Source organism: Phosphitispora fastidiosa, assembly GCF_019008365.1.
GTDB lineage: Bacteria > Bacillota > Thermincolia > Thermincolales > UBA2595 > Phosphitispora > Phosphitispora fastidiosa.
Map to the genome: position 1 here is coordinate 1 of NZ_JAHHUL010000012.1, position 57,671 is coordinate 57,671.

At 47.5% G+C, this 57,671-nt stretch carries 49 protein-coding genes (1 of these 49 running past the window's edge); 8 read left to right on the forward strand and 41 right to left on the reverse strand.

Features of this window, described 5'->3' with window-relative positions; all coding sequences use genetic code 11:
- Nucleotides 1-124: 124 nt before the first annotated feature.
- From acsA to Ga0451573_RS11425, 3 genes are all read right to left on the reverse strand, one after another.
- Nucleotides 125-1,843 carry an acetate--CoA ligase gene (gene acsA, locus Ga0451573_RS11415; RefSeq protein WP_231684263.1) on the reverse strand — a complete coding sequence of 573 codons (1,719 nt, stop codon included), beginning with the start codon at nucleotides 1,841-1,843 and terminating at the stop codon, nucleotides 125-127.
- 680 nt (nucleotides 1,844-2,523) lie between these two features.
- Nucleotides 2,524-4,449, reverse strand: coding sequence for an acetate--CoA ligase (acs, locus tag Ga0451573_RS11420; protein ID WP_231684264.1), 1,926 nt, complete (start codon nucleotides 4,447-4,449; stop codon nucleotides 2,524-2,526).
- A 321-nt stretch (nucleotides 4,450-4,770) separates the two neighbouring features.
- Nucleotides 4,771-5,106 (reverse strand): hypothetical protein, encoded by a 336-nt coding sequence (locus tag Ga0451573_RS11425; protein WP_231684265.1) that lies wholly within the window; start codon nucleotides 5,104-5,106, stop codon nucleotides 4,771-4,773.
- Between the two features lie 173 nt (nucleotides 5,107-5,279).
- Here Ga0451573_RS11425 and Ga0451573_RS11430 point away from each other — a divergent pair, with 173 nt between their 5' ends.
- Nucleotides 5,280-5,642, forward strand: a complete 363-nt coding sequence (locus Ga0451573_RS11430) for a hypothetical protein (protein WP_231684266.1) — start codon at nucleotides 5,280-5,282, stop codon at nucleotides 5,640-5,642.
- A gap of 104 nt (nucleotides 5,643-5,746) precedes the next feature.
- On the opposite strand, the gene acs (Ga0451573_RS11435) is transcribed toward Ga0451573_RS11430, so the two are convergent.
- The 13 genes from acs (Ga0451573_RS11435) to dapG all read right to left on the reverse strand — a co-directional run bounded on the left by acs (Ga0451573_RS11435) (nucleotide 5,747) and on the right by dapG (nucleotide 25,080).
- Nucleotides 5,747-7,669: an acetate--CoA ligase gene (gene acs, locus Ga0451573_RS11435; RefSeq protein ID WP_231684267.1), complete on the reverse strand. Its 1,923-nt coding sequence runs from the start codon at nucleotides 7,667-7,669 to the stop codon at nucleotides 5,747-5,749.
- Between the two features lie 651 nt (nucleotides 7,670-8,320).
- Nucleotides 8,321-9,916, reverse strand: a complete 1,596-nt coding sequence (locus Ga0451573_RS11440; RefSeq protein WP_231684268.1) for a methyl-accepting chemotaxis protein — start codon at nucleotides 9,914-9,916, stop codon at nucleotides 8,321-8,323.
- 614 nt (nucleotides 9,917-10,530) lie between these two features.
- Complete coding sequence (gene cimA, locus Ga0451573_RS11445) at nucleotides 10,531-12,123, reverse strand: citramalate synthase (protein WP_231684269.1); 1,593 nt, start codon at nucleotides 12,121-12,123, stop codon at nucleotides 10,531-10,533.
- Nucleotides 12,124-12,143: 20 nt separating this feature from the next.
- Complete coding sequence (gene leuB / locus Ga0451573_RS11450) at nucleotides 12,144-13,217, reverse strand: 3-isopropylmalate dehydrogenase (protein ID WP_231684270.1); 1,074 nt, start codon at nucleotides 13,215-13,217, stop codon at nucleotides 12,144-12,146.
- A complete protein-coding gene (leuD, locus tag Ga0451573_RS11455) occupies nucleotides 13,217-13,711 on the reverse strand; it encodes a 3-isopropylmalate dehydratase small subunit (RefSeq protein WP_231684271.1) in 495 nt (164 codons plus the stop codon). The genes leuB and leuD overlap by 1 nt, the downstream gene beginning before the upstream one ends.
- Nucleotides 13,712-14,977: a 3-isopropylmalate dehydratase large subunit gene (gene leuC, locus Ga0451573_RS11460; RefSeq protein ID WP_231684272.1), complete on the reverse strand. Its 1,266-nt coding sequence runs from the start codon at nucleotides 14,975-14,977 to the stop codon at nucleotides 13,712-13,714. It abuts the gene before it with no gap.
- 43 nt (nucleotides 14,978-15,020) lie between these two features.
- A complete protein-coding gene (locus tag Ga0451573_RS11465) occupies nucleotides 15,021-16,580 on the reverse strand; it encodes a 2-isopropylmalate synthase (RefSeq protein WP_231684273.1) in 1,560 nt (519 codons plus the stop codon).
- A 14-nt stretch (nucleotides 16,581-16,594) separates the two neighbouring features.
- Entirely contained in the window at nucleotides 16,595-18,262 is a 1,668-nt protein-coding gene (gene ilvB / locus Ga0451573_RS11470; protein ID WP_231684274.1) for a biosynthetic-type acetolactate synthase large subunit, read from the reverse strand.
- Between the two features lie 256 nt (nucleotides 18,263-18,518).
- Nucleotides 18,519-19,514, reverse strand: coding sequence for a ketol-acid reductoisomerase (ilvC, locus tag Ga0451573_RS11475; RefSeq protein WP_231684275.1), 996 nt, complete (start codon nucleotides 19,512-19,514; stop codon nucleotides 18,519-18,521).
- A 1-nt stretch (nucleotide 19,515) separates the two neighbouring features.
- A complete protein-coding gene (gene ilvN / locus Ga0451573_RS11480) occupies nucleotides 19,516-20,028 on the reverse strand; it encodes an acetolactate synthase small subunit (RefSeq protein WP_231684277.1) in 513 nt (170 codons plus the stop codon).
- Between the two features lie 4 nt (nucleotides 20,029-20,032).
- Nucleotides 20,033-21,694 carry a biosynthetic-type acetolactate synthase large subunit gene (gene ilvB, locus Ga0451573_RS11485; protein WP_231684279.1) on the reverse strand — a complete coding sequence of 554 codons (1,662 nt, stop codon included), beginning with the start codon at nucleotides 21,692-21,694 and terminating at the stop codon, nucleotides 20,033-20,035.
- A gap of 117 nt (nucleotides 21,695-21,811) precedes the next feature.
- The gene (gene ilvD, locus Ga0451573_RS11490) at nucleotides 21,812-23,476 is read right to left on the reverse strand and encodes a dihydroxy-acid dehydratase (protein WP_231684381.1); all 1,665 of its coding nucleotides are present in this window, start codon (nucleotides 23,474-23,476) and stop codon (nucleotides 21,812-21,814) included.
- Between the two features lie 404 nt (nucleotides 23,477-23,880).
- Nucleotides 23,881-25,080: an aspartate kinase gene (gene dapG, locus Ga0451573_RS11495; protein WP_231684280.1), complete on the reverse strand. Its 1,200-nt coding sequence runs from the start codon at nucleotides 25,078-25,080 to the stop codon at nucleotides 23,881-23,883.
- A gap of 124 nt (nucleotides 25,081-25,204) precedes the next feature.
- Between dapG and Ga0451573_RS11500 the strand changes: the two genes are divergently transcribed.
- Nucleotides 25,205-25,978 (forward strand): hypothetical protein, encoded by a 774-nt coding sequence (locus Ga0451573_RS11500; RefSeq protein WP_231684281.1) that lies wholly within the window; start codon nucleotides 25,205-25,207, stop codon nucleotides 25,976-25,978.
- Between the two features lie 68 nt (nucleotides 25,979-26,046).
- Here Ga0451573_RS11500 and argH read toward each other — a convergent pair whose 3' ends face one another.
- The 10 genes from argH to argC form a co-directional block, all read right to left on the reverse strand.
- Nucleotides 26,047-27,441, reverse strand: coding sequence for an argininosuccinate lyase (gene argH, locus Ga0451573_RS11505; protein ID WP_231684282.1), 1,395 nt, complete (start codon nucleotides 27,439-27,441; stop codon nucleotides 26,047-26,049).
- Nucleotides 27,442-27,469: 28 nt separating this feature from the next.
- On the reverse strand, nucleotides 27,470-27,745 hold the full coding sequence (locus Ga0451573_RS11510) for a hypothetical protein (protein ID WP_231684283.1): 276 nt from the start codon (nucleotides 27,743-27,745) through the stop codon (nucleotides 27,470-27,472).
- 43 nt (nucleotides 27,746-27,788) lie between these two features.
- Nucleotides 27,789-29,000, reverse strand: coding sequence for an argininosuccinate synthase (locus Ga0451573_RS11515; protein ID WP_231684284.1), 1,212 nt, complete (start codon nucleotides 28,998-29,000; stop codon nucleotides 27,789-27,791).
- 17 nt (nucleotides 29,001-29,017) lie between these two features.
- Nucleotides 29,018-29,962, reverse strand: a complete 945-nt coding sequence (gene argF, locus Ga0451573_RS11520; protein WP_231684285.1) for an ornithine carbamoyltransferase — start codon at nucleotides 29,960-29,962, stop codon at nucleotides 29,018-29,020.
- A gap of 43 nt (nucleotides 29,963-30,005) precedes the next feature.
- The gene (locus Ga0451573_RS11525) at nucleotides 30,006-31,211 is read right to left on the reverse strand and encodes an aspartate aminotransferase family protein (RefSeq protein WP_231684286.1); all 1,206 of its coding nucleotides are present in this window, start codon (nucleotides 31,209-31,211) and stop codon (nucleotides 30,006-30,008) included.
- 34 nt (nucleotides 31,212-31,245) lie between these two features.
- On the reverse strand, nucleotides 31,246-32,133 hold the full coding sequence (gene argB, locus Ga0451573_RS11530; protein ID WP_231684382.1) for an acetylglutamate kinase: 888 nt from the start codon (nucleotides 32,131-32,133) through the stop codon (nucleotides 31,246-31,248).
- Between the two features lie 42 nt (nucleotides 32,134-32,175).
- Nucleotides 32,176-32,640, reverse strand: a complete 465-nt coding sequence (locus Ga0451573_RS11535; protein ID WP_231684287.1) for a pyridoxamine 5'-phosphate oxidase family protein — start codon at nucleotides 32,638-32,640, stop codon at nucleotides 32,176-32,178.
- A 38-nt stretch (nucleotides 32,641-32,678) separates the two neighbouring features.
- Complete coding sequence (locus Ga0451573_RS11540; RefSeq protein ID WP_231684288.1) at nucleotides 32,679-33,578, reverse strand: radical SAM protein; 900 nt, start codon at nucleotides 33,576-33,578, stop codon at nucleotides 32,679-32,681.
- 64 nt (nucleotides 33,579-33,642) lie between these two features.
- Nucleotides 33,643-34,854 (reverse strand): bifunctional glutamate N-acetyltransferase/amino-acid acetyltransferase ArgJ, encoded by a 1,212-nt coding sequence (gene argJ / locus Ga0451573_RS11545; protein ID WP_231684289.1) that lies wholly within the window; start codon nucleotides 34,852-34,854, stop codon nucleotides 33,643-33,645.
- 409 nt (nucleotides 34,855-35,263) lie between these two features.
- Complete coding sequence (argC, locus tag Ga0451573_RS11550) at nucleotides 35,264-36,304, reverse strand: N-acetyl-gamma-glutamyl-phosphate reductase (protein WP_231684290.1); 1,041 nt, start codon at nucleotides 36,302-36,304, stop codon at nucleotides 35,264-35,266.
- A gap of 269 nt (nucleotides 36,305-36,573) precedes the next feature.
- On the opposite strand from argC, the gene Ga0451573_RS11555 reads away from it, so the two are divergent.
- Nucleotides 36,574-38,844, forward strand: coding sequence for an MASE3 domain-containing protein (locus Ga0451573_RS11555; protein ID WP_231684291.1), 2,271 nt, complete (start codon nucleotides 36,574-36,576; stop codon nucleotides 38,842-38,844).
- Nucleotides 38,841-40,280 carry a PAS domain S-box protein gene (locus Ga0451573_RS11560; RefSeq protein ID WP_231684292.1) on the forward strand — a complete coding sequence of 480 codons (1,440 nt, stop codon included), beginning with the start codon at nucleotides 38,841-38,843 and terminating at the stop codon, nucleotides 40,278-40,280. Before Ga0451573_RS11555 ends, Ga0451573_RS11560 begins: the two co-directional genes overlap by 4 nt.
- Before the next feature lie 21 nt (nucleotides 40,281-40,301).
- Here the strand turns inward: Ga0451573_RS11560 and Ga0451573_RS11565 are convergent, their stop codons facing one another.
- Genes Ga0451573_RS11565 through Ga0451573_RS11575 form a run of 3 tightly spaced genes read right to left on the reverse strand, consistent with a single transcriptional unit; the run spans nucleotide 40,302 to nucleotide 43,500 of the window.
- On the reverse strand, nucleotides 40,302-40,880 hold the full coding sequence (locus Ga0451573_RS11565) for a cytochrome b/b6 domain-containing protein (protein ID WP_231684293.1): 579 nt from the start codon (nucleotides 40,878-40,880) through the stop codon (nucleotides 40,302-40,304).
- Between the two features lie 18 nt (nucleotides 40,881-40,898).
- On the reverse strand, nucleotides 40,899-42,308 hold the full coding sequence (locus Ga0451573_RS11570) for a nickel-dependent hydrogenase large subunit (RefSeq protein WP_231684294.1): 1,410 nt from the start codon (nucleotides 42,306-42,308) through the stop codon (nucleotides 40,899-40,901).
- 4 nt (nucleotides 42,309-42,312) lie between these two features.
- The gene (locus tag Ga0451573_RS11575; RefSeq protein WP_231684295.1) at nucleotides 42,313-43,500 is read right to left on the reverse strand and encodes a hydrogenase small subunit; all 1,188 of its coding nucleotides are present in this window, start codon (nucleotides 43,498-43,500) and stop codon (nucleotides 42,313-42,315) included.
- 327 nt (nucleotides 43,501-43,827) lie between these two features.
- On the opposite strand from Ga0451573_RS11575, the gene Ga0451573_RS11580 reads away from it, so the two are divergent.
- Nucleotides 43,828-44,112 carry a hypothetical protein gene (locus tag Ga0451573_RS11580; RefSeq protein WP_231684296.1) on the forward strand — a complete coding sequence of 95 codons (285 nt, stop codon included), beginning with the start codon at nucleotides 43,828-43,830 and terminating at the stop codon, nucleotides 44,110-44,112.
- A 178-nt stretch (nucleotides 44,113-44,290) separates the two neighbouring features.
- On the opposite strand, the gene amrS is transcribed toward Ga0451573_RS11580, so the two are convergent.
- Both amrS and amrA read right to left on the reverse strand, forming a co-directional pair.
- Nucleotides 44,291-45,286 (reverse strand): AmmeMemoRadiSam system radical SAM enzyme, encoded by a 996-nt coding sequence (gene amrS, locus Ga0451573_RS11585; protein ID WP_231684297.1) that lies wholly within the window; start codon nucleotides 45,284-45,286, stop codon nucleotides 44,291-44,293.
- Nucleotides 45,287-45,296: 10 nt separating this feature from the next.
- On the reverse strand, nucleotides 45,297-46,697 hold the full coding sequence (gene amrA, locus Ga0451573_RS11590) for an AmmeMemoRadiSam system protein A (RefSeq protein WP_231684298.1): 1,401 nt from the start codon (nucleotides 46,695-46,697) through the stop codon (nucleotides 45,297-45,299).
- Between the two features lie 157 nt (nucleotides 46,698-46,854).
- Between amrA and cwlD the strand changes: the two genes are divergently transcribed.
- Nucleotides 46,855-47,580, forward strand: coding sequence for an N-acetylmuramoyl-L-alanine amidase CwlD (gene cwlD, locus Ga0451573_RS11595; protein WP_231684299.1), 726 nt, complete (start codon nucleotides 46,855-46,857; stop codon nucleotides 47,578-47,580).
- A gap of 53 nt (nucleotides 47,581-47,633) precedes the next feature.
- Here cwlD and Ga0451573_RS11600 read toward each other — a convergent pair whose 3' ends face one another.
- The 4 genes from Ga0451573_RS11600 to Ga0451573_RS11615 all read right to left on the reverse strand — a co-directional run bounded on the left by Ga0451573_RS11600 (nucleotide 47,634) and on the right by Ga0451573_RS11615 (nucleotide 50,747).
- The gene (locus Ga0451573_RS11600) at nucleotides 47,634-48,728 is read right to left on the reverse strand and encodes a hypothetical protein (RefSeq protein WP_231684300.1); all 1,095 of its coding nucleotides are present in this window, start codon (nucleotides 48,726-48,728) and stop codon (nucleotides 47,634-47,636) included.
- Between the two features lie 266 nt (nucleotides 48,729-48,994).
- A complete protein-coding gene (gene rpsI, locus Ga0451573_RS11605) occupies nucleotides 48,995-49,387 on the reverse strand; it encodes a 30S ribosomal protein S9 (RefSeq protein WP_231684301.1) in 393 nt (130 codons plus the stop codon).
- A gap of 65 nt (nucleotides 49,388-49,452) precedes the next feature.
- Nucleotides 49,453-49,875, reverse strand: coding sequence for a 50S ribosomal protein L13 (rplM, locus tag Ga0451573_RS11610; protein WP_231684383.1), 423 nt, complete (start codon nucleotides 49,873-49,875; stop codon nucleotides 49,453-49,455).
- A 194-nt stretch (nucleotides 49,876-50,069) separates the two neighbouring features.
- A complete protein-coding gene (locus Ga0451573_RS11615) occupies nucleotides 50,070-50,747 on the reverse strand; it encodes a tetratricopeptide repeat protein (protein WP_231684302.1) in 678 nt (225 codons plus the stop codon).
- 197 nt (nucleotides 50,748-50,944) lie between these two features.
- Between Ga0451573_RS11615 and Ga0451573_RS11620 the strand changes: the two genes are divergently transcribed.
- Nucleotides 50,945-51,352 carry a bacteriohemerythrin gene (locus Ga0451573_RS11620; RefSeq protein WP_231684303.1) on the forward strand — a complete coding sequence of 136 codons (408 nt, stop codon included), beginning with the start codon at nucleotides 50,945-50,947 and terminating at the stop codon, nucleotides 51,350-51,352.
- Between the two features lie 23 nt (nucleotides 51,353-51,375).
- Nucleotides 51,376-52,437: an HD-GYP domain-containing protein gene (locus Ga0451573_RS11625; protein ID WP_231684304.1), complete on the forward strand. Its 1,062-nt coding sequence runs from the start codon at nucleotides 51,376-51,378 to the stop codon at nucleotides 52,435-52,437.
- A gap of 12 nt (nucleotides 52,438-52,449) precedes the next feature.
- Here the strand turns inward: Ga0451573_RS11625 and Ga0451573_RS11630 are convergent, their stop codons facing one another.
- The 6 genes from Ga0451573_RS11630 to Ga0451573_RS11655 all read right to left on the reverse strand — a co-directional run.
- Nucleotides 52,450-53,019 (reverse strand): flavin reductase family protein, encoded by a 570-nt coding sequence (locus Ga0451573_RS11630; RefSeq protein WP_231684305.1) that lies wholly within the window; start codon nucleotides 53,017-53,019, stop codon nucleotides 52,450-52,452.
- An 85-nt stretch (nucleotides 53,020-53,104) separates the two neighbouring features.
- Nucleotides 53,105-54,499, reverse strand: a complete 1,395-nt coding sequence (asnS, locus tag Ga0451573_RS11635; protein ID WP_231684306.1) for an asparagine--tRNA ligase — start codon at nucleotides 54,497-54,499, stop codon at nucleotides 53,105-53,107.
- A 417-nt stretch (nucleotides 54,500-54,916) separates the two neighbouring features.
- On the reverse strand, nucleotides 54,917-55,258 hold the full coding sequence (locus tag Ga0451573_RS11640) for an arsenate reductase family protein (protein WP_231684307.1): 342 nt from the start codon (nucleotides 55,256-55,258) through the stop codon (nucleotides 54,917-54,919).
- A 22-nt stretch (nucleotides 55,259-55,280) separates the two neighbouring features.
- Nucleotides 55,281-56,018, reverse strand: a complete 738-nt coding sequence (truA, locus tag Ga0451573_RS11645; protein WP_231684308.1) for a tRNA pseudouridine(38-40) synthase TruA — start codon at nucleotides 56,016-56,018, stop codon at nucleotides 55,281-55,283.
- 16 nt (nucleotides 56,019-56,034) lie between these two features.
- Nucleotides 56,035-56,826, reverse strand: coding sequence for an energy-coupling factor transporter transmembrane component T family protein (locus tag Ga0451573_RS11650; RefSeq protein ID WP_231684309.1), 792 nt, complete (start codon nucleotides 56,824-56,826; stop codon nucleotides 56,035-56,037).
- 69 nt (nucleotides 56,827-56,895) lie between these two features.
- Nucleotides 56,896-57,671, reverse strand: partial view of an energy-coupling factor transporter ATPase gene (locus tag Ga0451573_RS11655; protein ID WP_231684310.1) — the 3' portion only. It continues 79 nt past the right edge of the window; 776 of the gene's 855 nt are visible here — the last part of the coding sequence; its start codon lies off the right edge, out of view; its stop codon occupies nucleotides 56,896-56,898.

The following is a 57,671-nucleotide window of genomic DNA, read 5'->3' on the forward strand; positions in this document are numbered from 1 at the left end:
GGGTTATCTTCCCGCTGGTTAGGTGATAGGGTTTCTCTCAACCCATCGGCTTGATGTGCATGCCGGACGAACAAAAGAGGCCCCCTTAGCGGGGCCCCGAGATATCGATACTTTTTCTTTATTTCTAGTCTTCCATTGTGGACAGGTCACCAACAGGCAGCCCCAGTTCCCATGCCTTCAGGACACGGCGCATGATCTTACCGGAACGTGTCTTGGGCAGCTTATCCTTAACCTCAAATTCCCTCGGAGCAGCATGAGCTGCAAGACCGAGCTTTACAAAGTCGCGCACCTCTTTGGCCAACTCATCAGTCCACTCATAGCCCTCACGAAGTGCAACAAATGCCTTGATGATTTCACCCCGAACAGAATCCGGCTTGCCAATTACACCGGCTTCAGCAATTGCCGGGTGCTCAATAAGCTTGGACTCTACCTCAAAGGGACCGACACGCTCACCGGCTGTATTGATAACATCATCAACACGACCTTGGAAGAAGAAATAGCCCTCTTCATCTATGTAAGCAGAGTCGCCTGATACATACCAGGGATCATTCTTAAAATACTCATTGAATTTATCAGGGTTCTTCCAGACAGCACGCATCTGGGCAGGCCAGCCTTTTTTGATTGCCAGGTTACCCATCTGCAGCGGCGGGAGGACATTGCCTTCGTCATCAACAATAGCCGCTTCTACACCCGGAACTGGCTTACCCATTGAACCCAGTTTAATCGGCATTGCCGGGTAATTACAAATCATTTGCATACCTGTTTCAGTCATAAACCAAGTATCATGAACCCGGATATTCAGGTTGGCCATAAACCAACGGATTACCTCAGGGTTCAGGGGTTCACCGACAGACATAATATGGCGCAGGTTGGAAAAATCATAGTTTTTCAGCTTTTCTTCTCCATCAGCCATCAGGAGTCGGAATGCAGTGGGGGCGCTGTACCATACAGTTACCTTGTACTTAGCCAAAGTGCTGTACCAGTCATCAGCGCTGAAGCGGCCGCCTCTGAGAATTGTGCTTACACCGTTTAACCAGGGGGCCAGCATGCCGTAAACCACACCGGTAACCCAGCCTGGGTCAGCGGTGCACCAGTACATGTCACCTTCCTGGAGGTCACCCACATACTTCCCTGTTGCGTAGTAACCCAGCATGTCATTATGCACGTGGATAATACCCTTAGGCTTCCCGGTTGAGCCAGAGGTATAAAGGAGGAATAAAGGAGTTTCCCGGTCAACCCACTCTATTTGGGCATCCTCAGATGCTGCAGCCATTTCGGCATTCCAGTCAATTTCACGCTCTCCCAGGTCGCCATCGGCGCCAACCACGAAAATATGCTTGAGGTTGGGCAGCTCCTCCTTGAGAATGCGGCCTTTTAACGCCGGTGTGGTGATAATGGCAGTAGCTTCGCTGTCAGCCAGGCGGTCCCTTAAAGCAGCTTCCATAAATGCTTCAAACAGCGGACCTGCAGTAGCGCCTACTTTAACAATACCAAGAAAACTGAAAAACAGTTCAGGACTTCTGGGCATAAAAATAAATACCCTGTCACCCTTCGCAACACCGTATTTCCTTAAGACATTGGCAAACTTATTGGAATTAGCCTTCATATTCGCAAATGTATAGGTTTCTTCCCGTTTGGCATCAAGATAATATAATGCAGGCATATCTGCCTTGCCTTTTTCGTCAACCATCCTGTCAACAGCCTCATAGGCAAGGTTTACTTTTCCAGTGGTATACCAGCTAAACTCCTTCTCCACATCTTCCCATTTAAAATCAGCTGCCATATTATAATCTTCCATATTATGTTTGCCGGGAGAAGGGGGTAACAAATTCATTTCAGACATTGCTCAGCCTCCTCATATCAAGTTCGATTACACGAGTTCGATTACACAATTTTGACTTTTCTGAATTTTTCTAATGCAACATTAGATAAGTACGTGATTCTTTTCGTGACCCAATAGGATTAGCCACCGGGTCTAAGCAGGTTGTTAATAAGAAAAAATCTCTTGGCGTTTTTTTCGCAGGTTAGTTTGTTACAAGTAAAAAGGGAATAAACTTAATGGAAAACACTGCATTAAAAGCTTGGGGGACCTTTTATAAGTGCATTCCGTTACGGTATTCTATTTTCTACTCACCACCTTTTTGTCTATATTTGTGTACATTCCCGACATAGGGCCTTGTATATATTTTAGTACACCTAAGTATATAAGTCATTGCATTTTCGGCGAACGGTCGTTATGGGCGGCGAATGGTATTATTTTAATCTTTAACGGTCGTTTATGGGAGTTTAGCGGTATTGCTATTCACATCCAGGCTTTTTTGTTCGGTTGTTAAACTGACATATTCGGATAGTGAATGGTGGTTAATCTCCTTAAGCGGGCGGGCCAACGTTTGTTTACATAACATTTCCATTCGTTTCGAATGCCACATAACTAGAAGTGCGCCTATTTCAGTTCCCCCATAAACAAAAATGCAGGGACAATTGTCCCTGCAAAAACACAACATATATGAGATACTTTGAGGGTTAATCTTCTTTTCCGGAGTATTGAGAGGCAATTTCCTGCATTGCACCCGGGTCGGCCAGGGTAGTCACGTCACCAATAGCACGACCTTCGGCAATATCTCTTAAAAGACGACGCATGATCTTACCTGAACGGGTCTTGGGCAGTCCACCTGTGAAAATGATATCATCAGGACGGGCAATCGGACCTATCTTCACACCAACATGCTTCCTCAATTTGTCGATAAGCTCGGAATTTGCTTCGAAACCGTCCTTGAGGATTACAAAAGCGCAAACAGCTTCACCTTTAACATCATGCTTCTTGCCAACAACAGCGGCTTCAGCAACCTCTTCACATTCAACCAGGGCGCTTTCAACTTCAGCAGTCCCCAACCTGTGTCCTGATACATTAAGCACGTCATCAACGCGACCGGTTACCCATATGTAACCCAGTTCATCTCTCTTGGCACCGTCACCGGCGAAATAGAAATCTCCGAAGCGCTTCCAGTAAGTTTCTACGTAACGGTCATCATCTCCGTATATTGTCCGCAGCATAGAGGGCCAAGGTGATTTCACGACAAGATAGCCTACATCTGCAGAGTTTTTGTTCTCGTCTACGATGTCAAGTTCAATTCCAGGGAAGGGAACTGTCGCCGTACCGGGTTTCAGCGCAGTGATGCCGGGCAGGGGAGTGCACATGAAAGCTCCGGTCTCAGTCTGCCACCAAGTATCCATGATAGGAGCCTGCCCGCCGCCGATATGTTCGCGATACCACATCCAGGCTTCCGGGTTAATTGGCTCCCCGACGGAACCCAGTATTTTAATTGCCGACAGGTCATGGCTCTTGGGAAATTCGGTACCCCACTTCATGAATGTCCGAATGGCTGTAGGAGCAGTATAAAACTTGGTTACCCCGTACCTTTCAGCCATATCCCACAGCCTATCCTTGGCAGGATAATCTATCGTACCGTCATACATAAAGGTTGTAGCTCCAAGTGCCAGGGGAGCATAGACAACATAACTGTGTCCGGTTATCCAGCCAATATCTGCAGTACACCAGTAAACATCATCTTCTTTGATATCAAAAACATATTTCAGGGTGGCTTGTGTCTGCACCAGATATCCACCGGTTGTATGTACAACACCCTTTGGCTTGCCGGTTGTACCTGAGGTATACAGGATAAAGAGCATGTCTTCGGCGTCCATCACTTCAGGCTCATAATAGCTGCCTGCTTTGGCCATCAGTTCGTGATACCAAACATCGCGTCCCTCTACAAAGTCGACATCATTTCCGGCATTCTTGACAACAACACATTTTTCAATGGAAGGCGCATCTTCCAAAGCTTTATCGGCATTATTCTTTAATGCGAATGGTTTACCACGGCGGAAGTTACCATCTGAGGTAATCAGGACTTTAGCCTGGCAGTCATTAATCCGGTCCCTGAGAGACTCTGGGCTGAAGCCTCCAAATACCAGAGAGTGGGGCGCCCCAATTCTGGTACAGGCCAGCATGGCAATTGCAGCTTCAGGGATCATTGGCATGTACAGCGCTACCCGGTCACCCTTCTTAACACCCAGGCTTGCCAGAGCATTGGCAAACTTGTTAACTTCACGGTAAAGCATTCCATAAGTAAGACAGACCTGCCTGCCGATTTCACTTTCATAGAGAATAGCTGCCTTATTGCGGCGGTCTGACTTGGCATGACGGTCTATACAGTTGTAAGACAGGTTCAGTTTTCCGTTCACAAACCACTTATAAAATGGCGCTTTACTATCATCAAGAACCTTATCATATGGTTCAACCCAGGTTACCAGTTCCTTGGCCTGGGTATCCCAGAAACCAATACGGTCCTTTTGGGCAAGTTCATAAATATCCGCTTTGGCATTTGCGTTTTCCGTAATTTCAGCCGGCGGATTAAACACACGGTTTTCCAATGCAACGTTTTCCATAAAATTTTTCTCCCCCCAAGACTAATTTTACTTTACAGTTCATTATCAAAACATACTCCGTCTACCCAAATGCTCCCCATAGACCACCTCTCTGATTAAATTTTCAAATATTCTGACTGCTCAGTTACGTGTCTATATTGTAAAACATATCGTAAGCCAAAGTCATCATTAAAGCGGCTAACGGTCGTTTTTCGATGCCGAACGGTTGTTTTTGCCATCCATAATAATGTCTATGTTTATGTCATAGCACATTTTTTTAGGCAACGAAAAAAGGCCTGACATTTTCAAGCCCTCCGTGTTATGTAAACTAGATAAATTTTCTTAGCGGTCACTGAAACTACCATTCAAAATAAAGTTTACCCATTCTTTAAATTTAATTCCGGAATTCCCCATCATCTGGTTGATCTCAGACTTTCTGCTGTCTTTTTTTCTTAAGTATTCCCCGGCATTCTTTATCGTTTGCTGCAGAATCTCCTCATCAAATAACCCCTCCTGCACCAGCAGCGCCTGAAAGGCAAAATTAATTTCTTCCAGCCTTTTAACTCTGCCAAGCAGCTCGACCAGCAAAAGCCTGAGAAATTCGTTGTCCATGGTCTCAGAGTCCTCTATGGCCTTATAGATATCCTTGTCTGCCAGCATGCTCCATACAGTTTGCATATCAGCGGGCCTCTCGAACAGGCCCTTCACCTTCCCTTCCCCACTTTTCACACCCGCTGTGCAAAAAGACTGATATTTTGCCCAAAAAACGGAATATTTCCGTATAAAAGCCATTTTTTAAGGTTACCATTAAAATGTGCATCTAAATTAACCGAGTGAAAGGCGGAGTAATAATGCAGAAATCCAATGAGCCCTGGGAAATGTTGGCTGATAAAAAAATCTGGGCTTTCCTGGGCGATTCTGACCGGGAACTGACCCAGGACTATGTACGCCTTATGTTCATTGAACTATTTAACAGAGTCAAAAACCTTGAAATGGAGAACAACACCTTAAAGGTGCTACTGTTTCAATACGAACTGGTTGAAGAAAAGGTCTTTTTTGACGCCCTTTCCGCGGTCAGGGAATTCTTCAGGGAATGGGATGAAGAACGCGCCAAGGAAGTGGATTTTTACTCTAAGTCAGGCATATCCTTCGTTGACTGGGCTGCTTTTGTAAAAGAAGGCAAATTCGACAAAAGCTATTTGAAGAATAATTAGGCTGTTTTAGCAATAAAGGGGAAACGGCATCCGTTTCCCCTTTATCCTTTTGTATATAAGTCTTGGCGTTAACTTATATCCAGTAATATATTGTTATTCCAAAATTACTCTTCCTTGCCGGAATACTTAGTGGCAATTTCTGCCATAGCGCCCGGGTCTGCAAGGGTAGTCACGTCACCGATAGCACGCCCTTCAGCAATATCCCTCAGAAGACGGCGCATAATCTTACCGGAACGGGTCTTGGGCAGACCGCCTGTGAAGATGATATCATCAGGACGGGCAATGGGGCCAATTTTGACACCGACATGCTTCTTCAGCTTGTCGATCAGTTCGGGACTGGCTTCAAAACCATCCTTGAGGATAACAAAGGCAACAGGAGCTTCACCCTTAACGTCATGCTTTCTGCCGATAACTGCTGATTCAGCAACTTCCGCACACTCAACAAGAGCGCTTTCAATCTCGGCTGTCCCTAGGCGGTGACCGGAAACGTTAAGCACATCGTCAACCCGGCCGGTTACCCAGATATAACCCATGTCGTCCCTCTTAGCGCCGTCACCGGCAAAGTAATAGTCACCGAAACGCTTCCAATACTGGTCAATGTACCTGTCATCATCACCCCAGATAGTCATCAGCATGCCCGGCCAGGGAGACTTAACAACCAGGTAACCCCTTTCAGTTGACTGCTTGTTTTCATCAACCACATCAACCTCAATACCGGGGAACGGAATGGTTGCAGTACCAGGCTTCAGCGGCACCATTGGAGTCGGTGTAATCATGAACCCGCCGGTCTCAGTCTGCCACCAGGTATCCATAATGGGGCACTTGCTGCCACCGATGTTTTCATAATACCACATCCAGGCTTCCGGGTTGATAGGCTCGCCAACAGTACCCAGCAGGCGGATATTTGACAGGTCATGCTTTCGGGGATACTCGTTACCCCACTTCATAAATGTCCGAATTGCGGTAGGAGCGGTGTAGAATACCGATATCCCCCACCTTTCGGCCATATCCCACATCCTGTCCTTATCAGGATAGTCAACAGTTCCGTCATACATAAAGGTGGTCATCCCAAGAGCCAGCGGCGCGTACACAACATAGCTGTGACCGGTAATCCAGCCAATGTCGGCAGTACACCAGAAAGTATCGTCTTCCTTAAGATCAAAAACGTACTTCAGAGTTGCCTGAGTCTGAACCAAGTAACCGGCTGTGGTATGCTGGACACCTTTAGGTTTCCCGGTTGAGCCGGAAGTATAAAGGATAAACAGCGGAGCATCAGCTTCCATTTCCTCAGGCTTGCAGTACTTGTCAGCAGTGGCCATCAGGTCATGATACCAGACATCGCGGCCTTCCACTACATTAATATCATTTCCGGCATTTTTAACAATAATAACCTTTTCCACACATGAGGTGCTTTCAAGGGCAACATCGGCATTATTCTTCAGCGGGAACGGATTCCCCTTCCTGAAGTTACCATCAGCAGTAATTACAATCTTAGCCTCGGCATCATTAATCCGGTCAGCCAGTGAATCAGCGCTGAAGCCGCCAAAAACTATTGAGTGGATAGCGCCTATCCGGGTACATCCCAGCATGGCAATGGCGCACTCAGGAATCATAGGCATATACAGGCAAACCCTGTCACCCTTTTGTACCCCGAGGCCTTTAAGGACATTAGCAAATTTATTAACTTCAATATAAAGTTCACGATATGTCAAAATAACTTTCCTGCCAATCTCGCTTTCATAACAGAGGGCCGCTTTATTCCGCTTGGCAGAATTGTAATGACGGTCGAGGCAGTTATAGGAAACGTTTGTGGTACCCCCGGTAAACCAGCGGAAGAATGGCGGGTTACTGTCATCAAGAACCTTTTCATAAGGCTTAAAGAAAGTTACCAGTTCATCAGCCTGCTTTCCCCACCATGCTAAACGATCGGCAGCAGCCTCATCGTATACAGCCTGACTGATATTTGCATTTGAAACGACTTCCTCTGATGGGTTAAACACGCGATCTTCAATTGCAGTCTTCTCCATTAAGTTTACTCCCCCTTAATTATTATTACACTTTTTTGATTATTCGGGATAATCCGCATAAACTGTCACTGATTTTCCCCAAATCTGCTTAGCCCCTTAGAATCTGACCATTGCCTCCTTTCTGTAACATTTATGACTCTAAGGCCTATCCCTGGTTCGCCGTATCGTCCCCCAAGACAATTTCAAAAAATTACTGAAATCACACACGAACCATGGGTATAAAAAACCAACATACATTAAATTAAGCCCTTTGAGGGCATATTGTCTAATAAAGAAGACTAAAACTTAACCTTCTTCAGGCACAGACAACCGCATTCCCCCCAGATGCGGCTCTATATGTATACATTTGTTGACACTCTTTTCTGTCAGTTTTATTCTAATATAACTGCCCGGAATATACTATTATTTAGCCGTGAACGGCAATTTTGTGAACTCTAACGGTTAAATATGATTGCAAGTGGTCCGCACCCTTGCAAGAATCGCCCTTTAAACGACCGTTAACGGTTAATTTCAGCTCTATTTGACCGTTTTTCGGTGATATTAACAAAAAACAAGGCCGTTTGTACGACCTTGACAGGTTATTCTCCCACGTGCAGCAGCAGAAAATGCTGCCCTTTTGTACTAAGACGTTGCAATTATTAGACACATGCTTTATTCATTACTTTGATGACCGAACATGGCTGCCGCTTCATTAAGGCCGTCAGCTACCTCGGCCAGTTCCCGGGCCAAGCGGGCCACTTCTTCGGAAGAAGAGCTGACCTGCTCCGATGAGGCTGAGATCTCTTCGGTGGCTGCTGATATATTGCCAAACCGCTCAGATACGTTGTCAATTCCGCTTACAATATCCTCAAGACTCTTTTTGGCAGTATCAGCACCGCTTTTTATGTTATCAACAATATCAATTGCCTGCTGTACTGTGACTCCCGTAAGATTAATGCTGTTCTGTGAACTGCGGATTAAATCAGCAATTTTCTTTGAAGAATGAGCAGAACGTTCTGCCAGCTTGCGTACCTCATCAGCTACAACCGCAAACCCCTTTCCGTGTTCACCCGCCCGGGCTGCTTCAATTGCGGCATTTAAAGCCAGCAGGTTTGTTTGTTCAGCAACCTCGTCTATAACAGAGATAATTTCACCCATTTCAACTGAGTGTTTTTCAATTTCACTAAGGTGGTCACTAACCTTATTTACAATATTAAATATTGCCTCCATTCCCTGAAGTGTTCCGATGATTGCCTGTCCGCCCTCCTGAGCCGTACTGCCGGCCTCACTGGCAAGTTCGGCTACCTGTCCCGACTCCTCTGCCAATGAGTAGGTTCCCTGAGACATATGCTGTGCCGTGGTACTGGTCTCCTCTGATGCTGCTGACAGGCTTCGGCCTGATTCCAGGAGGCACATACTCGCCTCCTTTACTCTTGCCTCAATGGCAACATCGGCACTGATATCCCTGACAAGCTCAAAACCACCTATAATATTGCCCTCTCCATCTCTTAACACAGCTGCACTTGCCAGTACGGGTATTTCCTTTCCGTAACGGTCTTTAAGTATTACCCGAACTCCCTCAATAGAGTCCCCGGATCGCATGGCATATTTGATGGCACAGTTGTCTTGACATATATTGCTGTTAAAGACATCCCTGCACATCATTTTGCCCACAACCTCATCGACCCGGTATCCCATAGCTCCGGCTGCAGATTCGTTAATGTATGTAACAACCAGATCCTTATCGACAATAAAGAACGGGTCTTTTATACCCCTGACTATACTGTTGGCATATTCCTTATCATTCTTCATGGTTTCCTGAAACTTTATTTCTTCACTAATGTCTCTTATTACTTCCATGGCTCCGATTAATTCACCTTTTCTATTGATAACAGGTGCGGCATCTATTGAAATATATACCGCCTGCCCCCGGGAATTCTTCACCATAGCTTTCCGGTTGACAAAACTTTTTTTCTCATTCAGGCAGTCATCCACCGGACAGTTGGTCTTACAGATATCAGCCTGAAAAATATCCCAGCATTTTTTCCCGATAACTCCCGCGGCATCACTGAGTCCGATAAATTCCAGACACGCCTGGTTCAGGAAGATTAGATTTCTCTCTCTATCTGTAACAAACATTGGATCAGGGACACTATGGACCACAGCACAGTAAGCTTCCATAGCATTTAGAACAGCTGGATCAGCTCTTGTAAATAAACCGTTTTTTACCTGTCTGCACTCATTGAAGGCTGAATTGATGTCTGTCATTTCCCACACTCCTCTTTCTTTTGTAAATTTTGGCACTCCCGGATTTCTGCACTTGTTTCTCTGCACTTGTTTCTCTGCACTTGTTTCTCTGCACTTGTTTCTCTGCACTAGATTTACCAAATTACTTTATGTAGTTATTTCGACAATTTACTTAATTTCCCTTCAAAATGCAATATGCTAAGTACTATTTTTTTATAGTTACTAATATTAATTGTGCCGGAAGGGTGCACCTTAACGCCATTCCGGCACATCTTACGGGTAAACTTTATGCTTTAGCGCTTAGCAAGAATAAGTAAAGGAGACCTTTTCAAGCCTCCTCAGAGTGCTGACAAAGTCAATAATTTTTAACTATAAAAATGATATAAGACAGGGGTAGATGTGTTCCGGATGGCGGAGTCTGTCGTCCGTCCGGCCAGCGATCCGCGAAGCGGGAGCTGCTGCCGGCGGAGATGTCTGGGGGTCCCCCCGATCCGTCGAAGCCCCGGCTTTTCTAAAAAGCCGGGGCTTCGGTAACGGATTGGGGGCCCCGCCGGAGGAATTCATCTACCCCTGTCCATATACAATTTAATACTCACAAAAAATATAGGGTTTGTCAATAAACTGAGGAGGCCTTTTCAGGCCTCCTGTTGCTCTTTATTTTTACTGTATTTATGCAGCCCATATGCGATACTGTCCACCAGGGCTTGCCAGCTTGCCTCAATTATATTTTCCGACACCCCGACAGTGCCCCACGACTCGTGTTTATCACGTGTTTCAATAAGTACCCGGACCAAGGCGCCGGTTCCGTCATTGCCGCCAAGTACCCGGACCTTGTAGTCGGCCAGCTGCATTTGGCGGATTTCCGGATAAAACCCTTCCAAAGCCTTCCTTAGGGCATTATCAAGCGCATTTACGGGACCGTTGCCTTCTGCCGCGGTATGGACAATCTCCTGACCTACCCTCATCTTGATGATGGCTTCAGAATAGATATCGTTTTCTTCGCGCTTTTCCATGATTATACGCAGGGTCTCCAGGTTAAAGGGTTCATGGTAGCCGTTAAAGGCTTTGCGCAGTAAAAGCTCAAAAGATGCCTCAGCGCCCTCAAACTGAAAGCCCCTGTGTTCCAGGTCCTTAAGTTCTTCAAGAACAGCCCTCGTCTCAGGATTGGTATGGCTGAGGTCAACATTTATATTAAGCTCTTCGGCCTTATAAACAATATTGCTCATTCCCGAGAGTTCTGATACCAGCACACGCCTGACATTTCCGACAGTTTCCGGTTTGATATGCTCATAGGTCTCCGGATGCTTTAACATCGCACTAACATGGATTCCGCCCTTATGGGCAAAAGCGCTGTTGCCGACATAGGGCTGGTGGGGGTTGGGGATGACATTTGCCAGTTCACTGACATATCTGGAGAGCTCGGTCAGCCCTGCCAGTCTGTCTTCAGGAATACATTGACAACCCATTTTCAGTACCAGATTCGGGATTACAGAACACAAATTGGCATTGCCGCACCGCTCCCCAAAACCGTTTATAGTCCCCTGTACCTGTACAGCGCCGGCCCTGACAGCCATCAGGGAATTGGCCACCGCCAGCTCACCGTCATTGTGGGTATGAATGCCGACAGGTACTTTGACAGCAGAGGTTACCTTTGAGACAATCTCCAAAATGTCCGCAGGGAGACTGCCCCCATTGGTGTCACAAAGGCAAATCAAATCGGCTCCGGCATCCTGGGCAGCAAGGATTGTCTCCATAGCATATTCCGGATTGTTTTTATAGCCGTCAAAAAAGTGTTCCCCGTCATATATTACTTCAAGACCCTTTCCCTTGAGGTAGGCAACCGAATCATAAATCATCCGGAGATTCTCCTTAAGGGTAGTCTTCAGGGCATGAGTGACATGAAAGTCCCAGCTCTTGCCAAAAACAGCTGCCGCCTTGACCCCGGACTTCAGGACTGCCTCCATACTGCTATCCTCAGATGGCTTACCACCCGGCCTGCAGGTACTGCCAAAAGCCGTAATAGTAGCATGCTCCAAATCAGCTTCCCTGGCGCGCAGGAAAAACTCCATATCCTTGGGATTAGAGCCGGGCCACCCTCCCTCTATATAATCGATACCCATTCTGTCAAGTTTAACGGCAATTTTTAGTTTATCATCAACTGAAAGGGAAATCCCCTCACCCTGGGTTCCATCTCTTAAAGTGGTGTCATAAATAGATACTTTCTTCATAAAAATTCCTGCTCCTTAATTCAATAGCCGACAATCTGCTCCACAACACGGTCTCCCATTTCTTCAGTGTTCACAGGCTTACCGCCGCTCTCCATGATATCAGGTGTCCTGTACCCGCTGTTAAGGACCTGGACGACTGCATTCTCAATGGCTGCCGCCTCATCATTCAGGTTAAAGGAATACCTCAGCAGCATGGCTGCAGAAAGGATTGTCGCCAGAGGATTGGCCTTTTTCTGTCCGGCTATATCGGGTGCCGATCCGTGACTTGGCTCATAGAGGCCTATCTTGCCGCCAATGCTGGCCGATGGCAGCATCCCTATAGATCCTGTAAGCATTGAAGCCTGGTCAGTGAGGATGTCTCCAAACATGTTTTCCGTTACGATTACATCAAACTGTTTCGGCCAGCGCACCAGCTGCATGGCACAGTTATCAACATACATGTGTATCAGCTCAACATCAGGATATTCCGCTGCCAGTTCAATCACTGTCTCCCGCCAGAGGCGTGAGCTTTCTATAACATTTGCTTTATCCACAGAATGGAGGACCTTTTTTCGCTTTCTGGCAATTTCAAAACCCAGCCGGGCAATGCGAATAATTTCCTCTGTACTGTATACCATTGTATCAATAGCCACCTGTCCGGTGGCAGTCTTTTCGCGTTTCTTCTCGCCAAAATACAGTCCCCCAGTCAGTTCCCTGATAACCATGAAATCAATTCCCTCGATTACTTCCTTCTTTAGGGTGGAGGCATCAATCAGGGCATCATAGAGAGTTGCCGGGCGCAGGTTGGCGTAAAGTCCCAGGGCCTTTCTCAAAGGAAGCAGGGCGCCCGCCTCCGGCCTTAGATGTACCGGCAGGGTGTCCCACTTAGGACCTCCGATGGCGCCCAGTAAAACTGCATCACTATTATAACAAAGGTCCAGGGTTGCTTTGGGAAGCGGTTCTCCCACGGCATCAAGGGCTGCTCCTCCGATGAGCCCTTCGGTAAATTCAAAATCATGACCGTATTTCCCGCCAACAGCCTTTAATACCTTGACTGCTTCAGGCACTATTTCCACACCGATTCCGTCTCCCGGTAAAACAGCTATCTTATACATCAGCGGTTCAGCCTCCCCCGTACATAGTTGATTAAACCTCCGGCATCAATAAGTTCCTGCATGAACGGTGGAATAGCCGTTGACTTAAAACTTGTGCCCTTGGTAACGTTATATATGACACCTTTATCCACATCAACCTTTACTTGGTCCCCTTCGTCAATGCCGTCCACAGCTTCAGCTGATTCCAGGATCGGCAGCCCGATATTAAAGGCATTCCGGTAAAAAATCCGGGCAAAGGACTTGGCAATCACGCAGGATATCCCTGCTGCCTTGATACATATGGGGGCATGCTCCCTGGAACTGCCGCAGCCAAAGTTTTTTGCGGCAACAATGATATCTCCGTTTTTTACTTTGTTGGGAAACTCGGGATCGGCATCCTCCATACAGTGCTTTGCCAGCTCATCGGGGTCTGAGGTATTCAGGTATCTGGCTGGAATTATGGCATCAGTATCCACATCGGCTCCAAACTTCCACGTACGTCCCTGAAATTCCATTTATTCCACCTCCCCGGGTCCGACAATCCGGCCCATTATCGCTGACGCGGCAGCAACTGCAGGATTTGACAGGTAGACTTCGCTCTCAGGATGGCCCATCCTGCCGACAAAGTTGCGGTTAGTTGTGGCCAGCGCTCTTTCACCCTTGGCCAGGATACCCATGTGTCCTCCCAGGCAGGGCCCGCAGGTTGGGGTACTGACTGCGGCATCGGCATCAACAAAAATTTCAAAAAGCCCTTCCTGCATAGCCTGTTTATATATCTTCTGGGTCCCGGGGATAATTACCAGCCTGACATCAGGATGAACCTTATGCCCTTTGAGTACTTTTGCTGCAATGCGCAGGTCTTCCATCCGCCCATTGGTGCAAGAACCGATGATAACCTGGTCAAGCTCCACCTTCCCGGCCTCACTTACCGGCCTGGAGTTTTCGGGCAGATGCGGGAAAGCAACCTGGGGCTCGATTTCGGAAACGTCATATTCGATAACCGCATCATAAACAGCATCAGCGTCACTGCTGTAAATTTTATAAGGCCTCTTAGCCCTTGATTCCACATAATCAATGGTCGTCTGGTCAGGGGCAATAATGCCGTTTTTGCCCCCTGCTTCAATAGCCATATTGGCCATGGTAAACCTGCCGTCAATAGACAGGTTCTCGATAGCGGACCCGGTAAACTCCATCGCCTTGTATAAAGCGCCATCGACACCGATATCGCCAATAGTGTGCAGGATCAGGTCCTTGCCGCTGACCCATTCATTTAATTCATTACCATTGTAGACAAACTTGATTGATTCCGGCACCTTAAACCACACCTCACCCGAGGCCATACCTGCAGCCATATCGGTACTGCCAACCCCGGTTGAGAATGCTCCCAGCGCACCATAGGTACAGGTATGGGAGTCAGCTCCGATAATAACATCACCCGGAAGGACAATTCCCTGTTCCGGCAGCAGACAGTGTTCTATGCCCATCCTGCCTACTTCAAAGTAATTAGTCAATTCATGTTTTTTGGCAAAGCTGCGCAGCAGCTTTGCCTGTTCTGCGGACTTGATATCCTTGTTAGGAGTAAAATGGTCCGGGACAAGTACAACCTTTTCCTTGTCAAAGACATCCGGTACTCCGATTTTTTCAAATTCCCTGATGGCAACAGGGGCGGTGATGTCATTCCCCAGAACAACATCAACCTTGCTGCTGATCAGTTCACCCGGAGCAACAGTTTTTTTCTCCGAATGTGCTGCCAGGATTTTTTCAGTGATAGTCATCCCCATCCTCAGTCACCTCTCTCATGCTAAATTAATTACCGATTAGCCTTTACACTCCATCCCGGGGGCTTTCGTCATGGCTGCCGTTTTCCAGTTCTGCATCGACCACCTTGTTGACAGCATTCAGATACGCCTTGGCGCTGGCTTCCAGGACATCGGTGCTGACGCCTCTGCCCAGGAAAGTCCTTTTGTTGCCGCCATTAGGCAGAATTTTAACCGTAACTTCACCAAGGGCATCTTTGCCTCCCGTAACAGCATGGAGGTTATATAACTGCAGCACACTGCTGATTCCCGTAATCTTATCCATAGCCTTGTAAATAGCATCAACAGGTCCGTCGCCACAGGCGGCTTCCTCGAACATTTCCCCGGATTTCCCCAGCCGGATAGTAGCTGTCGGAATCACCTTGGTTCCGCTGGATATGTGGAGGTATTCCAGGGTATATGTCTCCGGAACTGTGAGAACCTCATTTTCTACTATCGCAGCCAGGTCCTCATCCTTGATTTCCCTCTTTTTATCAGCCAGTTCCTTGAATTTTACAAAAGACTTTTCAATTTCCTCCTTTGAAAGGTGATAACCCATTTCCAGGAGCCGGTCTCTGATGGCATGTCTTCCCGAGTGTTTCCCCAGGATAATATTATTGATATTCAGTCCTATCATTTCCGGATTCATAATCTCGTAAGTACTGCGTTCCTTAAGTACCCCATCCTGGTGTATCCCTGACTCATGGGCAAAGGCATTTTTCCCTACAATGGCTTTGTTGGGCTGAACCCTCATCCCTGTAAGACTGGATACCAGGCGGCTGGTACGGTAAAGCTCGTCTTTTTTGATTCCGGTGTTCCTTTCAAAAAACGGCCGCCTGGTGTAAAGGGCCATAACCACTTCTTCCAGGGAAGCATTGCCTGCCCGCTCCCCAATACCATTCACAGCACATTCCACCTGTTGAGCGCCATTGGCAACGGCTGCCAGAGAATTAGCCACCGCCAGCCCCAGGTCATTATGACAATGGACACTGATAACGGCTTTATCAACATTGGCCACCCTGGCCCTGATATCACTGATAAATTCTCCAAATTCGCCAGGTGTGGCATAACCTACCGTGTCAGGAATATTAATAGTTGTCGCTCCTGCTGCTATAGCGGCTTCAACTACCCTGCAGAGAAAATCAAGGTCACTGCGGAAGGCATCTTCAGCTGAAAACTCTACATCTCCGGTATACTTTTTGGCATGTTTTACGGCTGCCACAGCAGCATCCAGTACCTCGTCACGGCTCATTTTAAGCTTATGAGTAAGATGTATATCTGAAGTGGCAATAAATGTATGTATCCTGGCCTGTTCGGCGTATTGCACGGCTTCCCAGGCTCTGTCAATATCCTTTACGGAAGCCCTTGCCAGGCCTGCAATGGTGACACCCTTAACTTTTTTGGCGATATTCCTGACAGCTTCAAAATCCCCCTGTGAAGCAATCGGGAATCCGGCCTCAATAATGTCCACCCCAAGCCTCTGGAGTTGATTGGCAATGTCCAGTTTCTCCTGGGCATTCAGGCTCACTCCGGGTGACTGTTCCCCGTCTCTTAAGGTGGTGTCGAAAATATAAACCCTCTGGTTCATACTAATTCCCCTCTCTACCCTTCAATGGGCTGGCACAGGGGCTGCCCTGCCAGTACCATTGGATAAACGTTCTCATCCTTTTCTATAACACAGTCAACTATTACAGGTCCGTCATGCCTTAGCGCCTGCTCCAGAACACTATGCAGCTGACCGGCATCAGAAATCCTCAGGCCCAAAGCATCATATACTCCAGCGAACTTCACAAAATCAGGGTTCTTTTGAAAATCCGCTGCCACATTACGCCTGCTACAGTAAAAGTCCTGAAGCTGGCGCACCATACCAAGGGAGTGATTGTTCAGAATAATCACCTTAACCGGCAGTCCCTGTTCGACAGCTGTGCCAAATTCCTGCATACACATCTGAAAGCTGCCGTCACCGGTGATAAGGATCACCTCCCTGTCCGGAGCCCCGATTTTGGCTCCCACCGCTGCAGGCAGGCCATATCCCATCGTCCCGAGACCTCCTGAGCTGACAAAGGTACGCGGCTTTTTGGTTTTATAGTACTGGGCAGCCCACATCTGATGCTGTCCGACATCAGTAACCATTATGGCTTCTCCATCGGTCAGTTCTCTTAGAGCTTCAATGACAGCCTGGGGCTTTAGTGCAGCTTCAGCTTTGTAGCGGAGAGGAAAGGTCTTTTTCCATTCCCCCACCTGGGCCAGCCACTCATCACAGCTCTTTTCCTCAAGCCTTTCCAGCATGGCCTCCATTACCATCCTGACATCACCCACAATAGGGATATCAACCCTGACATTTTTGCCAATCTCAGCAGGGTCAATATCAACGTGAATGATTTTGGCATTGGGAGCAAATGAGGAAAAGTCCACAGCGACCCGGTCATCAAACCTGACTCCCAGAGCTATCAGCACATCACATTCCGTTACCGCCAGGTTGGCATACTTAGCCCCATGCAGTCCCAGCATCCCGAGGGACAGGTCATGACATCCCGGAATGGCGCCAAGTCCCATGAGGGTACAGGTCACCGGCGCTGACAGCGTTTCGGCAAGTTTGGTCAGGATGTCTGAAGCATTTGAGGCGTGTATTCCTCCCCCGCAGTAAATCAAGGGGCGGCGGGCCTGCATAATCAGGTCACAGGCCGTATTAATCTGGGATTTGTGGCCCCTGTATGTAGGCTTATATCCCAACAATTTCAGGTCACCAGAATCCTCACAAGTAATTTCCTGCTGCAAGACATTTTTGGGGAGGTCAATAAGCACCGGTCCGGGCCTGCCGGTAGAAGCAATATGAAACGCCTGTTTAACTATCAGCGGCACTTTCCGGGCGTCCTTGACCAGATAGTTGTGCTTGGTAATGGGAATAGTAATTCCTGTAATGTCAACTTCCTGAAAGGCATCGGTCCCTACCATCGTAGTAGGCACCTGGCCTGTAATAACTACCAGAGGAATGGAATCCATATACGCATTAGCTATTCCTGTAACCAAATTGGTAGCGCCGGGGCCGGAGGTAGCCATACACACCCCTACCCTGCCGGTAACCCTGGCATAGCCGTCAGCGGCATGAACGGCTCCCTGTTCGTGCCGTACCAGCACGTGTCTGATATCAGATGATTCACACATAGCATCATAAACCGGCAGGATATTACCTCCGGGATACCCGAAGACAACATCCACACCCTGTTCCTTTAGGCACTTAACCAGTGCTTCGGCAGCCGTCATTTTCATTCCATTCCCTCCTTTTTCATGTTAATAAGCCTAGCATCATAATTCGTATTAATAACTTTCACAGCTTATTGGTCGAATCCCCACTGTTGGCTCTGGAAATGACTATGGGATATGGTTTGGCGTTGTACAAGGGAAATCTTGTACAATGCCAAACCATTTCGCCGATAGTTATTTCCTGAAGCCAACAGTGGCGGTATGTTACCAATAAGGCCTCTTCGGAGAAGAGGCCGAGATTAACACTTTGTTTTTCCGTGGCTTACTTCTTCTTCAACCAGGGCATCATTTCACGAAGCCTTTTGCCGACAACCTCAACCTGATGTTCTGCATCCTGCTTTCTGAAAGCATTAAATACCGGACGGTTGACACTGTTTTCAAGGAGCCATTCCCGGGCAAACTGTCCTGATTGGATCTCATAAAGCACCTGGCGCATTTCTTCTCTGGTATCTTCATTAATAATCCGGGGGCCTGTGACATAATCGCCGTACTCTGCAGTATCACTGATGGAGTACCTCATATAACTCAGACCGCCTTCATAAACGAGGTCTACAATAAGCTTCAGCTCATGCAGGCACTCAAAATATGCCATCTCGGGAGCATATCCGGCTTCAACCAAGGTATCAAAACCTGCCTTGATAAGCTCAGATACTCCGCCACAGAGGACAGCCTGCTCACCAAAGAGGTCAGTCTCTGTCTCCTCCTTGAAGGAGGTTTCAAAAACTCCGGCGCGGGTGCAGCCGATTCCCTTGGCATAAGCCAGAGCCACATCCATTGCCTTGCCGGTGGCATCCTGGTGAATAGCCACCAGTCCGGGGACTCCGGCGCCTTCCTGATACATCCGGCGCACCATGTGTCCCGGGCTCTTAGGAGCTATCATAAAGACATCAACATCAGCAGGAGGGATAATCTGCCCGAAGTGAATATTAAACCCGTGGGAGAAAACCAGAGCCTTACCGGAAGTCATATGTTCAGCAACAGACTCCTTATATACCATGGCCTGAATCTGATCAGGAACAAGAATCTGGATGATATCTGCTTTTGCTGCAGCTTCAGCAACATTCATTACCTCAAACCCGTAAGCAACTGCAGCATCCCACTCGGGAAGGTCACGGCGCAGGCCAATAATAACATTAAGCCCGCTGTCCTTAAGGTTCTGTGCCTGGGCATGGCCCTGGCTGCCATAACCTATAATCGCAATTGTCTTGTCTTTTAGCAGATTAAGGTCGGCATCACTATCATAATACATTTTTACCATTTTAATCATCCTCTCTGATTTCATTTATTGATGTAAATTTATGTCCCCTTTGCATGGCAACCTTTCCGGTACGCACCAATTCTTTGATGCCAAATGGCATCAGGGACTGAATCACCGCATTTATTTTACCCTCGTCACCGGTACACTCTATCATTAGGGTTTTCCGTCCGATATCGACAATCCGCGCCCTGAAGATGTCAACAATCTGCATTATTTCAGCCCGTACGGCAGGGTCAGCTCCTACTTTTATCAGTACCAGTTCCCGATCCACATACTGGTCAGAAGTAATATCATTAATCTTGATAACATCAACGAGTTTATGTAACTGCTTGGTAACCTGCTCCAAAACCTGGTCATCACCGGAAACTACAATAGTCATCCTGGAAATCCTGGCACTCTCAGTTCGGCCTACAGTCAGGCTGTCAATATTGTAGCCCCGCCTGCTGAATAGTCCGGCAACACGTGTCAGTACACCCGGATTGTTTTCTACCAGAACAGCAAGGATATGCCTCATAAGCTTAACCTCCTAACATTTTGTGGATAGCCCCGCCGGGAGGAACCATAGGGAAAACGTTCTCTTCCCGTTCAATTACAAAATCTATGATCACCGGGCGATTGGCTTCAATAGCTTTTTGCAGAGCAGGCCTGACATCCTTTTGCTCAGTAACCCGAATCCCCAAAGCCCCATAAGCTTCTGCCAGTTTCACAAAATCGGGACCGGTGATATCGGTATAGGAATACCTGCGGTCATAGAATATTTCCTGCCACTGCCTCACCATTCCCAGGTAGCTGTTATTTAAGATGGCAATAATCACCGGAATGTTATAGTGTACCGCAGTGGCCATCTCCTGAATGTTCATCTGAATACTGCCGTCACCGGCGATATCTATTACCACTGAATCAGGTTGACCAACCTTGGCGCCAATTGCTGCCGGCAGACCGTAACCCATAGTCCCTAGACCGCCGGAGCTTAAAAATGTACGCGGTTTCGTATACTGATAATACTGGGCAGCCCACATTTGATTTTGTCCGACCTCGGTGACAATAGTAGCTTCCCCATTTGTTATTTTATATATTTCTTCAATAATACACTGTGGCTTTAAAACACCGTTTTCCTTATAGCATAACGGGTATTTATCCTTCCACCTGGCAACCCGCTCCTGCCATTCACTGGGCAGCTGCTGCTCCAGTTTCCCATTAAGTTCTGCCAATACCATCCTGACATCCCCGACAATAGGCACATCAACCCTGACATTCTTACCAATCTCCGCCGGATCGACATCTATATGTATTATCCGGGCTTCTGAGGCAAACTCATCCAGCTTTCCGGTAACCCGGTCATCAAACCTTGCTCCCACAGCAATCAGCAGGTCACACTCACTAACGGCAAAATTGGCTGACTTGGTGCCGTGCATCCCCAGCATCCCTACTGAAAGTGGGTGAATCTCCGGGAAAGCCCCAATACCCATCAAGGTGGTTGTTACTGGGCTTACGGTCAGCTCTGCCAGCCTGAACAGTTCCTCACTGGCATTAGAGACGACAACACCCCCGCCGGCATAGATAACAGGCCTTTTCGCCGCTCCAATAAGCTTCACCGCATTGGAAATCTGTCCTCTATTCCCTTTCAGGGTAGGCTTATAACCCTTTAGATTAACCTTGTCCGGGTACTTAAAGGTAGTTTGCTTGACACAGATATCTTTGGGAATATCAATAAGCACCGGTCCCGGCCGACCGGTTGTGGCAATATGGAATGCTTCCTTAATGGTCCTGGCCAGGTCATTAACATCTTTCACCAGGAAGTTATGCTTGGTAATCGGCAGTGTAATCCCAGTAATATCGGCTTCCTGAAAAGAATCCTTTCCCAGCATGTCACAGGGCACCTGTCCGGTAAGAGCAACTAAAGGTACCGAATCCATATAAGCAGTGGCGATTCCTGTGACCAGATTGGTAGCTCCCGGTCCGGAGGTTGCCAGGCAGACACCCGGCTTTCCGGTAGCCCTGGCATAACCGTCAGCCGCATGTGCCGCCCCCTGTTCATGCCTGACCAAATAGTGTTTCAAAGACGAGTCATACAAAGCATCATAGATGGGCAGCACCTGCCCCCCCGGATATCCGAAAATGGCTTCAACGCCTTCTTCCTGCAAGCTCTTGATTAATATTTCCGCCCCGGAAAATTTCACCCTATCCACCTCCGTCATATACTAATTGCGGCCAGTACCTGCCGATCATTGACCGGCAGCAGCAGCCGTTGATACCCGGCTACCTGTTCCAGCTTTCTTTGAAGCACTGCTCCTGTTCTAACTGTCTTTGAGCACTGCTCCTGTACTGGCAGAAGTCACCAGTTTAGCATAACGGGCCAGGTAACCTTTCTTGACTCTGGGTTCTCGGGGCTGCCATTCGGCAAGCCTTGCCTTCAGTTCAGCATCACTGATCAGGACATTTAAGCTGCAGTTGGGGATGTCTATTTCAATAATATCCCCATCCCTTACTGCCGCTATGGGACCTCCTTCGGCAGCTTCAGGAGAAACATGGCCAATGGATGCTCCTCTGGTGGCCCCGGAAAATCTTCCGTCAGTAATTAGAGCCACATCCTTATCCAGTCCCAGACCGGCCACCATCGCAGTCGGAGTCAGCATCTCCCGCATACCGGGACCGCCTTTTGGACCTTCATACCTGATTACAATAACATCACCTTTATTAACCCTGCCGTCAATTAACGCCTGGACCGTTTCCTCCTCTGATTCAAAAACTCGGGCCGGCCCTTTATGCTGATGCATTTCAGGCGCTACGGCAGCTTCCTTGACAACAGACCCGTCAGGAGCAATGTTGCCTCTGAGGATTGCCAAACCGCCCTTTTCGCTGTAGGGATTATCCAGAGGCCTGATTACATCGGGATCCCGTATCTCTTTTCCGGCAATATTCTCCCTGACAGTCTTTCCGGTTACTGTCGGCCGGTCCAGATAAAGAATTCCTTTCTTGCTGAGTTCAGCCAGCACTGCGGGAATCCCGCCGGCCTCATTGAGGTCCTGAATATGGTGGCTCCCTGCGGGGCTCAGCTTGCACAAGTGTGGTGTTTTTTCATTAATCTCCTGGAAATTGTCAAGGTCAAGCTCAAATCCACACTCATGGGCAATTGCCGGCAGGTGAAGCACCGTGTTGGTGGACCCCCCAAGGGCCATATCTGCAGCAATCGCATTATGGAAGGTTTCCTTATTCATAATATCGAGAGGCTTGATATCCTGGGCAACCAGTTCCATTATCTTCATGCCGGTCTGTTTTGCCAGCCTCTTCCTGGCTGCTGTTACTGCAGGAATGGTACCGCTCCCTGGCAGGGACATCCCGAGTACCTCTGTCAGGCAGTTCATGGTGTTTGCGGTAAACATACCCGCACATGAACCACAGCCCGGACACGCTGACTCCTCCATCTCTGCGAGTTCATCCTCAGTCATCCTGCCGCCGCGGACAGCGCCGACTCCCTCAAAAATATTACTTAAAGAAAAATCCCTTCCCCGGTGCCTGCCTGTGAGCATCGGCCCGCCGCTAACAACTATTGCGGGGATATTCAGGCGGGCAGCGCCCATCAGCATCCCGGGAATAATCTTATCACAATTCGGTATCAGGACAAGGCCGTCAAAAGCATGAGCCTGTGTCATGATCTCCACAGAATCAGCAATAATCTCACGGCTTGCCAGTGAATACTTCATTCCGGCATGGTTCATGGCAATACCGTCACAAACCCCGATTGCCGGAAATTCAATAGGCGTACCTCCAGCCATACGCACCCCGGCCTTAACCGCCTCAGCAATAGTATCCAGATGAATATGTCCGGGCACCACTTCATTTTGAGAGTTGACAACCCCGATAAGCGGCCTGGCCAGTTCCTCATCAGTATATCCCATCGCTTTAAAGAGGGAGCGGTGGGGCGCTTTTTCCAATCCTTTTTTAACAGCATCACTTCTCATCATAAACCCCTCCCTTAAATATAAAAACCTCCCGCCCGATAGACAGCCCTATCAGGGACGAGAGGTTTAATTAACCTTCCGCGGTACCACCCTGTTTGCCATTTATTAATATAATAAAACGGCCTCTCAATTGATGTTTTCGCCTGCATGATAACGGTCTGCGCCGGGCAAACCTACTGGGCACTCAGAGAATGCGGTTCAGCTGCCGGTTCAGGGGTGAGTAGCTTATACATTATCCGGCGCCGGTTTTCAGCTCCCCCGGCTCTCTGGAGGCCTTCCGCATGTATAAATTCCCCTTCATCACCTTTTGAATTGAAAATATATTGAATCTAGTATACATACTCACTTTCAATGTGTCAAGGTATTTTTTTATAAAATGTCCCTCTGGGAATTGACCTGCAACTCTAACTCTTCCCCATGTCGAACCTTTCATATAGAATCTGCATGGCTCTCATTACATCTGTTTCCTTTATTAAAAATGAAATTGTGATATCCGAGTCTGAGGTCTGGAGGACTGTAACCCCTGCCCTGTCAAGGGACTCCATGGCATTTGCCATTACACCGGGAACCCCCTCCATACCGGCGCCGATTACAGATATCTTGGCACAATCGGTATCAACCACAATATTATATCCTGCCTCCTGAAGGATCCGGCTGGCTCCTGTAGTATCATCTCTATTGATGACAAAGAAAATAGAGTTAGGCGCTACTCCAATCATATCAATACTGATTCTGGCTTCTGCCATTGTCTTCAGCACCTTTACCTTAGCCATCTGGACGGCGCTCCCGTCAAGAGGCCCCACCTTTATCTGGCTGATGTTGGTCAGGTGAGCAAGTCCGGTGATAACCCTTTCATCAACATTTTCAGCTATCAGGGTACCCTCAGCATCTGAAAAGGTGTTTTTTATCTTAATCGGAACCTTCCCGCTCATAGCTGCCTCAACTGCCCTGGGGTGGATGACCTTGGCCCCGTGATAAGCCATTTCACAGATTTCCCTATAGGAGACATCTTTCATGATGGCCGCATCGGGAATAACCCTCGGGTCTGTTGTCATCACCCCGTCAACATCGGTATATATCTCCACATATTCTGCTTCCAGGGCTGCCCCCAGAGCTGTTGCCGTAGTATCACTGCCTCCCCGGCCCAGGGTGGTGGTGCTGCCATCCTTACTGGTCCCCTGAAATCCGGCGACGATAACAATATTCCCTTCTGCCAGGGACCGCCTGATAAAACCGGGATCTATCTCAAGTATCTGGGCATTCCCATATGCTCCGTCAGTACATATGCCCGCCTGTCCACCGGTCAAAGCGATAGCCTGGTGGCCCATGCTTTTCAGCAGTGTAGCCATGACTACTGAAGAAATAACCTCTCCACATGATATCAACAGGTCAAGCTCCCTGGGTTCAACATCATCATGTACTGACTTTACCAGCCCAAGCAGGGTATCTGTAGCATAAGGCTCGCCCTTCCTGCCCATCGCCGAAACAACAACCACAGGGGAATATCCCTGATTTTTAGCTTCAATAATCCGCTTTAGTACCTTTTCTCTTGACTCCGCAGTCGCGACAGATGTCCCGCCGAATTTTTGGACGACGATCTTCAATGATTACACCTCTCCCCAATTAACTCTATCTTTTTAGTATAAACCTATCACTTTGCTATTTCAATAACAAATACTTGTATAAACACTGCCATAAATGCCTATCCTCTAAATGAGGTGGTTATTTATGTCCAAACTGAAGAACTTGCTTGCTAAAAACCGGCTTACATTGTATGTACTTATAATTTCACTGACCTTCATGATATTCACCCTGGTCCATGATAAGCCAAAAGTGAGTATCCAGACAGTTAATGAAAACCAGTTGACAGAAGCGGAAAAAACCCTTAAAGAAAACCGGGAACTTAAAAACAGGCTGGCCAAACTGGAGCCGCCCGCGCCGGTTAAAATGGTAGCTTCAGACAGCATCATCCCTGTCGAACAAACGCTCCCTGCGCTTACGGTAATGGAGGAAGGAATACGGGTTCCATTTGAAGAGGTTTACCAGGACACGGCATGGGTCCGCCCCGACTACCAGCCGTACTGGCACAGCATAAACGGCCAATGGTGCAGAGTCCCCGACCGGATTCACAACTCCTATCACAGGCTGTTTGCCACCCAGGGAACCCCCGTGCTGTGGGGTGAAACCCTTCATAACTGCGGCATAGCTGAGCTTGCCGGTGATATTGAACTTCCGGTTTATGGCAACAAAGCATCTGATTCGGTTGCTATAATTGCTGTCTACCATATGGTTACAGAAATAATCGTTTTTGATAAGCAGGTAGTACTGGTTGGTACACCTGCCAGGACCGGTGTCCAGGTCCTGGCAGTAGACCTCAGGGATCTGGTATCAAGTGTTTCCGGTGAAATCATGGCCTTAAATGAAAACAAGAAATTTATCTTTCAGCTGGTCACGCCTGACGGATACGAAATTGATTACAACAATATGACGGTGAGCTTTTAAACCATAAAATGAAAATGTCCCAAGCAGTGGGGCCCCGCCCGCTTCTGGGACATTTTTTCTGACCTTCTTTATGAGGTAAACCTTTTCTTAATTTCCTGCAGCCACTGTTTCCCTTTGTCAATAGAAGCCTGAACAGCCTCCGGGGCCGGACCTCCAGGAACTCTGCGGGCAGCCACACACTTTTCAATATTGATGGCATCAAAAATATCAGCTTCTATCACCGGTGAAACCTCCCGATATTCCTCCAAAGTGAGGTCTTCCAGGGATTTTCCCCTGTTGATGCAGTCCAGAACCAGTTTACCGACTATCTCATGTGCCTTTCTAAACGGGACTCCACTTTTGGCCAGGTAATCGGCAACCTCGGTGGCATTGGTAAAGCCTCCGCGGGCAGCCTGTGCCATTACCGTTTCATTGAGGGTCATTGTATCCACCATAGGCGTGAAGACCATTAGGCATCCCTTAACAGTATCAATGGCGTCAAAGAGAGCTTCCTTGTCCTCCTGCATGTCTTTATTATATGCCAGAGGCAGTGACTTCATCACTGTCAGCAGCGCCATCAGGTCGCCATATACGCGCCCGGTTTTACCCCGAATGAGTTCTGCCACATCAGGGTTCTTTTTCTGGGGCATAATACTGCTCCCGGTAGAATAAGCATCATCCAGCTCCACAAACCTGAATTCGGCAGATGACCACAAGATGATTTCCTCACAGAAACGGCTTAAGTGCATCATGATAATGGAAGCTGCGGCACAAAACTCAATGGCAAAATCCCGGTCACTGACACCATCTAGACTGTTTTCGGTGATCCCGGCAAAGCCAAGTTCTGCAGCAACACTGTTCCGGTCAAGATCAAAGGTAGTCCCGGCGAGGGCGCCGGATCCCAGGGGCAAGACATCAGTCCTCTCCAGGCAGTCCAACAGCCTGCCCATATCCCGGGCAAACATCCGGAAATATGCCATCAGGTGATGCCCGAAAGTAATAGGCTGTGCCCGCTGCAGATGGGTATAACCGGGCATAATCGTCCCGGTGTGACCTTCCGCCAGCTTCAGGAGGGTTTCCTCAAGCCCTGCCAGCAGGCCCGCCGTGGCGCAAATTTCCTCTTTCAGGTACATTTTGATATCAAGGGCTACCTGGTCATTCCGGCTCCTGGCAGTATGAAGCTTACGACCGACATCACCGATACGATCTGTAAGCAGTTTTTCGATATTCATATGGATATCCTCTGCCCCTACATCAAATTGGACCCTGCCGTCTTCTATATCTGCAAGAATCGCCGTCAGTCCGGAGATAATGGCATCAGCCTCTGCGGGCGAAATAATCCCCTGTCTGCCAAGCATCCCGGCATGGGCAATACTGCCCCTGATATCCTGCCTGTATAGCCTTTGGTCAAAAGATATTGATGAATGAAAATCTTCAACTACCTTGTCGGTGCCCTTGGTAAATCGTCCACCCCAAAGTTTCATGGTGTTCCTCCTGTAACATAAAAAGTGCTCAACCTTTCAGCCATAGGCTGATAATGAGAACCATCAGGATGGCCTCTAATACAATCATAATCATCCCCATGCTGCGGGTCTTCTTAACCTGGGTCAGGAATTCGACTTCCAGCCACTTCTTAAATTCGGGATCCTTCTGAGCCGCTTTCCATTGACTACTCTTCACCCTTCTGCTGACAATCTTTTCAGGTTTGTAGTAATAAAATCCGCCCAGAAAAATACCCACCCCACTAAGGACAAGCAAACTGATAAAAACCGGAGTACTTAACATCATCCACAACTTCCTTTTAATAATTTGTTCCGGCGGCCCGGAAAGATTAGTCCCTCAAGCCGGCCTTTTTCTCCATGATGGCCCTGACCGTCAATGGCAGTCCAAAAAGGTTGATAAACCCTTCGGCATCCTTCTGGTTATATACCTCATCACGGCCGAAGGTGGAAAATTCCTCATTATAAAGGGAATACCGCGACTTCGCTCCTGCCGGGGTACAGCTGCCTTTATAGAGTTTCATCCTCACTGTCCCGGTAACACTCTTCTGAGTAGTATCCACAAACGCATCCAGGGCCTCCCTTAAAGGATGATACCACTGCCCGTAATACACCAACTCGGCATATCGTTGGGAAACCAGGTCTTTATAATGCAGAGTATCCCGGTCAATGCAAAGCAGTTCCAGTTCGCGGTGGGCGGCATACAGGACCGTCCCCCCCGGTGTTTCGTAAACCCCTCTGGATTTCATGCCTACCAGCCGGTTTTCCACCATATCAACAATACCGACACCGTTGGCCCCGGCGGTTTTGTTCAACTCCTCTATCATCCTGACCCCATCCATAGCTTCTCCGTTCAGCCTGACCGGAATCCCCTGCTCAAAGTCCAGTTCGACATAGGCAGGCTTATCAGGCGCTTTATCAGGTGGAGTTGTCATCAATAACATATCGTATTTGGGCTCATTCCACGGGTCCTCCAGGTCTTCACCCTCATGGCTCAGATGCCACAGGTTGCGGTCCATGCTGTAGGCATGCCCTTTTTTAACCGGAATGGGGATACCCCTCTCCTCTGCATAAGCAATAGCATCCTCCCGGGAGCGAATGTCCCATTCACGCCATGGGGCAACAATCTTCAGGTCAGGCGCCAGGGCTTTCACTGCCAGTTCAAACCTCACCTGGTCATTTCCTTTTCCGGTGGCCCCGTGAGCAATGGCTTCCGCCCCCTCCTGCCGGGCAATCTCCACCAGCCTTCTCCCAATAAGAGGCCTGGCAAAAGATGTCCCCAACAGGTATTTACCTTCATATACAGCCCCGGCCTTTAGGGTCGGCCAGATGAATTCCTCAACAAAGTCTTTCTTGACATCCTCAATGTATATCTTGCTGGCCCCGGTATTAATGGCCTTTTCCTGTAGGGGGGCAAGTTCTTCACCCTGACCTACATCGGCAGCCATGGCGATTACTTCATACCCGTAGTTCTCTTTCAGCCACGGAATGATTATGGAGGTATCCAACCCTCCGGAATAAGCAAGCACAACTTTTTTGGGCATAGTGTCAAACTCCTCTCTTATATCATTGTCAGGGCAAGTACGGCCTTTTGCGCATGAAGCCTGTTTTCAGCTTCATCAAAGACAACCGAGTTCGGCCCGTCAATTACCCCTGCAGAGACTTCCTCACCCCGGTGGGCAGGCAGGCAGTGCATAAACAGATAATCCGGCTTCGCGACGCTCACCAGCTCTTCATTGACCTGATAAGGCTCAAATATCTTCAGACGTTCCGCATGCTCCTCTTCCTGACCCATGCTGGCCCATACATCTGTATAAACAATATCGGCATCCTTAACCGCCTTAAAGGGGTCGTCAGTTATCTCTATCACTGCTCTGGTTTCAACGGCATCGGCCCTGGCAATCCTCACTATTTCCTGACTTGGTTCATAACCTTCGGGAACAGCCGCCGAAATGTGCATTCCCACTTTAGCGCAGCCATTGAGAAGGGAGTGGCAGACGTTGTTGCCATCACCGACATAAGCCAGTTTCAGTCCTTCAAGGCAGCCCTTGTGTTCCAGAATAGTCTGAAAATCGGCCAGAATCTGGCAAGGGTGGTTCAAGTCGGTAAGTCCGTTAATTATCGGTATACTGGCATATTTCGCCAATTCTTCAACATCCGAGTGGGCAAAGGTTCTGATCATGATTCCATCCAGGTAACGCGATAACACCTTAGCCGTATCGGCAATAGTCTCCCCGCGTCCCAACTGGAGTTCCTGGCCGCTCAAAAACAGTGGATAACCCCCCAGCTGGTGCATGGCAACCTCAAAAGATACCCTGGTCCTGGTGGAAGACTTGGTAAAAATCATCCCCAGGGTTTTTCCGTTTAGTATCGGGTGGGCTTCACCCTTTTTCTGTTTGGTTTTCAGATCCTGGGCCACTTTCATAATTGCCCATATCTCTTCCCTGGTCAGTGAATACAGGGCAAGCAGATCCTTACCCCGCAGACCGGAATGTAAACTATTCATGTCATCCCTCCTGTACGATAATAGTTTACCTTATCTGGTAAAGCTATACAATATGTGAAATAAATTCGCCCATGGTCTCATCAAGTATTTTTACAGCATTGTCGATATCTTCAAATGAAATAGTAAGGGGTGGGAGAAACCGCAATACATTTGCACCCACACAGTTAATCAATAGCCCCTTGCCCCGGCAGGAATCTACTATTTTTCCGCCATCAACGGTAATCCCCATCCCGAGAATCAGACCTTTACCACGCACATCAGTGACAAAGGAATATTTTTCTTTGAGACCGTCAAGTTTTCCTGCAAAATAACTGCCCTTTTCCACCGTTTCAGCCAGGAATCCTTTGTCTGCCAGAAGGCTTACCGCAGCACATCCTGCTGCCGCTGCCAGAGGATTGCCGCCAAAGGTTGAGGCATGGTCACCCGGCTGGAAGCATTCCGCCACCTTATCTTTTGCCATCAAAGCCCCCATCGGGAAGCCTCCGGCAATGGCCTTGGCCAGTGTCATCATATCAGGCTCAATGCCGTAGTGCTCATAGGCAAACAATTTTCCCGTCCGTGCCAGGCCGCACTGGACCTCATCAAAAATAAGCAGCAGACCCTTATCGGCACAGAGCTGTTTTACTTTATGCATGTAATCATAATCAGCTACATTGACCCCGCCCTCACCCTGCACCGGTTCCATCAGAATAGCACAGGTATGCGGTGAAACCGCCTTTTCCAGGGCAGCAATATCATTAAAAGGAACATACCGGAACCCCCCCGGCAGCGGGTCCAGGTCCTTCTGGTATTTGGGCTGTGCAGTTGCCGTTATGGCAGCAAGAGTCCGGCCATGGAAGGATTTTTCCATGGTTATTATTTCATATTTATCAGGGCCCAGGTATTTCCGGGCATACTTGCGGGCCAGCTTGATTGCCCCCTCATTGGCTTCAGCCCCGCTGTTACAGAAAAAAGCCTTATCCAGGGCGGAATTCTCAACCAAGAGCTTCGCCAAATCCACCTGGGGCTCAATCCAGTACATGTTGGAGACATGCATCAGGTTTCCTGCCTGTTCCCGAATGGCCTGAACCACTGCAGGGTGGCAGTGCCCCAGGGAATTCACCGCCAGCCCCGCAACAAAATCAAGATACCTTTTTCCGTCAGCATCCCATACATATACTCCTTCACCCTTAACAAGCGCCATGGGCAGCCGCCCATATGTATGCATCACATATTGCTGTCCATTTGCCATTATTTCCTTTGTATTCACAGGAATTTCCCCCCTAAATTTTCGTCAGTTCCAGCTACTTGACGACCATGGTCCCAATACCCTTATCGGTAAACACCTCCAGCAGAATGGAATGAGGTATCCTCCCATCAAGGATATGTGTGCTGTTTACCCCTTTTTCTATCGCCTGTACACAGCACTCCACCTTGGGAATCATTCCTCCGCTGATAACACCTGAGGCAATTTTCTGTTCAACCTCACCAAGCTTGAGCTCTGATATAAGTGTTTCCTTATCACTGTAATCTTCAAAAATGCCCTCAACATCAGTAAGCAGGATCAGCTTATCAGCATTCAGGGCCGCAGCCACCTCACCGGCAACATAATCTGCATTGATGTTGTAGCTTTCCCCCTCTTCCCCGACACCGACCGGGGCTACTACGGGAATATACCCCTGGCTGATAATAGTCTGGATTATTTCCGGGTTGATTTTTTTCACATCTCCCACAAACCCGATATCCTGCAGGGAATGGTTGCCCTCAGAATCAACAGCCCTGCCCATTTTTTTCACAGCCTGGATAAGGCTGGCGTCTTTTCCGGACAGCCCCACAGCTTTGCCGCCGTGCCTGTTAATCAGGGCCACTATCTCTTTATTAATTTTCCCTACCAGGACCATCTCCACGATTTCCATGGTAGCCGGATCTGTCACCCGGCACCCGGCCACAAACTGTGAGGGTATATCCAGCCGCTTCAGCATTTCAGTGATTTCCGGCCCGCCCCCGTGGACTATCACCGGGTTAATTCCAATTAATTTCATTAGAATCACGTCATTAATTACCGCTTGTTTAAGGTTATCATTTACCATGGCATGACCACCATACTTGATAACAACTGTTTTCCCGTAGAATTTCCTGATATATGGCAGGGCTTCAATAAGAATACCCGCTTTTTCTACTGCATTCTTCATCATCTCTCAACCCCTCTCATATTCTATTTAGTTCCCTGTGTGCTACACAGACCTGTTGTGCCTGCCGGTAATCCTTTCTATGTCGATCCGAATCATTCGGAGCACAGCGAGCTTTTCTTTCGGCACCGGTGAAATTTCTGTATCGCGGTATTTTTCCACTAATTTATTCAAACTTAAGGACACTTCACTTTTTCCTTCCACCTCTGCGGCTTTTCCGAAAACCGCCACACTCTCAAATTCATATGTATATGTACAGGGACTGTCACCTGTTCGTTTGCAGCCCGGGTCAGCCACAGTAAAGCAAACCAACGGGTTGTGGGCCAGGATATCCCACTTAAGCCCTTTAAGGCCTGTATGGATATATATCTTTTGCTGCTCCCGGTCAAAAAAATAGTTCACGGGAATACAGTATGGCATATCGTCCCGGCACATCGCCAAAAACCCTGTCTGTTCCCGTTCAAGTATTTCCATACACTTTTCCGGTGTCAAATCTTTTCCAGACAACATTTGCCCTCCTCCGGTATTTTTTTACGTAGTAATATTTATTAAAATATCCCCAGGATATCTTTCCCGGCCATTATCGCACTCCAGTGCAGCTGGTAGGCAAGGGAGATTTCGGTGTGTGCCGCAAAACCGCAGAGCCTGCAAGGGTTATCATCAGTTGTCCGGTTTTGCAGGTAACACCCCTGGTTAAACGAACCGTCAGGCTCAATATTAGCAATCATCCAGGGCTCACAAACCCATGTATTTTGTTTAAGCTTTTCCATGGCCGGGATAGAATCACTGATGGGATAACCAACTTTCTTCAGCTTAATCAGCTTATCAAGAATATCGGCACGTTCTTCCCATGTAAGCAGTAAATCTTCACTTTCCGGATATGGATAAAAAAACTGAATGGTAATGCCTCTTACAAGCGGCGCCAAAAATCTGACCAGAGCGGGAACTTCCCTGTGGTTGATGCGGTTTATGGTGATATTGGCAAAAATCTTGGGGTGTTTTGAACTCTTGATGTTGTGAATTATCCGGTCAAATGACTCTCCCCGCAGACGGTCATGGGTTTCCCGCAGTCCGTCAAGGCTGACCCATAATATGTCGGCACCCACATCCAGCGGCAGGGTCCCGTTAGTTGTCACTCCAACACAGAAAAAATGCTTCCGGGCTTCCCTGACAATATCTTTTACAGTCCGGCCGCCATCCTTCCACAAAAGTGGTTCCCCACCCTCCAGGATTAAAACCCTAATCCCCTGCTCCCGGAACTGTGGCAATAATTTCATAATCATTTCCCACTCCAGGTCTGGGACTGGCCTCTGCCAGTAGGGACACTGCCGACACCTAAGAGTACACCTGTGGGTCAGCTTCATCCCGGCAAGTATCGGCCTCTTATCATTCATGAACCTTGCCCTGACATAATACCGGGCCAGGTACATCACCTGCGAAAATTTCATTCCCACCCCTGTTCTTCCTCTCCTCATATACTTTAAACCGGCAGTCATGTCCTCCGCTCGGCAGCTATGACCTGTAACTGGCATTTATCTTCACATAATCAAATGAAAAATCACACGTCCAGGCTGTTGCTTTTTCACTGCCATGATGCAAATCAATAGTAATCTTAACTTCTTCGCGGCTAAGAATCTCTTTAGCCCGCTCCTCACTAAAATTAAGAGCAGCCCCGTTTTCGGCCATTTTCTCATCCCCAATGAAGATATCAATCCTTCCCGGGTCTAGGTCTGCACCCGAGTACCCGGCAGCACAGATAATCCGGCCCCAGTTGGCATCCTCACCGAAAACTGCAGTTTTCACCAGGTTGGAATTGGCCACTGCCATGGCCACTGCCCCGGCATCTGCAAAGGTCGGGGCATTCCTGACCTCCACCTCTATGAATTTCGTCGCCCCTTCCCCATCACGGGCAATCATTCTGGCCAGAGCGGCACAGACCTTTTCCAGGGCATCCCTGAAGACAAGGAAATTCTCATCTTCCCTTTTGATGGGACTATGCCCCGCCAGGCCGTTGGCCAGTATAACCAGGGAGTCATTGGTACTGGTGTCTCCATCTACAGTGACCATATTAAAAGTTCTGGCAGTGACATAAGTGAGGGCCTTTTGCAGCAGCTCAGAGGTTATCCCGGCATCAGTTGTCACAAAGGCCAGCATAGTGGCCATATTTGGCCTAATCATCCCTGACCCTTTGGCAATCCCCCCAATAGTAACGGTCCTGCCCCCGATTTCAAATTGTATCAGGGCTTCCTTCGAAACCGTATCTGTTGTCATTATCGCCAGAGCGGCATCATGTCCACCCGGGGAACTCAAGGCTTGCGAAGCTTCACTTATCCCCGCTTTTATCCTGTCCATGGGCAGCTTATCACCAATTACTCCTGTTGATGCCACTACAACATCTTCAGGACTGATTTTAAGGTGTCCTGCGGCTTCACGAGCCATTTCCAGAGCCATAGCCATGCCGTCTTCGCCTGTGCAGGCATTGGCACAGCCGCTGTTAACAACAACAGCTTGGGCTCTGCCGCCGGCAATATGCCGTTTAGACAGCACCACCGGAGCAGCCTTGACCGCATTGGTGGTAAATACCCCTGCGGCGGCAGCCGGAACCTCAGAAACTATTAATGCCAGGTCTTTTTTGTCGTACTTAATCCGCGCCTTTACCCCTGCAGCCCTGAACCCCTGCGGAGCAGTGATACTTCCCTCTATGTATTGTATATCATGAATCATATATTTTCCTCCTAACCTTAACTAGGTCTCTCAGAAAACCTCTGTATGTTCAAGGCTTTGCGCCTTATCCTTTATGTTGGCTCCGGAAATGCCTGTGGAATTTGGTGAGGTGTTGTACAAGATTTTCCTCGCACTGAGGCCGCGAGAAATATTACCGCAGTTCCGCTGAGTGAAGCCACAGACCGGAGCCACGGAGGGCGAAGCCGCCATTGAGGCAGCAGCGGAGCCGTTGCCGCTTTAGCGGCTTACGGATTCCGGCGTGCCCCTTGCGGGTAGAGCCAAATTGGCGGTTTAGTCTGTGGCTTCACCAGGAACAAGGTTAGATTTCTCCGGAAGCAGTGCGGAAAATCGTTACAATAGCTCACCAAACTCCATTTCCGGTCATTTTCGGAACCTGCCTATAGACATCTTACGGAAATACCGGTACATAATCAAGCCCTGTTTTCTCATTTAGCCCAAACATCAGGTTCATGTTCTGTACCGCCTGCCCTGATGCTCCTTTAACCAAATTATCAATTGTGGATACAACTACAACCCTACCGGTCCGGCTATCCACGGTCAGGCCAATATCGCAAAAATTGGATCCATAGACCCACTTGGTCTGGGGATACTGTCCCCGGGGATGGACCCTGACAAAAAACTCTTCACTGTAAAAATTCTTATATAGCTCAAGAAGCTCGTCTGTTGAGTATGAATTTACGAGAGATGCGTAAATAGTACTGAGGATTCCCCGTGTCATTGGAACCAGATGAGGGGTAAAAGAAATGGTGACACCTGTCCCGGCCAGTTTGCTGAGCTCCTGCTCAATTTCCGGGGTATGCCGGTGTCCTCCGATATTATATGCCTTAAAGTTCTCATTACATTCAGCATAATGGAAAGCCAGATTCAGCCCGCGACCTCCCCCTGACACCCCTGACTTGGAGTCGGCTATCACAGTATCTGTTTTTACCATCCCGTTTTTCAAGAGCGGCGCCAGGCCAAGGATAATACTGGTGGGATAGCATCCGGGATTCCCGATGATATCTGCTTCCAAAATCAACTTCCGGTTAATTTCAGGCAGCCCGTATACCGACCTGGCTGCAAGATCCGGGGTCTTATGGGTAACTTTGTACCACTCTTCATAGGTCTTAATGTCATCAAACCTGTAGTCAGCTCCAAGGTCGATGACCTTTTTACCTGCCGCAGCCATATCCTGCACCACTTCCATTGAGACACCGTGTGGAAGCGCGGTAAATATCACATCACACCGTTCAGCCAATGACTGTGTATCCTGAACCTCCAACACAGCTTCCGAAAAACCTCCGGTACTGGGAAACACACTGTCAAAACGCTGTTGAGAATAGGTCTGTGATGTCAGTCCCACCAACTCTACTTCCGGATGGCGGGACAGTATCCTGATTAGTTCCACTCCAGTATAACCGGTAGCCCCAATAATTCCTGCCTTAATCATTCTCTTTTCATCTCCTCTAATCAGCGGTATAAATTTCCTGCCTAATAATTTATAATTATACATCACTACTGCATAAAAATGCAATAGCAGACAAGCTGTTTTTTTCTTTTCGACAGCAGTGTTTACATTTCCTTTTATGTATGAGTTTATCCAGTTTTTCGACAATCAATTTAAAAACTTTTCGACACATAATTTGAGACTTATTTCAAGCAAATATGCTATTATATTAAAACTAATGACCTACAAAAAACAGAGGGGGAATTCTAAACATGACTTCAGATATGTTGATAATCCCCGAAAAAGAAACAAAACAACCAAATATTCTCCTACAATTTATAGTAATACTGATAGCAGCTATCGCAATTGCCAGGCTGGCATCTCCTCAGATCTGGGCAAACCATAGCAATCTCTGCCATGCCATGCTGGAACTGACATGTATATTTATAGCCGTGGTCATTTTTCTAGTGGTCTGGTTTACCTATGAACGTTCCGGTTCCGGACCTTACAATCACCTGATAGGGTTCGGATTCGTGGCAGTTGCTGTATTTAACATATTTCACGTTATTTATTACCCCGACTTTAATCTGTATCCTGACGGGCGCAGGGACCTGACACTTTATTACTGGACTCTCAGCAGTTTCGCCGAGGGGATCATGCTGCTCATTGGGACCCTGAAGCTCTGTAAGGCAAGAATCAACAAATGGGTTGGATTAACCACCTCCCTCGTATCCGCTCTAGGCATCTCCTACCTAATTCTGTTTTTTCCGGAGAGATTACCCCTTCTGGCCACAGAAAATGCAGTGGTAACACCGGTCAAGACGGCCTTCGAATATTTTATTATAGCAATATTTATAGTTGTGCTCTGGAATACTGCCAGGAATTCTGCAGGAACCCAGGATGCACCCTCAAAATACATTATCCTTGCCGTAATGTTCGTTGTGCTTACCGAACTCTGCTCAACCCTCCCAAATGCCCTCTCCCCCTTTTTTAGTACCTTTAGACATATTCTAAAAATCATATCGTATTTTTTCCTTTTCCGCGGGATTTTTGTAAATGCCGTTACCTTTCCCTACGACAAACTGGAACATTCCCAGAAGTACCTCAACAGCATACTGAACGGATTACCACTGGGTTTGATAACCTACAATTCCGATTTCAGGCTTTCCTTTGCCAACCTCAGAGCCAGAGAAATCCTCGGCTGTGAGCATGAAGATATTAAGGGCCTGTCAACTGCCGAAACCTCGGAAAAGTTTTACACAGAAAATTCGCGACACCTTCCCGATAACAGTCTGGAAGCAGCAGGGCAGATATTTGAACAGCTTGGCACCGTCAAGAACAAGTGCGGTGAGCCTGTCAGACTTGACATAGATGTCCAGCGCCTTGAACCCGGGGGTTTTTTATATATTTTTGATGAGGCCGCTAAGGCGGAACAATTAGAAAACCTGGTCCTGCAAACCCGACCTATTTTTAGTTCTTTGAGCAACCCGGTTGTCATCTTTGACAGAAATAAAGAAATCATTTGGTATAATAGGGGATTTTTGAGCGCCACCGAAATGAATACCTCCGACATCCTTGGTATCAGCAGCCGGCAGCTGCTCAAAAGCCTGAAGTTTTCCAAGAAAAAGCTGCCCTCCGGTACCCTGCCGAAAATGTGCCCCAGCCGCACCTTCGAAATCTCTGTGGTTACCCCTAAGGGAACCAAAAAGGAGCTCATCCTCCATGCTTCATCTATTTTAAGTACTTCAGGGAAGTTGATGGGATATATTGCAATAGCATCAGACATTACAGCTGCCAACATTGCCAAGGAAAAGCTGCGCCAGCAGGAGAAGCTGGTTGTCCTGGGACAGATGGCTGCCGGGATTGTCCATGAAATCAGAAATCCACTTACAACTATCCAGGGGTTTACCCAATTGATCCAGGCAAAAACTGCCGAACAATCTACCAGGGAATTTACCCATATAATCCAAGGGTCAGTTGGTGATGTAAACAGGGTTGTTACCGATTTCCTCTCCTTCGCCAAACCCTGCCCCTGTAACTTAAAGCCAGTATCTCTGACCCTACTGATGAACTCTTTACGTCTGATGCTGGAAACCCATTCATTTATGCAGGGAGTCGATATATCTTTAATAACATCACCTGGTGAGAAAATGGTGCTGGCAGATGAAAGCCAGATAAAGCAGGTTATTTTAAATATTGTTAAAAATGCCATCGAGGCTATGTCTGGGACTAAGACCCCTAAACTTCTGATAACAACCGGAATCAAAAACCTGACAGAAGAAATGTTTATTAAAATTACAGATAACGGCAGGGGAATGACCTCAGAGGAAAAAATCCGGCTGGGGACACCTTTTTTCACTACTAAGGATACAGGAACCGGACTTGGTTTAAGCATATGTTACCAAATTATCAGGGAACATGGCGGCAGAATTGAAGTGGAAAGCAGCCCCGGTAAGGGAACAACCTTTTCTATACTCCTCCCTTATCAGGATATCACCCAAGGCAAACTGCCCGGAGTCTTTGAAATGGGGAAAACAGGATGATCAAAACAAAACCGGCAAACCCCGAGACACCGGCTTCATTTTTCCGAAAGCTGCCTAAGGACTCCTTTGAGCTCCCAATTTCAATTCCCATTAAGATTATTGAAGAATCCCCCCTGCCCTTTTCGGTATGTGATGCGGAAGGCAATTACATAACCTGCAACAAGGCATTTTGTGATTTGACCGGATTCACCCTGGAAGAACTGGTACAGACATCATGGATGGCAATCACACCTCCCGAGAATCTTAAAAAAGAAATCAGTCTTGCCTATAAGTTGGTAACCACAAGCGTCCCCCAGCGTATCGAAAAGGAGTACTTCCGCAAGGATGGGACCAGGGTTCCTGTAGAACTGATTATACACAGGCATTTTCAACCGGCTGCCAAGACATGTTTTGACTTTACTTTTGTTATCAATGTTGAAAACTTGAGAAAGATGACTGATAATGTCCTTGATGTGATTACCGAGACCACACCCGAAGGGATCATCACATACTTGAGTCCATCTATACATAAAATTCTGGGCTATGATCCGGATAAAGTTGTTGGGATGCACCTGTTTGACCTGGTACATCCCGATGATATTGAAAGGCTGAGTATTGCCTTCAGCTCCTTTCTATCCGGAAGGGCTCCTGCCAAAACTGATTTCCGGTGCAGGCATATTAACGGTTCCTATCTCTGGATGGAAACAGTCGGAAATCTCCTTTATGATCAGAACAATATTATTTCAGGTGCAGTGCTGAGTACCAGGGACATTACCCGGCGCAAGGAACTGGAAAAGACCATGGCCCACCTGGAGCAAATAAATCTTGTGGGCGAGGTTGCGGTGGGTCTGGGACATGAAATCAGGAACCCGCTGACTACTGTGCGCGGTTTCCTGCAGTTAATGCAACAAGAAGACGATTTAAACAGCTGCAGGGACCGGATTAATCTCATGCTGGAAGAACTGGACAGGGCCAATTCAATCATCAAGAAGTTTCTGTTCCTGGCCAAAGATAAAGCCCTTCATTTAAAAGTGCAAAATCTCAATATTATCATACAGTCTGTCTCTCCCGCAATCAAAACAACGGCCAAACAATCCGGTCTGCGGGTGAAAACTGACCTGGGCATTACCCCTGACCTGCAGCTTGACGAGTCAGAAATTATCCTTCTGCTGAAAAACCTCTCACGGAACGGTCTGGAGGCAATGTCCCCCGGAGGAACGCTGCTGATAAAGACATATGTCGAAGGCCGCTCTGTTGTATTGGCGGTATCTGACCAGGGAACCGGTATCCCCGACGACGTGGTGGGAAAAGTAGGAACTCCTTTTTTTACCACCCGCGAAAACGGCATCGGCCTTGGAATGGCCATCTGTTACCGGATAGCTGCCAGGCATAACGCCACTGTAAAACTCGAAACCGGTCCTTCGGGAACAACAGTTTTTGTGAATTTCGAAGCCTGATTTGCCTCCTGAACCCACCTTTTACCTCCTGACCCAACCGGTGAACATGGCCTGCAGTTTTGCCGGATCCTCAGTCAGAACAAGGTAAATATGGAGCGGGACAGTACCCAGGAACCATAATGTGCCCAGGAAGTGATAAAACCGCACCTTTTGAATAGTGACAGGATATGGGAGTACATATCCGAAATTGCTAGAATACAGGATCAGGCCGGTAATAAACATAAATATAAAAATAAAAAACCAGGAACTATAAATAAGCCTCTGCCCGGCATTATATTTGCCGTGAACAGGGGGGTTTTTTTCCATAAAAAAGTAGTACTTCAGCAATCCCTTGAAATCAACGGCATCCTGCCTCCTGAACCTGATATCCCGGTAAGCCCCTGTCACCAGATGGTGGTATACCCAGGCAAGAAATATTCCAGATTGCAAAATACCGGCGGTCATCTGCATAAAGACAGCGATATCCATATCATAAACATCCCCAAGGTCGACCGGGTAGGATATATAAAGTCCCGATATCAACAGGAATGTCACAGTAATAACTGAACTCCAGTGAAAGAGCCTGGTGAGCCGGGACTGGATATAAACCTTTTGAGGCAACTTTAATCACCCTCATTTTTACATTATTTGCAGGCTCTGCCTGCTGCCGTCTATTTTTATCAGGTGCACGGCACACGCCAGACAGGGGTCAAAGGAGCGGGCCACCCGCCCTATTTCAATTGGGTTATCGGCATCAGCTATCGGAGTTCCCACCAAGGCCTCCTCAAGGGGGCCTCTCATTCCGGCGCCATCCCTTGGTGAGCAGTACCAGGCTGAAGGTGTGACAATTTGGTAATGAAGGATTTTGTTTCCCTTAAACCTTACCCAGTGAGCCAGCGCCCCTCTCATGGCGCCTGTATAGCCCACCCCTTCCACTTCCCGGTCCGGCATTTCATATGGCCGGTAAATGGGTTTACCCGGTTCAAGCTGTTTCAGCCACTCTTTCATCATATTGCCAACGATTTTGGCCTCAATGACCCGGGCCATAATTCTGTCCATTGTAGAAATGCCTCTGCGGTATTCCCCTTTCATCCACAGGTGGGCAATGGGACCTGTCTCAAAAGGCTTACCGGTATACCTCGGGGCCTTGACCCACGAATAAGCGCCCTCCTTTTCAGGTTCAGGATTAGTTTCCTCTTCAGCAGGATGTTTGGGACTATCCTGGACAAACCACGAATAGTGTACATGTTCCCTGATTAGTTCCGGATTAAATTTTTCTATCCTGCCACCGCTATATACACCGAAGGGCGTCACATATTCGCTGTTTTTTCCGGGAACCTGAAAATTGCCATATGCCAGGAGATTCTCATAACCACGACCGATTTCAAAATAATCATCATATTTCCGGGCCACCAGTTGGGCATCAGGAAGCGCCCTTTCATGAATAAATTCCAATACAGTATCAAGTGAGCCCATAAAATTCTGAATCCTGTCAATAGTCGGCGGAGTAGTAACGCCACCCGGGATTATGCCGTGCTGGTGCGGCACTTTACCGCCAAAAATAGTCACCATTTCATGGGTAAGCCGGGCAATATCAAAATGCTGCCGATAACTATCGATCACCCGGTCGGTCTCCTGTCCGTTTAGCCGGTAATCGCTTTCATATCTCGGTATAAAAGGCGGCTGCTCCGGCCCCCTTATAAAATCCAAAACCGTCAGCAGATAAAAATGCCTGAGGTGGTTTTGCAGCAGGTCTGCCCCAAAACTAAGATTTCTTAATAAAACTGCATTTGACGGAATTTCTATTTTCAGGGCATCTTCCATAGCATGGGACGCTGCAATGGCGTGAGCAGTTGAGCAGATGCCACAGATGCGCTCCGTTAGGTAAGCAGCATCCCTGGGGTCCCTTCCCTTAAGGATTTCCTCAAAGCCCCTGAAAAAAATGCCGCTGCTGCGAGCATCAGTTACGCGTCCGTTATCCACATCCACTTCCAGGTTCCAAAAGCCGTTTATCCGGGTTACCGGACTGATACGGATTAATTTTGCCAAACGCTCACCTTCTTTTCCCTTTTTTTCCGTGCAGCCGATACCTTCCGAGGTTAATTTCTTTGATTGTTCCTTCAGGGACGAAGACTACTTCCCGTGTCTTGTCCTCCGAGTGTTTTCTGATATCACGTTTTACTCCTCCACTCTTGGGACGGGTTCCGTCTATCAGGGTTGTGCCCAGCCTCCCGGTTGCCACAGAGGCCGTGAGGTGTATCCCTATCCCTGCTGCAGTTATGGCTGCAATGCCTTTTCCGATTTTATCGGTTGTGGTCCTCAGCCCCAGTACATTCAAATCAGGCAGGTGTGCATAAAAAGGGGACATACCATCCGGAAAATCAGGGCTGACACAGCCAATACACGGTGTGTTGGCTTCAACCGGCCAGCTGTTATGCTCACCAATCCACTGCCTGGTGGGACAGTCAACAAAAGTTACCGGTCCTTTACAGCCAATTTTATAAGTACATTTCTCTTCACCGGGGTGTGTGGCAAACTCACCGTTGTCAAAGTGCTGCCTCCGGGGACACCAGTCATGTATCCGCCTGCCAAAGAAGATCTTGGGCCTGTTAAATGTATCTAATTCCGGAATTCCATAAAGAAGCAAATGGGTCAGGGTTCCCAATGCCCAATCCGGGTGTACCGGACAGCCGGGGACATTTATTACCTGGTTGTCTACAACCTTATGAACCGGAACAGACCCCGACGGATTCGGGTAGGCGGCATACGGACCGCCAAAGGAAGCACAGGTTCCTACTGCCATTACATATTTTGCCTTGGCAGCAGTGAACCTGATGGCCTCAAGGTCGGTGAATATACTGCCATCGGCATGATGCCCGATGGCTCCATACCTGCCCCCGGCCTTTAACGGCACAGTTCCTTCTGCAATCAGAATAAATTCTCCCTGTTCCCGTTCCACTGTCTCCTTAAGATGCTTAATCGCCATATCACCTTCAGCAGCCATGGTGGTGTTACTATAGCAGAGGTCAATTGTGTCAAACAAAAGCTCCCGCATACCGGGACGCAGGGTATTGGCCACGGAAAGGAAATCACCCGTGCAGGTCATCATCTCAAGCCAGATTACCGGCGGCTTCTTTCTCCCTGCAAAGGCCTCAGCTAAATGTGGGATCACGAAATCAGACAACTGAAGGGCTGCCGTGGTTGCCATGGCCGTTTTGAGGAACTGCCGCCTTGTAAGCAATTAATTTTCCCCCTCCCGTTTTCTTTTTATACTTTCCCTTTTTAAAAGAAAAAATGCGGGAACCGTTAACGCGCCCGCTTTTTTTCAGCCCTCATCTTCTTAGCAGCTCTCATGAACAGGTTATAAATCTCAAGCCTGTTATTAATGTCTTTCAAATTCTGGCTTTGGTTCATAATTCATCCTCCCAGCAACGGTTATTATATCTAAAGTATATCCACAGGTTCCGGTAGATAAACTCATTATGAATACCACCCCCCAAAAAATAATCACCGCATTCGTAATATTAAACCAAGTGCTTTAGCGGCCTCAAACCAAAGGAGAAGAAGAATGATACAGCTTGATATTGTCGAGCGACTTCAAAAAGAACTTAAATATGTAAACAGTATGGTCAGGGAAATAAGCGGAAAGGCAATGACACTTTCTAAAAGTGGGATAAAGGTTGTTCATGGTAAAAAAACAGCTCCCCGGTCACTTGCCGATTCTGTTCACATGTTCAGTGGAAAGGTCCGGGAACATCAGACAGCACTAATAATGTTACAGGAAAAGGTCGACCACCTTTATGACCTGGTAACCATCTATAACCAAAATGAGCAGGATAACTCTGCTGATTGATAAGGCAGCGGCTCAAGGACATTAGGAAATCCTTGCCTATAAGTAGGGAATGTTAAATCAAGCAAGATAGGGAACTATCTTGCTTTTGACTTAAAGGAGAAAATAGGTGGATTAGGCAGTACTGTAGACCGCCTTTGCAGGCATTAACGCCACAAAACGAGTTATGCAATCTGTGAACCTATAGGATAATCGCAATATCCCTGCCGCATTTGCGGCATTTTTGGTTTTCCAGACCTGTTTCCATAGCTCTGTAACCCCGGCGGTCAATGATTAATGCCCCACACTCCGGGCAATATGTGCTGGAGGCCTCTGAGCCGGGAACATTGCCGAGGTAAACATAATTCAGTTTCCGCAGCGCTTCATCTCTGGCCTCCTCCATAACATATAAAGGTGTGGGAGGCAATTGCATTTTATAATTGGGAAAATAGCGTGAAAGATGCAGGGGGATGTCTTTGTTAATTCCAGCCAGCCAGTCAGCCAACCGGCTGATTTCCTCCTTCGAATCATTTAAACCGGTCACCAGAAGAGTGGTAATCTCAACATGACAATAGGCGCTGGCAGTCTCAACAGCCCGCAGGACCGGATGTAGTTCTCCCACACACGTTTCATTGTAGTAACTGTCCGAAAAACCCTTGACATCAATATTCATGGCATCAATAAAGGGCAGGATTTTCTTCAGGGGTTCAGGATTGATAAAACCATTTGTCACCAGCACGTTTTTGAGCCCACTGTCTCTGGCCAGTTTCGCTGTATCATATACATATTCATACCACATAAAAGGCTCGGAATACGTATAGGCGATTCCTATAGAATTACTGCCGCCATCTTCCTCAGCGGCAGCGGCAGCAAGCTGTTCAGGCAAAAAAGTTACCGATGGCGGGTCACCGTGGGCAATACTCCAGTTCTGACAGAAACCGCAGCGCAGGTTGCACCCAAAGGTGCCCACCGAAAAGATGTGCGCTCCGGGATAGAAATGGTACAGCGGCTTCTTTTCTATAGGATCAATACTGTGTGCTGAAACCTGAGCGTAATTAGCAGTATATAGCACTCCCCCGTCATTTTGCCTCACCCGGCAGAAACCCCTTTTCCCGTCAGCAATAACACACTTCTGAGGGCACAGAAGGCACAGTACCCTGTCATTGCCAATACCCTCCCAAAACATTGCCTGATTCATATTGACCCTCCTAATAATATCTGACAACTTCGAAACGCTGTAGCTGAACCGGCTCGTCAGGTCCAATACCCGCTTTTTGCCTGGCTATACTAACCTGCTGCTCCACTGTATCAATCCCCTCAAGGTTTGGCAGCAGCAGGCCTGACCTTCTGCCGCTGCGTACTATAACCCCATAACGCCTGACATCAAGCTGGCTCATGTTATTTATGGGCTCAGCAGGTTTTAAGACATCTACCGAATATACCAGCTCATCAAGTTCACCCGGCTCCACCGGTTCAAACCTGGGGTCTCCGGTTCCGGCGCTGATGGCATTATTAATAATTTCAAAGCCGATGTTATCAGTTGTCGGCATTATTGTCCCAATACAGCCCCTGAGCTGGCCGTGTTTCTTGAGAGATACAAAAACCCCGGCTTTTTCTTCCAGTACAGGACTGCTCCCGGTATCAGGATATATTTTCTTCCCTTCCCTTACATATCTCTCCAGAGCCATTCTGGCAAGGCTAACCAATTCACTTTCTCCCGCACGTTGTGCTCCAATTTTTTCTGCCCGCTCGTTAAATATACTCTCCAAGAGGCTTTCAGATTCCCCTCCCAAAGGTTTCAGTACCGCCACCATGTAGCCAACTCCGAACGGCCCTTCATATGACAATACTTCGGTATCCACCTTTACTCCATCTGCAGCCCCAAGCATCATGATAATTGAACGCAGACCGCATTCACCGGCAGCCTCAGCTAATTCCAGGTCGATGTTGAGGATACCTCTGAAGTCTTTCTTTGCGAGAAGGTCAACAACTGCCCGGTCAAAAACAGCCCCTTTTTCAGAATAGCCTGCAGTAGCATCCGGGGTCAGGCGGTGACTCATGTCGCCGCTGGCAATCAGAGCCGCCTTTTTCCCATGTCTGGTACATGCATCCTTGATGGCGGCCCCGAAAGCATATAATTCCTCAAAAGGCAGCATACTCATGGAAACTGGCACAACCGGGAGATCAACTCCGGCTCTGTTAAGAAAATACATAGGCACAAGCACACCATGGTCAAGCCTTGTTGTAATTCCGTACTCACCTGCCAAGTAATCATCTATAGCAAGTGCCGCAATTCCTCTTTTTCCGGCCTGTTGGATTATTTCGTTCACCAGAACCGGATCATTACTATACTTAAAATTCAGGTCAGCTCTAAATTGCTTTAAGTCCCCTGATGTGGTAACACTTCCGGTTATAGCCACCCCGTCAGAGAAAACAGCGCCATGAGGGGAAATTATGATAACTATCTCAGCCCCGCTCTCGATTATCTGTGAGGCAAATTTCTGCATGGCTGTAAACGTCCGGTCAACCTTCTTCGAGTCTGCTCCCCCCACCTCCGGCAGCAGTATCGGAGGATGGGGCGCTACGCCGTAAAAAACTATGTTACTCAACAGTGCACCCCCTTTAGTCATATTTTAGCCTTCCATTTTTATTATTATCCAACATGTGGTATTTCTATAGCCTGTTGGAAATTCCTTCATTTTAGTGGCATAGGCCATCCTATAGACCGCATATTGTTAAAAGAAAAGATAGTTAGGAGGAATACATTTGCGCCTGGTCTATATAAAAGCACTCCGGGTAAAAAAAATCGGCCTCTTGGTCGTGGCAGCAGCTCTAACTGTGACTCTTGGCCTGGGTTCCGTTATGTCGCTTAATCAGGCAGCCCCAGCAACCTCATGGGCAATCGCCAACCGCCTGATTATAGTTGACCCCGGCCATGGCGGGATCGACCCCGGGGCTGTTGGCTTTAATGGACTGCTGGAAAAAGAAATTGTACTCAAAACAGGAAATCACCTAAAAAAAATCCTGAACCAGGCTGGGGCAAATGTCATTATGACCAGAACCACAGATACTGAACTGAACAGGCGGAAGCGTGAGGACCTGGCCCTGAGAGTGGATATAGCTAATAAGAAAAATGCAGACCTATATATTAGTATCCATGTCAACTCTTTCCCTTCCTCCAGGTGGCGGGGGGCCCAGACCTTTTACCAGAAAAACCAGCCCGAAAGTAAAAAACTGGCTGAAGCAATTCAGTCAGAACTAATCGGGGTCATGAAAAATACAACCCGAAAGGCAAAACCCGAGGATTACTACACCACCCGAAATACAAAGATGCCTGCGGTTATTGTAGAAATTGGCTTTATTTCCAATCCCGCGGAAGCAAAACTGATGGTTAAAAATGAATACCAGCGTAAGCTTGCTTATGCAATTTATGCCGGTATCGCTAACTACTATGCCGAAAAAGCAGGTGAAGCGCCTCAGGGCGGACAATAATCAATCTCCTTATTATCAAAGGAGTGCCTGTCATCAGGCACTCCTTTGATAATTTATTCTTTCTTTTCCTCTGCTGCGGGCGGTGCAGGTGCCTGGAACCAGTGACAGGTATTACAATATGTACCTGTTACATTGGCGCCGGGCTGATTCTTATCATGGCACGCAAAGCAGTTTGGCAGGCCTTTCTCATTAGCCATCTGCGGGTGTTTACCCATCCATTGGGAATCGTGATTAGTTGGCCGTTTCAGGTGACAGCCGTAGCAATAACTGTTTGCCCTTGCAAAGTCAGCAATTTGATCTCCTGTGGAAGGAGTTGCAAATTTCTGGCTCTCTTTATCATAGTGGCACTTACTACAGTTATCAACATCCTGACGACCGGCCTTGCCGTGAATACTGCCCCACTGAGGATTCTCGTGTGAAGGCAGGGTTGCTCTGTCAGGCCAGTAGTGGCAGGCAGAACACTTTGTAGTTACACTGCGGGATTCATGGCATTTAATACAAACAAACATGTTAGGACGACGCTGTACACCAGGTGCAGCCTTGTTGGCCATCTGTGGGCTCCACTGGTTATAATCAGCAAATTCTGCTCTCGTAGTAACCTTACGTTCTGCGATATTCCCGTGAGTAGTAAACCTATGGCATTCGAGACATGAAATCTTAGCTGCAGCGTGCTTGGAGTGAGGTGCAATCAAGTCAGGAAGCAGTGTAGCATCCCTGTTCTCCATAGCGTGACAGCTTTGGCATGCCTCGTCACTGACAGTAGTATTCCGCAGTGCAATCGGCTTCTGGAATGACTTACCATCATGAGCTGCCTTATTCTGAGTCGGGTTATACCCCTCGTGGCACTCCAGACAGTCAACCTTGGCATGGACCGAAGTCTGCCATGTAGCGATTTCAGGCCACATTTCGTGACACTCTGTACATTGGGTTTGGGCTATGGTAGTATTATTAACCTTAGCCGGAGCCCCCTTGTCCTCACCGGAAGTATTTTTTGCCCCCGTAGAAGTACCCGCCGGGGCAGTTTTCTCACCGGAAGTCGGAGCAGTTTTGGGCCCGCAGCCCACAACCATAAAAGCTAAGATCACAAGCAGTGCAGTGAACAATGTTGCTGTCTTTAGGGACCACTTATGCAGTCTTTCCCTATTCATTTTTCTTTTTCCCCTCCTTTCTACCAAAATATATAAAAGTCCTAATTTAAATTATTCTATTAAAACAGTTATATTCCTCTTTTGGTTGCACAGTTTCTCTAGTTATTTTTAATGAAATTTCTGATATTTCTACTGTGATGGATAGCACTACATCGTGTCCTCCTGCTTACATCAAGCTGCTCTCGCAATTTGGACAAAAGAGACATACTAAAAGGGAAGGTAATAAATACCTTCCCTTAAAACCGGCGTAATTTCCAGTCCCCTTATTAACGCTTGGAAAACTGAGGAGCTCTCCGCGCTTTTCTGAGACCATATTTTTTTCTTTCTTTCATCCTCGGGTCTCTGGTCAGGAACCCGGCTTTTTTCAATGCGGAACGCAAATTGGGATCAGCCTTGATTAAAGCCCTGGCAATACCTAAACGCATAGCCCCTGCCTGACCCGTTGTGCCGCCTCCCTCAACCTTTGCCAGAATATCATACTGAGCAAGGGTGTTAGTCAGATTAAGCGGCTGCTTAACAATCATTTCAAGGGTCTTCTTACCAAAATATGCATCCAAGGGCCTGCTATTTACTATTAATTTACCTTCACCAGGCAACAGCCTTACGCGTGCAATCGCGTTCTTCCTGCGGCCTGTTCCCTGAAATTGAACCTGTGCCAATGTTTATTCCTCCTTCCATCCGTTAAACTCTTCTATCCGTTAACTCTTCCAATCCATGTAGACAGTTAAACTGCAAAATCCCATTTTTCCGGAAGCTGAGCTGCATGTGGATGTTCCGAACCACTGTAAACCTTAAGCTTACGTCCCTGGGCACGTCCCAGCCGATTATGTGGCAGCATGCCTTTTACCGCCTTTTCAATCGCACGTTCCGGCTTTTCTTTGAGCAGACGCTCGTATGACATAGTCTTTAAGCCACCGGGATAACCTGAATGGCGAACATATTGCTTCTGCTGCAGCTTTTTACCTGTAAGCTGAACCTTTTCTGCATTGATTACAATAACAAAATCTCCGGTATCAACATGCGGAGTGAAGATTGGCTTATGCTTGCCCCGCAAAACCCGGGCGATTTCAGTGGCAACCCGTCCCAGCGGCTTGCCTTCAGCGTCTATCACGTACCAGTTTTTCTTTATCTCATCTGGCTTAGCCATATAAGTACTCAATTTTGTTCCCTCCTTACCTATGAATCTAATATTGCCATAAATATAGTAAAATGTTACTTTATGAGCCGCTGCCATCTACCACTGGTCGCAGCATTCAATAATCCGGGGCAGTGGATTATTTAGTTATAAAGTCACGCATATATTTTATTACAAAAAGTAGTCAAATGTCAAGCAAAACGGTTTCAAAAAAGACTGTGCAGTCGTGCCAAAAGCGCCCACCTGCGGTGCAGCTTCCTGAGCCGGCCTGGCACATATGAATATTCTTCCAAAGCCTTAAGGAACATTTCATTTGCCTTCTGCTTATCACCTGTTTTTTTGTACACCATACCCATCCGGTATAAATTTTCAGTATTGGCAAAATTGGCAAAAGAACCGGCTAGCTGCTTAAATTTTTCGGACCGTGATCCTTTATGAGTTAGTTCATATCTGGTCAAATAAATGTACAGGAGCCCGTGCCCCACCCGCGGGTCAAGTTCCAGCGCCTTTTCCAGCGCTTCCTTTCCCTGATCCTCCTGCTGCAATTCCATATATGTCATTCCGAGGTAAAGATACAGTCTTGGAGAATTGGTTACTTTTTCAAGGGCTTTATTCAGATATTCCAGAGCGCTGTTATAACTTTTCTTTTCAAAATAGATACTCCCCAGTTCCTGTGCAGCATTGGCATCAGCAGGGTTAATCCGCAAAACCCCGCGGAGCTGTTGAATGCGGCTGTTCCGCCTGAAGGGGGCCAGGAAATCAGGCAGGAAACCAATATATGCCCGGTCCATAAAGGCATAAATCAAAAAAATAATGACCAGCGCCAGCAGCGGGCTTCGCGTCAAAAATGACAACAAAAAGTATAATCCCAGACCTTTGAACAATGCTATCACCCTACCAATATAATTTACCATATACAACTATTTTATCATACCTTTACTGTAACTGTTATCCAAAATTTCCATTTAAGTTTTATCGGAATTGATTTTTTTTCGGCAATTTTTGCAGTTTTTACGTGTCACAAACAGGGTATTGTCAAATTATGTCGAATAATTGGTTAAAACAAAGAGGGGGCTTGATTATGTCTTACATTTCTTGGGATGACAAATTTATTACCGGTATCAGGCTTATTGATGACCAGCATAAGGCCCTGGTCCAGTTAATCAATAACCTGCATGATGCTATGATGATCGGAAAGGGAAAACAGGCTGTTTCCAAAGTAATCCAGGAGCTGGTAGATTATACAGTATCTCATTTTTCCACAGAGGAAAAATTCATGATCAAGTACAGCTATCCATGGATGCTGCCCCATAGGTCAGAACATAAAAAATTTGTGGACAAGGTTTCTGAGTTTCAGAAGGGATATAATGAAGGCAAAATGTCCCTTTCAATTGAAATTATGAATTTCCTAAAGGACTGGCTGGTAAACCACATTCAGAGTACTGACAAAAAACTGGGGCCTTTTTTAAGTGAAAAAGGATTAAATTAAAGCTTATTTTTCCGAGGTGTGTTATGCGAAAGATAAATATAACTAACATTCAAGTTGGTTCACGAATATCTAAAACCATATATAATTCCAAGGGGCAGGTTCTTCTAAGCGCTGGCACAGTCCTCACCGGCCGCTATGTAAAACGTTTAATAGAACTCGGCTTTACCTCCATTTTCGTGGATGACGGTTTGATTGATGACATTAGTCTTGATGAGGTCATTTCTGAGGAAACCAGGGTACAGGCAGTTAACTGCATCCGAGGCATTATGCAAAATGTTGCGAAGAACGATGTTGTTCATACAGCTCCGGTTGGCAAAGCAGTAGATTGTATAATTGACGACCTGATGAAAAACAGGGAAATGATGCTCAACTTATCCGATATCCGTTCTTATGATGATTACACTTTCAGCCATTCGGTAAATGTAACTGTGATTTCCGTCGTTATCGGCATATGTCTCCATTACCGCAAGGACCGGCTCAAAGACCTTGGCATGGGTGTGCTCCTCCATGACATAGGCAAAACTCAGATACCTCCGGATATTATAAACAAGCCGGGGAAATTAACAGATGAAGAATACGAAATTGTAAAAAAACACACCTGGCTCGGATTTGAAACCCTGAGAAAAAGCCCTGGGATCAAACTCACCTCAGCCCATGTAGCCTTACAGCACCACGAACGCCACGATGGTTCGGGCTACCCTAGAAGGCTAAAAGGTGACCAAATCATTGAATTTGCCCGTATCAGTGCCATCGCAGATGTTTATGATGCCATGACAAGTGACCGCTGTTACCGGAAATCAATCCCTGTCCACAAGGTCTGCCAGTATCTTGCCGAGAACTCAAGGGAACAGTTTGACAGCCGCATCCTGGACCGTTTTATTGAGAAAGTGGCCCTCTATCCCCAAGGCACCAGAGTTACCCTTAATGATGGCAGGTCTGGAATTGTCACTAAACAAAACAACGGTATCCCCACCAGGCCGGTAGTACGCCTTTTCTGGACTAATAAAGGGCATCTCCCCAAGCCTTTGAACGTTAATCTTGCCGAACATCTGGAACTGGCAATTGAGGATATCCTTGATCAGTAGAACCAGGCAATTCTATTCCGTTCTCGAACAGCCATGCTGTCCCAGGATGTCCGCCATCAGCCGGTATTCCCCTGCTCCATATCCTACAGGCCGTATTCTGTCCAGGTCAGGCCTGCCTTTTTCATCCAGCACATTTTCATCGAAATGTACCGCCAGAACTTCAGCTATGAACACATCATGACTACCGAGACTGATGACCTGCCTGACCCTGCATTCCATATTAACCGGACATTCGTTAATTAAGGGAGGTTTTACGTGGGCAGCCGGTATCGGGTTCAGGTGTTTTTCCTTGAACTTGTCAACTGTCCTGCCGGATACGGTGCCACAGTAATCCACTACCCTGATCCAATCAGATGAAGGTATATTAATAACATACTCGCCGGATTCTTTTATCAAGCTGTATGAATGCCTTGAAGGCTGTACTCCTATATATACCATCGGTGGTGAACTGTTCATAATCCCCGTCCACGCAATAGTAATAATATTTGGGGCGCTGTCACCAGACTGGCAGGTTACCAGCACCGCAGGGACAGGAAAGAGTATGGTGGATGCCTGTTTGGTAACTTTATTTATGGTAATCATCCCCTAATTTTAGATTTAAGTTAATTATATACAGTATGCCGGGAATTTATGAGATGACTGTTTACACGCCCTATAATGACCTGCACTAAAACTCACAGGACTTAACAGTCCGGGGAAACGGAATCACGTCCCTGATGTTAGTTATACCCGTTAGATACATGATAGCCCTTTCAAAGCCCAGCCCAAACCCCGCATGCTTTACCCCGCCATATTTTCTTAAGTCCAGATACCACCACAAATCTTTGTTGTTAATATTAAGCTCCCGGATTCTCTGTTCCAATACATCTGCCCTTTCCTCTCTCTGGCTGCCGCCAATCAGTTCTCCCACGCCGGGAACCAATAAGTCCATAGCGGAAACGGTTTTTCCGTCCTCATTAAGTCTCATATAAAATGCTTTAATCTCTTTGGGGTAATCGGTAACAAAAACCGGCTTCTGATATATTTTTTCTGTCAGGTATCTTTCGTGCTCTGTCTGCAAGTCATTACCCCAAGCAACGGGATATTCAAATTGCTCTCCCGATTTCTTCAAAACTTCCACAGCCTCAGTATATGTCATATGTGCAAATTCCGTGTTAACGATGTTTCGCAGTTTTTCTCTGATGCCCTTTTCAACATATTCATTAAAAAAGTCCATTTCTTCTGTGGCATTTTCCAGCACATATCTGATAACATATTTCAGCATATCCTCTGCAAGTCTCATATCATCCTGCAGGTCTGCAAAGGCGATTTCAGGCTCTATCATCCAGAATTCAGCCGCATGTCTTGCTGTATTTGAGTTCTCTGCCCTGAAGGTCGGGCCAAAGGTGTATACATCTCTGAAGGCAAGGGCAAATACTTCTGCCTCCAACTGACCGCTCACGGTAAGGTTTGTCCTCCTGCCAAAAAAATCCGCAGAGAAATCCACCCTGCCTTCCTCTATAAGCTTCGGATTCCCTGGGTCAAGTGTAGATACCCGGAACATTTCTCCCGCACCTTCAGCATCATTTGCAGTAATTATGGGTGAATGCACATAAACAAACCCTTTTTCATTAAAGAACTTGTGAATGGCATAGGCAGCAAGGGATCTTACCCGAAACACTGCGGTAAAGAGATTGGTCCTCGGGCGCAGGTGGGCTACCTCTCTTAAAAATTCCCTGGTATGCCGCTTAGGCTGGATAGGATAGTCCTCCGGCGAATCTCCCTCCAGAATTATTTCCTTGGCCTTAATTTCAAAGGACTGTTTTGCCTGTGGAGTTTCAAGCAAGATACCCCTGATTATAACAGCGGAACCAACCCTTAATTTCGCCGCGTCCTCAAAATTGGGAATCATATCCTTTTCATAGACTACCTGTATCGTATTGAAGTGTGTCCCATCATTTAAGGAGATAAAACCAAAGGATTTCTGGTCACGATTGCTTCTGATCCAACCGCTGACTTCCACTTCTTTATTGCTGTATCTTGCGGTGTCCCGCACCAGCTGTCTGATAACTGTTTTTTCCATACCTGATTCCCCTTATTATGTAATTTTTAAGCCTCCCGGCAGTGACCGTTGGTTAATATGGTGATGTGTTGTACCGATTTTCCGCACTGCCGCCGGAGAAATCTAACCTTGTTCCTGGCGAAGTATGGGAACACCGCCAATTCGCCATCCGTGGCTCAGTGGCGGCGCGGGCCGTCCATGGCCCGCGTCCCATACTTCGCTTAGCGGAACTGCGGTAATGTTTCTCACGGCGGCAGTACAAAGAAAATCTTGTACAACACATCACCACATTCCATCGCGTCCACTTCCGGGAGGCTGAAATATTAAAAAAATGGTCACGTAATATTATAACCACTATGTAAGGCAGTATTGCAGTATCACATCGAATAAACAGTTTATTCAGCTTTGCCTGAAATGATGTTCAATCTGCAGCTTATTTCAACTTTCCCAGGTTTTCCATATATCCGGCTGATAGCCGACTGTGGCGAGTTTCCCATTGCGTACTATTGGAGTTATATAGAGTCCGGGATTATTTAAAAGGATGTCTTCCCTGACACTCGACCCAATAATGCGATCCATGTTCAGTTTCTTGTAATCCCTTGCCAAACTGTCAATCAAGCTGTCTAACCCCACAGCCGACCGGACACTCTGCAGTTCTCCCTTGCTAAGTCCCCGTTCGGCCAAGTCAATAAAATGATATTTGATCCTTCGTTCTTTAAAATAGCGTTCCGCTTTTTTAGTTGCAAAACATCTCTTAGTACCAAAAATCTGTATGTTCATAAGCTCACTCCTCACGCCGGCCCTAGTACTTCACTTCCAACAAACACAGCCCATGAGGCGGCACTGTCGGCCCTGCCTCCTCGCGCCGGCCGGAATTGACAAAATTCCGTACTTCGGCCGGTGTCAGCTTGCCTTTGCCCACATAAAGCAGTGTCCCTGTGATAATCCGGACCATGTTATATAAAAAGCCATTAGCCTCAACTGTTATATATAGATGAGGCGGCATATATTCAATATCAAGCCTGGACACATTCCTGACGGACGTTTTGGCATGCGACCCGGCAGCCCTGAAGGCGGTAAAATCATGTTCTCCCACAATATACCCGGCCGCTGCCCTCATTTTTTCTATATCCAGTCCCTGGGGCACATAATAGCTGTAACGCCTTTCAAAGGCCGAAGGAGTGCGTGAATTATAAATATGATACCGGTACACCTTGGAACGGGCTGAAAACTGGGCATGAAAGGACGGAGCGGCCTCCTGAGCATCTTTTGCCGCGATATCCTCAGGCAGCAGACTGTTCATGGCAAAAGGCAGTCTATCTGCAGGTATCCGGCAGTCTGTAATAAAATTGATGACCTGTCCCCGGGCATGGACCCCGGCATCTGTCCTGCCGGACCCATTCACAGTAACTGGATGCTTAACAAGCAAGCCCAGAGCTTCCTCCAGGGATTTCTGGACTGTGGGCAGGTTATCTGTCTGTCTCTGAAAGCCATGATAGTTTGTTCCGTCATATTCCACCAGTACTCTGATATTCCTCACTGCTATGGACACCCTTTCAGAAATACTTATACATTATAAATGCACCCGTGATAGTGACAGTCAATGCCAGTACCAAAAAATCTACCGGCCTGAATTCCAGTTTATGTAAACTGCTTCTATGCATACCGACTACATAGCCCCTTGACTCCATGGCCATGGCCAGTTCGTCGGCCTTACGGAAGGAACTGACAAACAGCGGCACCAAAAGGGCTGTCATATACTTAGCCCTTTTTTGCAGATGCCAACTCTCAAAATCAGCCCCTCGCGATTTCTGTGCTTTGATTATTTTATCTGTTTCCTCCCAAAAAGTCGGAATAAACCTCAGAGCAATATTTATCATCATGGCGAGCTCACTGGCAGGAAGCCCGATACGCTGAAACGGTTTCATCAGCCGTTCCAGTCCGTCAGTCATCCGAACCGGTGAGGTAACCAGAGTCACCAGTGATGAGAGGAGAATCAGATACATAATTTTAACACCCAGGAAAAGGCCATTTTCCAATCCTGTTCGGGAGACAGGAACCGGTCCGATGCTGAACATGGTTTCCCCTGGAGTGAAGAACATATTCAAGACCAGGGTAATCACAATTAAAAAAATACCCGGCTTCATAACCTTGAGGAAACTTCCGGCAACCCCTCCGATTATGTATAATACCAGGATAAACAAGCCATATGCCGCAAATTCAGCCGGGTTCTCCACAACAAATACCAACCAGAGCAGTATTGCCGACACGATTATTTTGGTTCTGGGGTCAAGCCTGTGCAGCAATGAACTTCCCGGGACATATTGTCCGATAACAATACCTTCCATAAAGCACCACACCCTGATTATAGTTATTTCATTACCAGTTTAATCATAGTTATTTCCTTACCAGTTTGATTATTGTTTTTCTTTAAGCAGTCTGATTATTTCTTCCCTGATTTCATCCAGGGTGACAGGCTGTCCCCTTACCTCAAGACCCCTCCCCCTCAGTTCCCTGGATATTACTGCTGCCGGTGGGATATCAAGGCCCATTTCCGACATAATCGGGTCAGCCAGTACATCACGCGTTTTTCCTGTAATGACTGCTTCACCGTTATTTAAAACAACCAGCCGGTCAGCCAGGTGGGCTATTTCTGTGATTTCATGGGTCACCCAGATTACGGTTATCCCATGGTCCCGGTTCAAACGAGTAATAGTCCCGATCAGAAGCTGTCTTCCCGAAGTATCAAGTCCTGCCGTTGGTTCATCAAGAACAATAACCTCAGGTGATGCCGCCAGCACTCCTGCCAGAGCAACTCTTCTCTTCTCACCACCGCTCAGTTCATAGGGCTGGCGGTTTTTATACCGTTCATAACCCAAGCCCACAGTATCCATAGCTCTCTGGACCAGTTCCGTGATTTCGTCCTGAGGATAACCATAATTCTCCGGACCGTAGGCAACTTCTTCATAGACGCTAGCCCCAAAAAGCTGGTGCTCAGGGTACTGAAAAACCAACCCGACTTTCCGCCTGGCTTCTCTGAGGCTGGCAGCAGATGAGTGGATGTTTTTGTCATCCAGCAGAACCTCCCCCGAATCCGGCTTCAGGAGGCCGTTTAAATGCTGCAGCAGGGTCGATTTGCCTGACCCGGTAGGTCCCATAACGGCAAGCCACTCTCCCCTGGCAGCCCGCAAAT

Bases quoted from the DNA above. Each gene is read 5' to 3' on its own strand.
- acsA (WP_231684263.1), bottom strand. From the start codon at position 1,843: ATGTCTGAAATGAATTTGTTACCCCCTTCTCCCGGCAAACATAATATG.
- acs (WP_231684264.1), bottom strand. From the start codon at position 4,449: ATGGAAAACGTTGCATTGGAAAACCGTGTGTTTAATCCGCCGGCTGAA.
- Ga0451573_RS11425 (WP_231684265.1), bottom strand. From the start codon at position 5,106: ATGCAAACTGTATGGAGCATGCTGGCAGACAAGGATATCTATAAGGCC.
- Ga0451573_RS11430 (WP_231684266.1), top strand. From the start codon at position 5,280: ATGCAGAAATCCAATGAGCCCTGGGAAATGTTGGCTGATAAAAAAATC.
- acs (WP_231684267.1), bottom strand. From the start codon at position 7,669: ATGGAGAAGACTGCAATTGAAGATCGCGTGTTTAACCCATCAGAGGAA.
- Ga0451573_RS11440 (WP_231684268.1), bottom strand. From the start codon at position 9,916: ATGACAGACATCAATTCAGCCTTCAATGAGTGCAGACAGGTAAAAAAC.
- cimA (WP_231684269.1), bottom strand. From the start codon at position 12,123: ATGAAGAAAGTATCTATTTATGACACCACTTTAAGAGATGGAACCCAG.
- leuB (WP_231684270.1), bottom strand. From the start codon at position 13,217: ATGTATAAGATAGCTGTTTTACCGGGAGACGGAATCGGTGTGGAAATA.
- leuD (WP_231684271.1), bottom strand. From the start codon at position 13,711: ATGGAATTTCAGGGACGTACGTGGAAGTTTGGAGCCGATGTGGATACT.
- leuC (WP_231684272.1), bottom strand. From the start codon at position 14,977: ATGGGGATGACTATCACTGAAAAAATCCTGGCAGCACATTCGGAGAAA.
- Ga0451573_RS11465 (WP_231684273.1), bottom strand. From the start codon at position 16,580: ATGAACCAGAGGGTTTATATTTTCGACACCACCTTAAGAGACGGGGAA.
- ilvB (WP_231684274.1), bottom strand. From the start codon at position 18,262: ATGAAAATGACGGCTGCCGAAGCACTGGTTAAGTGCCTAAAGGAACAG.
- ilvC (WP_231684275.1), bottom strand. From the start codon at position 19,514: ATGGTAAAAATGTATTATGATAGTGATGCCGACCTTAATCTGCTAAAA.
- ilvN (WP_231684277.1), bottom strand. From the start codon at position 20,028: ATGAGGCATATCCTTGCTGTTCTGGTAGAAAACAATCCGGGTGTACTG.
- ilvD (WP_231684381.1), bottom strand. From the start codon at position 23,476: ATGAGAAGTGATGCTGTTAAAAAAGGATTGGAAAAAGCGCCCCACCGC.
- Ga0451573_RS11500 (WP_231684281.1), top strand. From the start codon at position 25,205: ATGTCCAAACTGAAGAACTTGCTTGCTAAAAACCGGCTTACATTGTAT.
- argH (WP_231684282.1), bottom strand. From the start codon at position 27,441: ATGAAACTTTGGGGTGGACGATTTACCAAGGGCACCGACAAGGTAGTT.
- Ga0451573_RS11510 (WP_231684283.1), bottom strand. From the start codon at position 27,745: ATGATGTTAAGTACTCCGGTTTTTATCAGTTTGCTTGTCCTTAGTGGG.
- Ga0451573_RS11515 (WP_231684284.1), bottom strand. From the start codon at position 29,000: ATGCCCAAAAAAGTTGTGCTTGCTTATTCCGGAGGGTTGGATACCTCC.
- argF (WP_231684285.1), bottom strand. From the start codon at position 29,962: ATGAATAGTTTACATTCCGGTCTGCGGGGTAAGGATCTGCTTGCCCTG.
- argB (WP_231684382.1), bottom strand. From the start codon at position 32,133: ATGAAGAATGCAGTAGAAAAAGCGGGTATTCTTATTGAAGCCCTGCCA.
- Ga0451573_RS11535 (WP_231684287.1), bottom strand. From the start codon at position 32,640: ATGTTGTCTGGAAAAGATTTGACACCGGAAAAGTGTATGGAAATACTT.
- Ga0451573_RS11540 (WP_231684288.1), bottom strand. From the start codon at position 33,578: ATGAAATTTTCGCAGGTGATGTACCTGGCCCGGTATTATGTCAGGGCA.
- argJ (WP_231684289.1), bottom strand. From the start codon at position 34,854: ATGATTCATGATATACAATACATAGAGGGAAGTATCACTGCTCCGCAG.
- argC (WP_231684290.1), bottom strand. From the start codon at position 36,304: ATGATTAAGGCAGGAATTATTGGGGCTACCGGTTATACTGGAGTGGAA.
- Ga0451573_RS11555 (WP_231684291.1), top strand. From the start codon at position 36,574: ATGACTTCAGATATGTTGATAATCCCCGAAAAAGAAACAAAACAACCA.
- Ga0451573_RS11560 (WP_231684292.1), top strand. From the start codon at position 38,841: ATGATCAAAACAAAACCGGCAAACCCCGAGACACCGGCTTCATTTTTC.
- Ga0451573_RS11580 (WP_231684296.1), top strand. From the start codon at position 43,828: ATGATACAGCTTGATATTGTCGAGCGACTTCAAAAAGAACTTAAATAT.
- amrS (WP_231684297.1), bottom strand. From the start codon at position 45,286: ATGAATCAGGCAATGTTTTGGGAGGGTATTGGCAATGACAGGGTACTG.
- Ga0451573_RS11600 (WP_231684300.1), bottom strand. From the start codon at position 48,728: ATGAATAGGGAAAGACTGCATAAGTGGTCCCTAAAGACAGCAACATTG.
- rplM (WP_231684383.1), bottom strand. From the start codon at position 49,875: ATGGCTAAGCCAGATGAGATAAAGAAAAACTGGTACGTGATAGACGCT.
- Ga0451573_RS11620 (WP_231684303.1), top strand. From the start codon at position 50,945: ATGTCTTACATTTCTTGGGATGACAAATTTATTACCGGTATCAGGCTT.
- Ga0451573_RS11625 (WP_231684304.1), top strand. From the start codon at position 51,376: ATGCGAAAGATAAATATAACTAACATTCAAGTTGGTTCACGAATATCT.
- Ga0451573_RS11630 (WP_231684305.1), bottom strand. From the start codon at position 53,019: ATGATTACCATAAATAAAGTTACCAAACAGGCATCCACCATACTCTTT.
- asnS (WP_231684306.1), bottom strand. From the start codon at position 54,499: ATGGAAAAAACAGTTATCAGACAGCTGGTGCGGGACACCGCAAGATAC.
- Ga0451573_RS11640 (WP_231684307.1), bottom strand. From the start codon at position 55,258: ATGAACATACAGATTTTTGGTACTAAGAGATGTTTTGCAACTAAAAAA.
- Ga0451573_RS11650 (WP_231684309.1), bottom strand. From the start codon at position 56,826: ATGGAAGGTATTGTTATCGGACAATATGTCCCGGGAAGTTCATTGCTG.